Genomic DNA, 56,369 nt, shown 5'->3' with positions numbered 1-56,369 from the left:
GCGGGGCTGGAGCCTGCTCGCGATGCCCTGGGGCTGGAGAGCGCCCAGAACAATCCCTACGCCAACATCCTGGTGACCACCCCGGCGCTCAAGGATGATCCGCGGATCCGCCAGTTGGCGCGGGATCTGGAGTCCAGGGCGATCGCCGACTTCATTCGCAAGAGCTACAAGGGGTCGGTGATCCCGGTGGCCGGGCGGCAGTCATGATAGTGCTGGAGGGGCTCGGCAAGCAGTACCCGGGGCACGGGCAACCCGCTCTGGAGGGGGTGTCGCTCGAGATTCCGGATGGGGCCATCTACGGCATTCTCGGGCGCAGCGGCGCGGGCAAGAGCACGCTCATTCGTTGCCTCAATTTGCTGGAGCGGCCAAGCCGGGGCCGCATCCTGTTCGATGGCCGCGACATCACGGCCCTGGAGGGGGCGGCCTTGCGCCGCCACCGTCAGGGGACCGGCATGATTTTCCAGCACTTCAATCTGCTGCACGCCCGCAGCGTGGAGGAGAACGTGGCGGTCCCGCTGGAAATCGCCGGTGTGGCGCGCCGGGAGCGGGCTGCCCGGGTCAGCGAGCTGCTGGAACTGGTGGGGCTTGGCGAGTACCGTCGCGCCTTTCCCTCCCAGTTGTCGGGGGGGCAGAAGCAGCGAGTGGGCATTGCCCGCGCCCTGGCCGCCAATCCGCGCCACTTGCTCTGTGACGAGGCGACCAGTGCCCTGGATCTGGAGACCACGGAGTCGGTGCTGGCGCTGCTTGCCGACATCAACCGCCGCCTCGGGATCACCATAGTGCTCATCACCCACGAGCTGGAGGTGGTCAGGGCCATCTGCGATCACGCGGCATTGCTTGAACGGGGTCAGCTGGTGGAAAGCGGCGCTCTGGGCACCCTGCTGGCCAACCCCGACTCCCGTGTGCGGCAGGCCCTGTTGCCGGATCCCGAGATCCTGCGGCGTTTCATGGCGCGTCACGGAGTCACAGAGGAGGTGCGTTTATGCAGAGTCGCCTGAGTGTCGATGCCTTGCTCGAACTGATGTATCAGGGGTCGCTCGAAACGCTCTACATGGTGGGAGTGGCAGCCGTGTTCACCCTGTTGCTGGGGCTGCCGACCGGGGTGCTGCTGGTGGTGACCCGTCCCGGGGGCGTGCTGCCCTTGCCCCGTCTCAACATGGTGCTGGGGATCGGTATCAACATCGGGCGGTCGCTCCCCTTCGTGGTGCTCCTGATCGCCCTGATCCCCCTGACCCGGCTGGTGGTCGGCACCTCACTGGGCAGCACCGCCGCCATCGTCCCCATCACCCTGGGGGCCTTCCCCTTCTTTGCCCGGGTGGTGGAGAGCGCCCTCGATGAGGTGGACAAGGGGCGCGTCGAAGCCGTGCTCGCCATGGGGGGCAGCGGCTGGCACGTGGTCGTCAAGGCGCTGCTGCCCGAGGCCTTGCCGGCGCTGCTGGCCGGACTCACCCTGACGGTGGTGATGCTCATTGGCTTCTCCTCCATGGCAGGGGTGGTCGGTGGTGGCGGGCTCGGGGATCTGGCGATCCGCTACGGCTACCAGCGCTTTGATGACAAGGTGATGGCAGGGACCGTGGTCATGTTGCTGCTGCTGGTGCAACTGGTACAGGGGGTGGGGGACAGGCTGGTGCGGGCACTGGCCCATCGCCGCTAGGGGCACGGCTTCTCATCAGGCCGGCCGTGAGGTGCCAGCCAATAAAAAAGCGAGCCTTGGCTCGCTTTTTTTGCAATCACATCAAGGGGTCAACTTAGTTGACGCGACGCTTGAATTCACCGGTACGGGTGTCGATTTCGATCTTGTCACCGATCTCCACGAAGGCGGCAACGGCCAGCTCGTAGGAGGTGCCCTTCAGGCGGGCAGGCTTGGTCACTTTACCGGAGGTGTCGCCACGGGCGGCCGGCTCGGTGTACTCGACTTCACGCACGATGGTGGTCGGCAGTTCTACGGAGATGGCTTTCTCGTTGTAGAAAGTCACTTCGCAGAGGTCTTCCATGCCGTCTACCAGGTAGTTCAGGGCATCACCCAGGTTGTCTTTCTCGACGTCGTACTGGTTGTACTCGGTGTCCATGAAGACATACAGCGGGTCGGAGTAGTAGGAGTAGGTGCACTCTTTACGCTCCAGCTGAACGACTTCCAGCTTGTCGTCGGCCTTGAAGACGGTCTCGGTGGCGCTGCCGTTCAGCAGACCCTTCAGCTTCATCTTGACCACGGCGGAGTTACGGCCGGATTTGTTGAATTCAGCCTTCTGGACCACCATCGGCTCGGTGCCGATCATGACTACGTTACCAGCGCGGATTTCCTGTGCGGTTTTCATGTAAAAAATTCCTGTTCGTGAAACGGACGGATAAAAACTGCCAGATTATATACGGCTTTCTAAAAATTTCACCAACCTCGTGACGAGATCCCCGTCCGCCAGCAGCCTCTGTGGCCAGGAGCGCCCATGTTGCTGCCATTTGGCCGCGTATTGCGGCCATTGTGCCCAGAGTTCACCGGTGTGTTCCCCCCGGTTGAGGGCATGGTTGAAGCGACGCAGCCACTGACCGGCCGGCGCTGGCAAGGGGGAGAGGTAGTGGTCGAGAAAACCGTCCAGCTTGACCATGTGGGCATCCTCTTCCTGCTGGTAGATGTGCCAGAGGAAGGGGCGCCCCGCCCACTGGGCCCGCACGAAGGAGTCCTCCCCGCGCACCAGGTTGAGATCGCAGCTCCACAGCAGGCGATCGTAGCCCCTCTGATCGGTCATCGGCAGCAGCTTGATGGTGAGGTTGCCCGCCTGGAGCAGATCTCCGGCCCGGGCACCGGGAATGGCCTCTGCCAGCCCTGCGCCGATGAGCACGTCGTCGAGGGAGCGCCCCAGCGGCAGCAGCAGGGTGACGGGGGTGACGCTCTGGCGCCAGCCCTCGGCCAGGCTCCTGAGCGCCTCGCTCTCGTAGGTAAAGAGGCTGACCCGCAGCTCGTCTTCTCGTTGGGGTGGCAGGCCGAGGCTGGCCCAGTAGGCGGCCAGTCCCGCAACATCCTGTTGCCAGCGCTCGCGCTCGACGATGAGGCCTCGCTCGCACAAGAGGCCGCCCGTTTTCTGCGTGAAACCCGGGAAGAAGAAGTACTTGTCGAGGCGCTGGCTGCCGACCTGCTGGGGCGAGGCGAGGCCATGGCAATCCTCGACCCAGCTCTCGGCCGAGAGGTATTCGAGGTTGATCCAGCAGGGGGGCGTGGTCTGCTCGGCCATGCGTTCGATAAAGGGGGCGGGCAGCTCGCAGGCAAACGCCTCGATGACCACCCTGGCCGGGGTCATGTCGGCGGGGAGGCGCTCGTGCCAGTGCTGGACATAGATGCCATCGACCCACTGACCGTCCTGTGCGGGGTCGAGCGCCCGGCAGATGCGGGCGAAGCTAACCAGATCGTCCACCCAGAGCCGCACCTGCACCTCACTCTTCTGCGCCGGGAGCGCGCCTTCCTGTTTGAGCTGGCGGGCGAGTCGCCAGGTGACGCCGATGTCACCGAAGTTGTCGACGACGCAGCAGAAGATGTCCCAGTCGAAGGGGGGGAGAGGGCTTGTCATGGCGCGGGATCCCAGATGCAAAAAAACCGGTGCGCAGGGTAGCACACCGGTTGGTCGGCTTCTAACCGTCAGCGCGTGACGGGGTCTGTGGCAGGTTACTCCTTGCCGTAGACGTTGTTCTCCTGCTCGCGCACCCGGATGAAGGTGGTGCGTTTGGTGAGCTCTTTCAGCTGGCTGGCACCCACATAGGTGCAGGTGGAGCGAACCCCGCCCAGGATGTCGCGCACCGTGTTCTCCACCGGACCGCGGTAGGGCAGCAGCACGGTTTTGCCTTCGGAGGCGCGATACTCGGCGACACCGCCGGCGTGCTTGTCCATGGCGCTGGCCGAGCTCATGCCGTAGAACTTCATGAAGGGCTCGCCATCGACCTCGACGACTTCGCCGCCGCACTCTTCGTGAGCGGCCAGCATGCCCCCCAGCATCACGAAGTCGGCGCCGCCGCCAAATGCCTTGGCCACATCCCCCGGGCAGGTGCAGCCGCCGTCACCGACGATCTGGCCGCCCAGGCCGTGGGCCGCATCGGCACACTCGATGATGGCGGAGAGCTGCGGGTAGCCGACCCCGGTCTTGACCCGGGTGGTGCAGACCGAGCCCGGGCCTATGCCCACCTTGACGATGTCGGCGCCGGAGAGGATGAGCTCCTCCACCATCTCGCCGGTCACCACGTTGCCCGCCAGGATGACGTGGTTCGGGCAGGCCTCGCGGATCTTGCGCAAAAACTCGACGAAGTGCTGGGAGTAGCCGTTGGCCACGTCCACGCAGATGAAGCGCAGGGCGCTGGACATCGCGAGGATCTGGCGTGTCTTGGTGAAGTCCTCCTCCGAGGTGCCGGTAGAGACCATCACATGGCCCAGCAGGGCCGGGTCAGTCTCATTGACGAAGGTTTGCCACTGCGCAAGGCTGTAGTGCTTGTGCACCGCCGTCATCATCTCGAAGCTGGCCAGGGTACGCGCCATGGCGAAGCTGCCGACGGTATCCATGTTGGCGGCGATGACGGGCACGCCCTGCCATCGGGTCTGGGTGTGCTTGAAGGTGAACTGGCGGGTCAGGCTGACTTGGGAACGGCTCTTGAGAGTAGAGCGCTTGGGGCGAAACAGGACATCCTTGAAACCGAGCTTCAAGTCTTCTTCGATACGCATTGCGAATTCCTTATTGAGCCTTGTGTGAGAGCTCACTTTGCAGTGGCAACTTTTCGGCAGGCGCAAAAAAACCGGTGGTTTTCAGGCCCTCCGGTTTACAGCAGTGTAGGCAAAAATCCCGTCAGAACAAGACTGATAATTCACGCACCGCTGTGGTAGCCTTTGGCGTCACAACCTGAGGATGGCCGCCAGCGTCATCCAGCACCCTGTTCTCCCCTCGTTTTCCTGCTGCATTCCCCACTCACGCGCCGTGCCCGGCATGGATTGTCGCCTGTTGGCACCGCGTCCAGAGCCCGTTCCCCTGCGCGCCAGAATCCGGTTGACCCGGCAGTTGGCTGTGATACATCTGGGCGCAAGACTGACAAGGCGAGAGAGCAAGATGGGCAAGAGAATGGTGGCGGCGGCCATGATGTGGGCGCTGTGCGGCAGCGCGATGGCGGCCCAGACCAGCTATGGCTGGATCGAGAAGGGGGTGCTGATGCCCTACGGGGTGGCGGTCAAGATGAAGCTCGATACCGGTGCCCTCACTTCGTCGCTGGATGCCCGCGACCTGAAGCATTTCAAGAAGGATGGCAAGCCCTGGGTGCGCTTCAACCTGGTGCTGACCGATGCCAATACCGACAAGGTGGTGCGCCGGAGCGTGGAGCGACCGGTGGAGCGCAGCGTGACGGTGCGCGGGGCGGGCGGCATGGAGCAGCGCCCGACGGTGACCATGTCCGTCTGCGTCGGGGACCAGGTCTACAAGGAGTGGTTCACCCTGCGGGATCGCAGCAAGATGATCTACCCGGTGCTGCTGGGGCGCCGTCTGCTGGCGGAGCTGGGACCGGTGGATTCGAGCCGGACCTTCACGGTACAGCCCACCTGCGACTAGGGTGGTGGTGCCATGAAAAACGGGGGCGTGGCCCCCGTTTTTCATGGCGTGCGCAAAGGCTGACCCGTCATGCCTGGCGCGAGGCGGGCAGCAGCACGCTCACTTCGAGCCCCCCTTCAGGCCGATTGTGAATGTCGAGATCCGCCCCGTGAAGCTGGGCGATGCGCGAGACGATGGCCATGCCAAGGCCCACGCCATCCCCCTGCTGGGGATTGACCCGGAAGAAGCGCTCGCACAACCGGGAGAGGGCGGCGGTGGGGATGCCGGGGCCGTTGTCCCGCACATCCACCCGGATCCGGTTGCCCACCTGGCTCACCACCACGGCGACCTCGCCGCCCACCTGGGTGTAGCGCAGCGCATTGTCGATGAGGTTGCCGAACATCAGCTCCAGCAACATCGCCTGTCCCATTACCTGCACCTGTTCGGCGCCCTCCAGGGACAGCTGCTGATCCTTTTTCAGGGCGATGGGGGCCAGGGTCGCCAGGGTGCCCTGCAACAAGGGGAACAAGGGAAGGGCGGTGAGGGCCGGGCTCTGCTGGTTGTCGATGCGGGCCTGGGTCAGCAACTGGCGGATAAGCCGGTCGCTGCGATCGAGGGCCAAGAGCATCTTTCGCAGGGCCTGCTCCCGGCTCTGATCATCCTCGGCCGTCATGGCGTTCTCGCTGTGGATGCGCAGTACCGCGAGGGGCGTGCGCAGCTCGTGGGCGGCCTCGTTGGTGAACTGTTTCTCCCGATCCAGAGTGTCAGCGAGGGCGTGCATCAGCCGGTTGATCTCCCCCACCAGCGGCGTCAGCTCCTCGGCCTTGATGGCGAGATTGAGGGGGCTCAGGTTGGCGGGATGACGCTCGCCGATGGCTTGCGCCAGCTGGTGCAGCGGTGACAGCCCCCGGGTGATCAGCCACCACAGCAGACCGAGCAGGAAGGGCAGGGTGATGAAGAGGGGCAGCATGGTGAGGGTGGCCATCTTGCTGGCCAGCTCGCTGCGTTCGTCATCCCGCTCCGCCACGATGAGCCAGGTCTGTTCACCTTCGTTGTAGAGGGTAAAGGTGCGCCACTCGTGATGATCCTTGGTCTCGCTGTTGAAGCCCCGCTCCAGGGTGGTCAACGGTTGGGCCGGGGCATTGGGCGAGCGCAGCAGCACGGCGCCCTGCTCGCTCAGCAACTGGAAGTAGAGGTTGTGCTCGAATTCATGGCCATAGGGGGTGAACTCGTTGTCCTGGCCGAACTGGAAGAAGCCGCCCTTCTCGATGTGGGGCGTCTCGGGGACGGCCTGCACCCACTCCTGGTACACGGTGCCGTTGCGCGGCAGCTCGCCGCTCTGCTTGAGATAGCGGCTGAGCAACTGGTTGGTGATGCGGGCGGACTGGGCGAGACGGGCATCAAACAGCTCTTCCATTTCGTGGTTGGCCTGCAGGTAGCCGATAAGGCCGCTGATGGCGAGGCTGAGGCTGACCAGGGCCAGGATGCCGGAGAGCAGGAAACGGCGGATGGAACGGACACGGCTCATGGAGCGGAGGCTCCTCTTGCGCCCTGGACGTCGAGCTGGGGCACGATGTAACCGACACCGCGAATGTTGCGGATGAGCTCGGGGAAAAATTTCTTGCGCAGATGGTGAATGTGCACCTCCACCGCGTTGCTCTCTGCCCCCTCGTCCCAGCCGTAGAGGCTCTGTTGCAGTTGATCCCGGCTCAATACCCGGCCGCTCTGGGTGATGAGCTCCTGCAACAGCTTGTACTCATGGGGGGTGAGCTTGACCGGCTCGCCCCGATAGGTGACCTGTTGTGACGCGGGGAAGAGCTGCAGCTCCCCGTACTCCAGCACCGCCTGGGCCTGCCCCTTGCTGCGCCGCACCAGGGCGCGCAGCCGGGCGTTGAGCTCCTGCAGGGCGAAGGGTTTGACCATGTAGTCGTCGGAGCCTGCATCCAGCCCCAGTACCCGGTCGTCCAGGGCATCACGGGCGGTCAGGATGAGCACAGGCAGGGTCTGCCCCTCCCGGCGCAACTTGCGCAGCAGGCTGATGCCGTCGATGTCCGGCAGGTTGAGATCCAGGACAAGGGCGGCAAACTCCTCGCTCTTGAGCGCCGAGAGGGCCGGCATCCCCTGCTGGAGCCAGTCCACCGTGTAGCCGCTGCTGCGCAGGGCATCCACCATGCCGTCTCCCAGCATCACATCATCTTCCACCAACAGGATCCGCATTGTTCTCTCCCTCAAACGACACTGCCCACCAGTATGCAAGCTGGTGGGCAGAGTTGAAATAGCACACTGTGCTGCTTGTGTTTACAGCTTGGCGAGACGCTCGCGAATTTCCATTCTACGGCCCTCGTCCGCCACCTCGCGGCCAGGGCGCGCCGGGGCGGCCAGGGCCTTGTCCAGATAGACCTTCGCCTGTGCCTTGTCACCCTGATCCAGCAGGAAGTCGCCGTAGAAGAAGTTGGGGTCGATGCCGGTGGGATTGATGGCCAGCGCCTGCTTGAGCAGCTTCTCCGCCTTCTCGTCGTCACCAAAGCCCACCGGCCAGCCCGGCACCTGGTAGTAGAGGGAGCCCAGGCTGGTGTAGGCCGAGCCTTCCAGCGCCTTGGGATCCTGCTTGATGGCGATCTCGAGCTTGGCCTTGGCCTCCTTCACCAGGCTCAGGGCGCCGAGGCCGCCCTTGGCCCCCGCCCAGGTGCTCTTGACGATGGCGGACCAGATCAGCAGATCGGTGCGAAATGCCTCCTTGGCGCTTGCCTCATCGGCCTTGGCACTCAGGCTCTCCAGGCAGCTCTCCTTGGCGTTGCCGGTCTGCTGGTACTGGCAGTGGGCCCACTCCTGCTGAATGGTGGGCAGGGCATCGGCGGCCTGGGCCAGACCGCTTGCCAGCATGCCTCCCAGGGCGAGCAACAGGGGGCCGTGACCAAATCGGGGACGGAAAGTGGCGTGCTTCATCTCAATGTTCCTTCTCGTTTGTCGCACAGGCGGGATCGCTCCTGTGATCGGGGGCTGGGGAGGCGGTGCGGCGGGCGTGGCGCTCGATGATCGGGCGCTGCTTGGCCAGGGCCATGTCCACCAAGGCGGGCAGCAGGCCGTTGAGCCGCACAAAGAGCTTTTCCGGCCAGCCGAGCCAGCGGCGGCGTGTCTCGTTGCACAGGGCGATGACGGCCTCCTCGGCCACGTCCTGTGGGCTGTCGGTCCGGGTGCCAAGCTCGGCATTCATGGCATAGGCCGCCTCGGAATTGAGGTGGGTGCGGGTGGCGCGAGGGGCAAAGTGCAGCACCTTGATGCCGGTTCCCTCCAGCTCCCGCCCCAGGGACTCGCTGAAGCCGCGCATGGCGAACTTGCTGGCGCAATAGACGCTGTAGCCGGCAAAACCGATGGCCCCGAGGCTGGAGCCGATGTTCATGATGATGGCGGGCTTGCGCAGCCGGGGCAGCAGGGCCCGGGTGAGCTGGATGGGCGCCTCGACGTTGAGCAGCAACTGGCGTGTCACCTGCTCGCTGCTCTGATCTTCCAGCCAGGCGAACTGGTTGCATCCCGCACTGTTGATGAGCACGTCCAGCCCCTCGTCCAGGGCCGGATGTTGCAGCAGCTGCGCCCGCTCATGGGGAGAGCCGAGATCGGCCGTCACCGTCTGGTGGCGATCCGGATGAGGCAGCTCCCGGCGCAGGCGCTCCAGGGCGCTGGCCCGACGACCGTGCAGCAGCAGATGGGCACCCTGGGCCGCCAGTTCATGGGCCAGGGCTTCACCAATGCCGCCACTGGCGCCAGTCAGCAGTATGCGTTTGCCTTCAAGCTTCATTGGCAGGATCCCGTGAGCTGATAGAGCATGTCGCCATAGAGGCGGTAGACCACCTTGGCGGCGTGAATGATGGCGGCCTGATCGGCGGCATCTTCCACCCGGTTCATCAGGGATTCGAAGAATTTGAGGTGCTCCTGGTCCAGGGCCCCGTGGGAGCTCAGGTAGCTCATGGCCTGGGGCGGCAGACCCAGACCGCTCTTGAGCTGGTCGGCGACGGTCAGGGCGATGGCGACGCTGGTGCCTTCCAGCACCTGCACCATGCCGAAGAAGCCCATGGGGTTGCCGCGCTGGATCTGGTCGTAGAGGAAGGCCACCATCAGCTCGATGGGCAGGCCCGGCTGGCCGTGGCGCACCGCCTCGGCATCACCGCCGCAGGCACGGATGTCGTTCAGGATCCACTCCTGATGGCCGTACTCCTCGTCGATGTACTCCCTGATGGCGCCACGCACCCATTCGTACTCCTGCCCCAGCTTGCCGCCGGTGGCCATCAGGAGCGGCACCGTGTGGCGCACGTGGTAGTAGGCCTGTGCCAGGAAGGCGAGGTAGGTGTCACGGCTGATGTCGCCGCGGCGGCAGGCTTCGATGATGGGGGCGTTGAACAGGCGTTCGCGCTCGCAGGCGGTGGCTTGTTGCAGGGTCTGGTAGAAGCTCATGAGGTCTCTCCTGTGAGGCATTGGCTGATCTGCCGGGAAAAATGGTGATAAATCTCATTGCGACGGGGGCGCCCGTTGGCCGTCAGCAGGCCAGGGAGCTGATCCAGGGCGACCGGCAACCAGTGATGGATGCGGGCGTAATCGGGCAACTGCTGGTTGAGCCGGGCAATCTGCTCTGGCAATTGGGACTGGCTGCCCGGCAGCGGCTGGATAAGGGCCACGTTGGCGGGCTGACCGTCACCGAAGATGACGATGCGGGCGATGGCCGGGCAGAGCTGGGCCTGGGCTTCCACCCACTCCGGGGAGAAGTTGCGGCCAAAGGCGGTGATCTGCACGTTCTTCTTGCGCCCCGTGATATGGAGATAGCCCTCCTCGTCGATCCGACCCAGATCCCCTGTGGCGATCTGGCTGCCCGTCTCGCCCTCTTCTCCCAGGTAGCCCAGCATGGCGCTGCCGCTGACCATGACTTCGCCGTCTGCGGCGATCGTCACCTGGCAGTGGGGCAGAGGCAGGCCGACGCTGCCGGGACGATCCCCGTGGGGGCCGTTCAGGGCGACCACGGAGCCGCATTCTGAGAGACCGTATCCCTCGTAGACCGGCAGCCCCGCCGCACGGGCGTGAGCGATGAGTTCGGGGGCGACCTTGCCGCCGCCCACGGCGACGAAGCGCAGGGTGCCGAGCTGTGTCGCCAGGGCAGGGGTATTGAGGCACAGAGCCAGCAGCAGGCGCAGCAACTCGGGTACCAGCACCAGGCTGTGGCTGGGCCAGCGCAGCAGTGCATGGGCCAGGGCCGCAGGATCCAGCTTGCTGGAGCCCGAGAAGCCGAGTTCCCCCAGGGAGGGGATGCGGCTGCAGGCGCCGGTCAGCAGCGGTACATACAAGCCGGTCAGGTTCTCCAGCAAGGTGGTGAGGGGCAGCAGGGTCAGGTGCTTCTCAACCCGGGCAGGGGCCACCCGCAGGGCAAGGGATCCGCAGACCGAGGTCATCTGTTCCAGCGACAGGCAGACGCCCTTGGGTTGCCCCGTGGTGCCAGAGGTATAGGTGATCTTGGCGGTGCCCGCCGGCAGCTCGGGGAGGCGGGCCGGGATGCGGCGCCACAGGGGCACGGCCTGCTCATCGGGCCTGCCTGCCATGAGCACGAGGGGTGAGGCGGACTGCCACCCCTGGTGCTCCGGGCCGACCAGGGCGTCTGCTCCGCTGCTTTCCAGCAGCCACGTCTGCTGCGCCGGACTGAAGAAGTGGGGAACCGGGATGACCACGATGCCGGCCCAGGTGCAGGCGAGATCGATCAGTGCCCAGGGCAGGCCGTTGTCGAGTTGCAGGGCCAGGCGGCGGATGCCGGCCCCTTGCAGCACTCCTGCCAGTTGCTGGATCTGCTGCCACAGGCTCTGGTAATCCAGCTCACCCTGGCTGCCTAGCAGCGCTGGCTGGTGCGGGGTCTGGCTGGCATGGTGGGCGATGGTGTCGAACAGCGTCATTGTGCGCACCTCCTGTCGATGTCGGCATGGTTAAAAAGGCGGGGCATGGGCCCCAGCAGGTTGAGCAGCAGGCTGCTCTGTGCGAGTACCTCGCGCCCCTGGTTGATGTCGCCTGCCATCACCTTGGGCTGGCAGCGGTAGTATTCGCCCCAGGCGCTGGCATCCTCTCCCACCTGATGGGCCTGGGCGGGGGCCAGCTCCACCGGGTTGAGACGCAGGCGGGTAAAGCTGTTGCGCAGCTTGGCGGTGCCGGTGAACACCACGTAGTCCAGGGCGTTGTCACACAGCAGACGGCACAGCGCGGCAAACATCAGGCGGGCGTGACCCGGTTCGCTGCAGGCAAGATTGCCCACTTCGATGATGCGGTGGCGGGCCGGACGGACCCCGAGACGGGTCTCGATGGCGGCCTCGACAGGCTGCTCCAGATATTGCTCCAGATAGAGCGGTTGCTCGTGCTCGCCATGGCAGGCCTGGTTAAGGCCGCAGGCACCGACCAGCACGCCATCTGCCCGGTAGAGCCCGAGCTGGCAGGGCAGAAAATGGGGAATGCGGGCGTTGAACTCGAGGGTATAGGCGGCCTGGATATAGGTTTGCAGCGCCATGACCTGCTGCGGGGATTCGGCCAGGATCAGCCGGTAGGGGGCTTGGATCTCGATGGTCATGGTTGGCTCCTTCTCTTGCGATGGGATGAGAGTAAAAGGGCAAACTTAAGAAACCCTTAAGGCGCAAAAAAAGACGAAAAAAACTGGCGGGGGGTGAACGGGGGTCGATGGGGGCTCCAGACAAAACAGTTGCCAGCAGCGGGCGTGGCAGGCAATCTGCCCCGCTGTCGCCACCCGAGGAGCTGCCATGTCATCCCCTGTTCACTGTCCCCTGTGTCTCTCCCCTCGGCACCATGCCCTGCCGGTGGCGGGCAAGGGCTATTACCGCTGCCTGGCGTGCGAGCTGGTCTGGATGGACGAGGCGGACCACCTGGACGAGGGGGCCGAGAAGGCGGTCTATGACGGGCACGACAACCGGGTGGACGATCCCCGCTACCGGGCCTTTCTGATGCGTGCCTTTGGCGAGGTGCTGGCCCGGGTGTTGCCTCCTGCCAGCGGCCTCGATTTTGGCTGCGGCCCCGGGCCTGCCCTCATCGCCATGGGGCGGGAGGCGGGCTTCGAGATGGCGGGCTACGACAAGTTCTATGCCGACGACCCAGAGTGCCTGACAAGGCAATACGACTTCATCACCAGCACCGAGGTGATAGAGCACATCGCCACCCCCCGCGCCGTGCTGGACACGCTCTGGGGCTGCCTCAAGCCCGGCGGGGTGCTGGTGTTGCAGACCCAGCGGGTGCTGGGGGACGAGCGCTTCAAGACCTGGCGCTATCGCCACGATCCCACCCACATCGTCTTCTTCGCCGAGGCCTCGTTCCGTGCCCTGGCGGTCCGCTGGCAGGCAGAGGTCGAGTTTCCTCATGCGGATGTGGCGGTGTTCACCAAACCCTGAGCCGGGCGTTTTCATTTGGCCATGAGTTGGGCATGCTGGTGGCCTGATACCCAGGAACGGATGCCCCTATCTCCATGTCGATCCCCCACCTCTCATTGCAAGACGCTCGCCACCTGCAACTGGCGGCCCAGGGGCTGCTGACCCCGCGCCGCGCCAGAGCAACCCCCGCCGACCTGCTCGCCTGCATTCGCCGCATGGCGTTGCTGCAGATAGACACCATCTCCGTGGTGGCCCGCAGCCCCTATCTGGTGCTGTTCAGCCGTCTCGGCCACTACGATCCGCGCTGGCTGGAACAACTGCTGGCCGATGGTGACCTCTTCGAATACTGGGCTCATGAGGCCTGTTTCGTCCCCCGGGAAGATTACCGGCTGCTGCGCCATCGCATGCTGGATCCCGCCGCCATGGGCTGGAAGTTCTCCGCCCAGTGGCTCAAGACCCACGGCGGCGAGATAGCGCAGATAGTCGAGCGCATACGCCAGGATGGCCCGGTGCGGGCGGCAGACTTCGAGCGCAAGGGGGACAAGGGCAACGGCTGGTGGGACTGGAAGCCCGAAAAGCGCCATCTGGAGGTGCTGTTTACCGCAGGTCAGCTGATGGTGCGCGAACGGCGCAATTTCCAGCGGGTCTACGATCTCGCCGAGCGGGTCATGCCGGAGTGGAATGACGAGCGGGATCTGCCGAGTCCTGATCTCGCCCGGCGGGACATGGTGCGAGCCAGTTGCCGGGCGCTGGGGCTGGTCAAGACCGGCTGGGTGGCGGATTACTATCGCCTTAAACGGGGGAAATACGACGCCCTGCTCCACCAGCTGGCGGACGAGGGGGAGCTGTTGCCGGTTCGAGTGGAGGGGTGGCAGCACGGAGCCTTCGTTCACGCCTCCCTGGCCGATGAACTGGTCCGGGCCCAGGCGGGCTCCCTCAAGGCGAGCCACACCGCCGTGCTCTCGCCCTTTGACCCGCTGGTGTGGGATCGCAAGCGGGCCAGCGAGTTGTTTGGCTTTGACTATCGCATCGAGTGCTATACCCCGGCCCCCAAGCGCCAGTACGGTTATTTCGTGCTGCCGTTGCTGCATCGCGGCAAGCTGGTGGGCAGGATGGACGCCAAGGCCCATCGCAAGGAGGGGGTGTTTGAGGTCAAGAGCCTCTATCTGGAAGACGGGGTCAGGGTGACCCGGACCCTGGCCCAGGATCTGGGCAAGGCCATCCAGAAGCTGGCGGAGTGGCACCAGACCCCGCTGCTGCGTTATGGCAACGTTCCTGCTCCCTTGCTGGCCCTGTGGCAGGAGATATCGTCGCCTCTGTAGTCAAACTTACGGGGATTAATAAGCACTTGTTCAAGTGTTGGTACGCTAATTGGTTAGCGTACAACGACAAGCTCAAATCGTGAGAGATATTAGGATGGTGACAGGACAACGACTTAATACCGCACTTTGTGGGCTTTCAGCAGAGTTCGGTTACTACCCAGAGTTTTGTGATATTGAGACCGATAGATTCTCAATCAGAACACTTCCCGAACATGAACGCATTGTGGCGCTCGTATCAGGGGACCCGAATGTCCTCAAAGGTTGGATCTATCCGGGGGCGCAGCAATATAGAGAATTCATGAGCGGACATGTTCGTTCAATGCCTTATAACGTTCGTGTTTTTGGGCTTCCCAAAACCCATGTTCTGACGCTTCCAGAGCGCAGAAACAGAGAGGAACTCGATTTTGTTGTGTGGTGCTTATCCTTTTTCACCGGTATGAGACTAACTACAACAGAGGCTGGCTTTCTCGATGCAACCCCCATCCAGCCGGGAAAGCTCGTTGATTTTATCCTGAGTCGCAGCACTATCGCCGATGTCATCGAATTGGCGCTGGACTATCTGGAATCGGAGCGTGGTGATGCTCGTGCGCCTAAGCGGGTGACTGCTGTCATCCATGCCTTGTTTTTGGCGCAGTATCCACAGAATCTCTCTTTTGAGCGATTTCAGTACCTGTACATGGCACTGGATGCTTGTTTCAGGCTAGTTGAAGTCAAAGAAGCGAAAAAACTCCAGATTTCTCATGCTGGACGTGTTCAATGGATGTGTGAAAAATTTGGTATGCCAGTACCTGATTGGGCTAAGAACAGCAAAACAGAGCCCTCATCGCTATCGGTCGCCCGTAATGACACTTTCCACGAAGCCATATTCTTTGATGGGCCGTTGGGATTTGCTAGTTACGACGGTAACCTGCGCTCAGCAGAACAGGAAAACACCCTACTGCAAATGGAAGCATTGGTTTGTCGGTTACTGGTGGCCATTCTTGGTAAGCCTGGCGTCGGCTATGTTAAGACCTCCGTTAATACCATAGAGATTCACGCACTGGAACTACGTGGATGAAGGCCAGAATTAAACCGCAAATAAAAAAACCGGGCACTGGGCCCGGTTTGTCATGCAGTCAGGATGTGCTTACTGGAGCACCAGCACCATCAGCAGGCCGACGGTGATGGCGGACACCAGGAAGGCGAAGCCATAGAACACATAGTGGTGCAGCTTGGTGGTGTGGATCCCCAGATCATGCAGGCCGTGGTAGATGCGGTGCATGCCGTGCCAGACGGGCAGGGCGATGATCACCAGCAGGATGCAGGCACCCCACCAGGAGCTGGCGAATGCCAGCACGCGCTCGTAGCTCATGGTCTCCACGTCCATGATGCCCATGGGCACCAGCAGACCGGTGATGAGGACAATGACCGGCAGCAGCATGGCAACCACCATGCCACCCGCACCAAACAGACCCCAGTAAATTGGCTCGTCAGAACGTCTCATATTTTTTCCTCAAATCATGATTGAGTGATCGTGGCCAACGTTTCTGAGTGAGAGCCCGGTACCAAACAGACACCAATAACCGGGTTCGTCAGAACGTCTTATGGTTTTCTCCTCAGGCCACGATGATCAGGACAAGCAGGGATACCGCCGCCAGCGCCACATACTGGGCGATGACGATCGGCTTCTCCGGCACCAGGTCTTCGCCACGGAAGATGCGCATGGCTTTCGGTGCCAGGGCGAACCAGGTCTTGGCGTGGAACAGGCAGGCTGCCAGGGCGATGACGTGGAACAGGATGGCAATGGGGCTCTGCAGGGATTCCAGCCAGCCGTTGAATGCCTCCTGACCCTGTACCAGCCGCAGCAGACCCCACATCAGCACGACGGCGTAGATGGAGACGAAGATGCTGGTGCCTTCGCGGATCATGTAACCGGTGTAGAAGGCATTCTTCAGCCACCAGTCTTTTTTCATCTCGCGCACGTAAGGCTTACGTTTGCTCTCAGTGTTGTTCATGGTCTCACTCCTGGTCTCAATCCGGCTTGAACATGGCGATCATGTAGTCCTTGGCGCTCTCGACCTTGCCAAGCTGGATGGCTGCGGCCGGATCCACGCCTTTCGGGCACACTTCGGAGCAGTAGCCCACGAAGGTGCAACCCCAGACGCCCTCGTCCTGGCTGATGATCTTCATCCGCTCCCTGGACGCGCTGTCGCGGTTGTCGGCGTTGTAGCGATAGGCCAGCGCCAGTGCTGCCGGACCGGTGAACTTCTTGTTGATACCATATTGCGGGCAGGCCGCGTAGCACAGACCGCAGTTGATGCACATGGAGAACTGGTGATACTTCGCCATGTCAGCCGGCGTCTGGGTGTACTCGCCATCACACAGGCTGCGCGGCTCGGACGGGATGATGTAGGGCTTGATGCTCTCCAGCTTCTCGATGAAGTCGGACATGTCGACCACCAGATCGCGCTCGATGGGGAAGTTGTTGAGCGGTTCGATAGTCATCTTGCCCGGCAGGTAATCCCGCAGGAAGGTCTTGCAACCGAGTTTCGGAATGCCGTTGACCATCATGCCGCAGGAGCCGCAGATCGCCATCCGGCAGGACCAGCGGAAGCTCAAGGTGGAGTCCAGATGATCCTTGATGTATTGCAGCGCATCCAGCAGGGACATCTCTTTGAGGTAGGGCACCTGGAAGGTCTGCATCCAGGGCTCGTTATCCTGCTCGGGACGGTAGCGCAGGATTTCAATTTCGATCATCTCAGCCATTCTTCTTAGCCTCGTCTTGTTTCTCACCCTCGGAACCGTACACGCGCTTGGCCGGTTGGGATTTAGTGATCTTCACATCGGAATAGTCGATGGTCGGGGCCCCTTCGCCGTTGTAGAAGGAGAGAGTGTGCTTGAGGAAGTTGACGTCATCGCGCTCCTCGTAACCGTCCAGACGCTGGTGGGAACCGCGGGACTCTTTGCGGTTGATGGCGGAGTGCGCCATGGCTTCCGCCACGTCCAGCATGTAGCCCAGCTCGATGGCGTACAGCAGGTCGGTGTTGAAGACCGAGGACTTGTCGTTGATCTTGATCTTTTTGTAACGGGCTTTCAGCTCGTTGATCTTGTCGATGGTGCCCTGCATCAGCTCTTCGGTACGGTAGATACCGACACCGGCTTCCATGGACATGCCCAGTTCGTTGCGGATATCCGCCGGGTTTTCGGTGCCGTCGATGTCCAGCAGGGAGAGGTGCTGCTTGATGAGCGCCTCGGCCTTGGCGACCAGCGCCTGGGTGTTGCCGTGTTGCTGGGTGGCGGCAAACTCGGCTGCCTGCTCACCGGCCACCTTGCCGAAGACCACGATCTCGGACAGGGAGTTGGAACCCAGACGGTTGGCGCCGTGCAGACCGACGGAGGCACATTCGCCAGCGGCATAGAGACCGGCCAGACGAGTGGCGCACTTGCCGTCAGTTTCTATGCCACCCATGGTGTAGTGGGCGGTCGGACGTACCGGAATCGGCTCTTTCACCGGATCCACACCCACATAGGCCTTGGCCAGTTCGCAGATGAAGGGCAGACGCTCTTTCAGGTACTTCTCGCCAAGGTGGCGCAGGTCAAGGTGAACCACGTCGCCCATGGGGCCCTGGATCACGCGGCCTTTTTGCTGCTCCTGCCAGAAGGCCTGGGAGAGACGGTCGCGCGGACCCAGCTCCATGTGCTTGTTCTTTGGCTGGCCGACCGGGGTTTCCGGGCCCAGACCGTAATCTTGCAGGTAGCGATAGCCATCCTTGTTGAGCAGGATGCCACCCTCACCACGACAACCTTCAGTCATCAGGATGCCGGTGCCCGGCAGACCGGTCGGGTGATACTGGACGAACTCCATGTCCCGCAGCGGTACGCCGTGGCGGTAGGCCAGGGCCATGCCGTCACCGGTGACGATGCCGCCGTTGGTGTTGTAGCGATAGACACGACCTGCGCCGCCGGTGGCCAGCACCACGGACTTGGCCTGGATGAAGCGGGTGATGCCGTTCTGGATGTCAAAGGTGACGACACCCTGGACACGGCCATCTTCCACGATGAGATCCAGACAGAAGTGCTCGTCGAAGCGCTTGATGGTCGGGTACTTGATGGAGGTCTGGAACAGGGTGTGCAGGATGTGGAAGCCGGACTTGTCGGCGGCGAACCAGGTGCGGGGGATCTTCATCCCGCCGAAACGGCGAACGTTAGCCTTGCCGTCCGGTTTGCGGCTCCAGGGGCAACCCCAGTGCTCCAGCTGGATCATCTCGTTGGTGGCGTTGTTGACGAAGTACTCGACTACGTCCTGCTCACACAACCAGTCACCACCGGAGACGGTGTCGTTGAAGTGGTTTTCCAGGGAGTCGTCATCACGAACGACGCCTGCGGCGCCACCTTCGGCGGCCACGGTGTGGCTGCGCATCGGATAGACCTTGGAAATCAGGGCGATTTCCAGCTCCGGGTGGGCTTCTGCAATGGCGATTGCGGCACGCAGGCCACCGCCACCGGCACCGATGATGGCAACATCGGTCTTGATAATATCCACATCTGCCTCCTTAGGGATAGATTTGCTGGGCACGATTTTGCTCTATGAAAAAAATTCAGGCTTGATGCAAGTCAAACTGCTTTGTTTTAGTGCTTGGCAACGGTGATTTTTATTACAACCACCCCATTCCTTGGATGAAAATGCCGTCATTATCGCCATCCATCAGTGATCTGGATCAGCCGTACTCGCTACTCTGGTGATTTTAACTCCAAGATTATACGTAGTTTTCTTTCAAAAAAATGAGAAATGCCTCTCTTTTTGGGTATTACCCATAAAGTTTTTAAGTTTTTTATCAAAACAGTTTAATGATAACTATTATCATGATGACATATCGAGATTAGGCATCAAAAAAGTAATGCGAATATAGCCATGACAGACTGGGCCCGTCTCCCACACATGGGCAAAAGGAGATGTCGATCACAGGGTTTAGGGTCTCGAAAGGGGATTATAACCGTTGAAACAAAAAGGGTTTATAAAAAAAGGGGGCCTGAACGGCCCCTTTCTTCCCATGGTCGATCAGATGCGGAACATGCCGACCTGATTATTCAATTCACCTGAAATATTTTTAAGCTGGGCCGACAGATTGCGGGAGCTGTCCGCATCCACTGCCAGCTCGTCCGAGACATCCTTGACCGCCTGGATGTTGCGGCTCACCTCGTCGGTGACGGCACGCTGTTCCTCGGCGGCGCTGGAGATCTGGGTCGCCATGTCGGAGATCTGGTTGATGGAGGTGGTGATCTGCTCCAGCGCCTGGGTCGCATCGTTGGCATCTTCCACGCTGTTCTGGGCCAGCAACTGACCCTCGTGCATGGTACTGACGGCGCCCTGGGTGTTGCGCTGCAGGGTCTCGATCATGCTGCGGATCTCGACGGTGGAGCTGTGGGTGCGCTGGGAAAGCACCCGCACCTCGTCGGCCACCACGGCAAAGCCGCGTCCCTGCTCGCCAGCCCGGGCGGCCTCGATGGCGGCGTTGAGCGCCAGCAGGTTGGTCTGCTCGGCGATGCCCTGGATGGTGGAGAGGATGGTGTTGATCTCCTGGGCGTTCTTCTCCAGTTCCTGAATGATGCCGGAGGCCTGCTTGACCTGGGTGGCGAGATCCGTGATGGAGCGCTGGTTGCGGGCAATCACCTGCTTGCCGTGCTCGCAACTGCTGGAGGAGCTGCGGGCCGCTTCCGCGGTCTGCTCGGCATTGCTGGCCACTTCGACGGCGGTGGCGGACATCTCGTGCACTGCGGTCGCAATCTGGGAGATCTCGTTTTGCTGGCGGGCCAGCCCCTGGTTGGATTTCTCCGCCATGTCGTGGGAAGACCTGGCCTGCTGGTTGAGCTGGGTGGAGGAGTTGGAGATGTCCTGCACCATGACGTGGATGCGCTCGATGAAGGTGTTGACGTGCTTGGCGACGGTACCGACCTCGTCTTCACGCTCGATTTTGATGCGACGGGTGAGATCGCCGTTGCCGCGGGAGAGATCGACAATCGCCTCGCCCAGGGTTTTCAGCGGCGCCAGGGAGCCGTTGATGGCGACATAGGAGAAGCCCGCCACGATGAGGATGGTCAGCAATCCCTGAATAAGGTCGGAGGTGACCATGCGGGAGACGGACTGGTAGGCGACCGCTTCATCCACCACGATGCCGAAATACCAGTTGGTGTTGGGGATCTCGGTGAGGTCGAATACGCTCGCCTTGCCGCTGATATCCATCTCGGAGATGGTGTTGTCATGGGCCAGCTCGTTGACCTTGGCTGCCGTCAGTTCCGGGGAGATGGCGGTGGCGGGTTTGAGGGTCAGATCCTTGTCCGGGTGGGCGATGATGGTGCCGTTGCTGTCCACCAGAATGGCATAGGTGCCTTCCGAGTTCATGGCGAGCACGTCTTTCACCAGACCGTCGATGGAGACGTCACCGGCGATGACGCCGTCGGTGTTGCCGCGACTGAAGGGCTCGGCGATGGTGATGATGAGCTGGCCGGTGGTGATGTCGGCATAGGGGGCCGTGATGGCGAGCTTGCCGGCGGCCATGGCGTCCTTGTACCAGGGGCGCTGGCGCGGATCATAGCCGGCCGGCAGATCGGTCGGCTTGCTCTGGATCATCCGGCCATCCTTGGTGCCCACGTAGACGAGATCGAAGTTGCCCGCATTCATGGACTGGGCCAGGTGGCTGAGGGGCTCGTCTTCCTTGGCGAAGGCTTCCTTGGTGGCGGTGACGAGATTGATGCGGGCGTCGAGCCAGCGGGAGATCCCCTTGACGTTGGCGACCGAGCTGTCGTCGATGAAGCTCCAGATCAGCCGCTGGGTTTCACTGCGCAACTGGGAGGTGTTGTACCAGACCTGCAGGCCGGTGATGACCAGAATGATGGCCCCGATGGAGAGGACCAGCTTGTTCTTGATGGATAGGTTCATGTTTACATCCTTGTGAGCGTCAGTCAGAGATCCATGGTGTTTGTTATTGTTATGAGCCAACTCTGTATCGGCTGGCTATGGACTTTATGTATCCCGGTGCACCGCATTTTTTCAATTCTTTTCACCTCCTTGTGGCCTGCCAGGCCGCGCCGATACTCAGCTGAATCGATCTGGCCGGTTGGTGAAGATGCCATCGACACCCATGCTGGCGAGGGCGCTCCCATCACTCACTTCGTCGACCGTGTAGACCAGGATCTTGAGCCCCCGGCGATGGGCATCCGCCACCAGGGTCTCTTCGACGAAATCCACGTCGCAGTTCAGTGACCAGGCCCCCAGCGTCTCGGCAAAGGCGGCGCCGTCGAGAGGCAGGCTGGCCGTGAGGGCGCCGATCCTGATTTCCGGTCGCAGTCCCTTGAAGCGTAACAGCTCGGGATGATGAAAGGAGGAAACGATCCAGTGCGCCTGGGTAAAGCCAAGCTCGGCCTCGGCCCGCCTGGTCAGGGCGGCCACCGGCTCGGCGGTGTGGGCGCCCTTGAGCTCGATGTGCAGTTCGCAGCGCCCCGCCACCAGTACCATCACCTGCCACAGGGTCGGGATCCGCTCCCCGTCCCCCGCATCCAGGCTCGCCAGGTACTCCCGGGATTGCCCGGTCAGCACACCCTGGCCGTTGGTGCAGCGCTCCAGCCGCCGGTCGTGGAAGACCCAGAGCTCTCCGTCGGCCCACTGCACGTCCAGTTCGATGGCTTTGGCACCCAGATCCAGCGCCAGGCTCATCGCCTTGAGGGTATTCTCCGGGGCCAGGCCGCTGGCACCGCGATGGGCAATGATCTGCATGATGGCTCCTGTTGTCGTCTTTGGCGGCTTCATCCCCGGCTCATCCGGATGTCGATCTGCTGATGTGGCAGATGCATGCCGACCTGGCCGAGTTTCTCCAGGATCAGGGAATGTACCTCGTGTGTAATGGGCATCCGGTGATCCATGTTGTTGACGTAGAGCCGGATCTCGTAGATGAGGGCCGAGTCGGTGAACTCGATGAGGAACACCTCCGGGGCGGGCGTATCCAGCACCAGGGTGGACTCGCGCACGCTCTGCTCCAGCAGTTGCTGTACCTGCTTGGGATTCTGGGTCAGGCCGATGCGAATGCGCAAGCGGACCCGGGTGATGGCATCGGACAGGGACCAGTTGATGAACTGCTCGGTGATGAAGGCCTTGTTGGGGACGATGATCTCCTTCCTGTCCCAGTCCACTATGGTGGTGGCGCGGGTCTTGATCTTGGTGACGGTGCCGGTGAGATCCCGGATGGTGACGGTGTCACCCAGGCGGATCGGTTTTTCGAACAGGATGATGAGACCGGAGACGAAGTTGGCGAAGATCTCCTGCAACCCGAAGCCCAGCCCCACAGAGAGTGCTGCCACCAGCCACTGGGTTTTGGACCAGTCGATGCCGAGCATGGAGAAGCCGGTGAGGGCGCCAATCAGCAGCACCAGGTACTTGCTCACCGTGGTGAGGGCGAAGCCGGTGCCGGGGGAGAGGCTCAGGTGCTGGAGCAGGGTGAGCTCCATCAACCCTGGCAGGTTGCGGGCGGTGACCACCGTCAGGATAAACGCGAAGACGGTCAGCATCAGATCCTGCAGGGTGATGGCGGAGAGCTGCTCGATGCCGGCCACCTTGCTGCTCACCTGCCACACCTCGATGCTGCTGAGGAAGCTGAATGCCGAGTTGAGATCCGACCATTGCACCACCACCAGCATGGTGAAGCCCAGCATCAGCAGAGTGCGCACCAGGCCGAGGGACTGGGCGCTGATGGTATCCAGATCCAGCTCGGGCTCCTCCACCACATCGGGGATCTCGGAGCTGAGATCGTCCTCTTCCCGCTCCCGCTGCGCCAGGATCTCGGCCCGCTTCTGCTTGGCGCGATCGAAGGCGAGTCGGCGGCGCTGGATCAGCATCCAGCGGTGGGCCAGATAGTAGACGAGCAGGCAGCCGAGCCCCGCCAGCAGGCTCAGCTCCAGCTGGCGCAGCAGGGTGCGGGAGGTGTAGAAGTAGCCGAACAGGGCGCCCAGCACCGCCAGCAGCGGGGCCAGCATCAGGCTGTTCCAGATGAAGTGGTGCAGCAGATGGGGCTTGGTCATGTCTGCCTGACCCCAGGTGAGGGGCAGTTTTTCCCGGTTGAGGCGGGCAAAGAAGAGCAGCAGCCAGAGGGCCCCGATGATGAAGGCGAGGCGTCCCAGGGAGTCGTAGAAGGCGTGCTCCTGATAGCTGCTCGCCATGCCCTGCACGAAGAAGCTCGGGATCAGCACCAGCAGCAGGGTACGAAATTGTCCCCATACTCGCTGCACCCGCTCCTTCTGCCAGCGGAAGTGGAGGATGAGGATCCCCTTCTCCAGAGTGAGGTGGCGCGCCACCAGCAGGGCCAGCAGCAGGAACCAGATTTCACCCAGGCCCCGGGCCACCGCCACCGCGAAGGGATATTGCCAGGCGCCGTCCAGCAGGCCGTGCACCATGAGCACCATGGCGGGCAGCGGCAGGGCGGCGAGCACGGAGCGCACCAGCAACCGGCTGGTGAGGCTGAACTTGTCCTGGGTTACCTTGCCGATGCGCGGGGCAATGTAGTGGCTGTATTGAATGAGGTGGCGGGCCAGTTTCAGCCAGCACCAGGCCAGCCCCAGCAGCCCGAGGCCAGCCAGGGTCAGGCTCAGGGGGTTGTTCTCGGCGATGGCCCTGGGCAGTTGCAGCCAGTTGGCCGGGTTGAAGGCAAGGCCGAGGGCGGCCGGGACGCCGAGCAGCACCGCCGGGCTCAGGGGGCGCACGTCCGGCATCCAGAACAGATGGCTGGCGCTGAGTTCGCGGATCTCGTCGATCTTGCTGTTCTGGCGGCTGTAGAGCAGCTTGAGGCGGGTCTGCTCCTGAATGAGGGTGTCGGAGGCATCGTTGAGCCGGGTCAGCAGTTGCCGCCTCGCCTTGAGCAGGTTGTCCAGCACGGCGCGCTGGGCCCTGTCCAGGGTGATGTCGTCTCCACTGAGCAGGCTGTTGCGCAGCTGGACCGGATCCTTCAGGGCATCCTGCTCGGTCTCGTACTGGTATTTGGCCATGCGCGCCTTGACGATGGCTGACTCCAGCCGCTCCAGCGGGAAGTAGGCGGGCAGATCGGCCAGCTTGCTGCGCAGGTTCTCGCCGTAGGCGTTGCTTATCTGCAACCACTCCAGCTGTTCGCGCACCGAATTGACCAGCTCGTTGAGCCCGGAGAGGGAGGTGTCCACCCCCCGTTGCTCGTCCTGCACCCGTTCAATCTGGTCCTCGAGAGCCCCCAGTTGGAGGGAGAGGGCCTGGTTTTGCTGCTGTTGCTCCTGCAAGAGGGGGAGGTCAGAGGTGAGCTGGCGGCGCAGGCGTTCACTCTCGGCCAGGGCCTGCTCGGTCTTGTCCCGGCGCAGCTGGTTCTGCTGGGCAAGCAGACTGGTCTGCCACTCATCCTCGTCGGTGATGGCGAGGTTGAGCTCCTGCAGCTTGAGCTTGCCCAGATCGTTGCGCTGCTGGGCGGAGAGCTGCTCCAGCTCCAGCATCTGGATCCGGTCGGAGAGGCTCTGCTCTTTGAGTCGGGTGGCCAGTTGCTGGGCCTCCTGCAACCTGTCCGACTCGTTGCTGAAGCTCAGGCGATCGAGCAGGGAGCGGGTCTGGAGCAACTGCTTGCGCAACTCGTCGACCCGCAGGTGATACTCCTGGCCCGTGCTCTCAAGCTGGTTGAGGCTGTCGGTCACCGCCTGACGCTCCTTGCGCAGGTTGAGCTGGCGGTTGCTGCTCAGGCTGATGGCCTGGCGCAGGGCATCCTCCTTGAGGGAGGAGAGGGACGGGCGGGACTGGGGCTGATAGTTGTGCAGCCCCTCCTTGAGACGGGCGGACTCCTTGGGGTAGTCGATGAGGATCTGCTGGTAGGCCTTGCCCTGTTCCCGGTAGCGCTGGGCATCCCGGGCATATTGCAGCGCCTGCTGGTAGCTCTCCCGCAGTTGCTGGTTTTCCGGGGTATCCGTCTTGGGGATGCTTTGCAGCAGCTCCTCTACCTGAGTGATGGCATCATCAGCCTGGACAGCGGAGAAGGGGAACAGGCTGAGACAGAGCATCAGACAGAGCAGGCGTTGCAACATGGCGCACGTTTCCGTTCAGGAGAAGTCGCCCTAGCCTAAAGCAGGGGCCGGGGCGGGTAAAGCCCTCAAGATGAATGATCCACGGCACAAATAACGGGTGATCTGGGTCTTGTTTGGCTATTATTCTGGCCGTTCCCCTTCATTGAGCAATTTATGTCCTCCGTCGATCTGGGCACGGCCCCCCTTTCCCGCCTCTTCTTGCGTTACGTCACCCCCACGGTGGCCGCCATGCTGGTCACCGGCATCTATGTCACCATAGACGGCATCTTCGTCGGCCATATCCTGGGCCAGGACGGGCTGGCCGGCATGATGCTGGCGTACCCCATCTGCGCCGTGCTCTACGCGGTGGGGGCCCTGATCGGCATGGGATCCTCGTCGCTGGCCTCCTTCTATCTGGGCAAGGGGGAGCAGGCCAGGGCGCGCCACATCGTCGGCAATGCCCTGGTGATGGTGCTCATCGCCTCCGCGCTGCTCGCCTTCATTGGCATTCGTTACGGCGAGGCCATGCTTGTCTGGATGGGGGCGCAGGGGGTCATCTTCGACGCAGGCTTTGCCTATCTGCAGTGGTACGCCTGGCTCGGGGTGTTTGCTGTGCTCTCCATGGCCTTTACCGCCCTGCTGCGCAACGACGGGCGACCCGGCCTCACCACCTGGATCCTGGTGGGGGGCGGCGTGCTCAACGTGCTGCTCGACTACCTGCTGATGGCGGTGATCCCCTGGGGGCTGGCGGGGGCCGCCATCGCGACCATGCTCTCCCAGGCTGTCACCGGAGGCCTGTGCCTGTGGCACTTCTTTACCCCCCGCAGCCAGTTGCGCATTCGCTGGGATACCCTGGTGCCCGACTGGCGGCTGATGGGGGATACCCTGGTGCCCGACTGGCGGCTGATGGGGGAGACATTGCGACTCGGGGTGTCGAGTTTTCTGATGTACCTCTACCTCTCGGTGGTGCTGGCGCTGCACAACAAGGCGCTGCTCTCGGTGGGCACTTCGCTGCACGTGGCCGCCTATGGGGTCATCAGCTACAGCGAGGCCTTCTTCTATCTCATCTTCGAGGGGATCGCCATGGGCATCCAGCCCATCGCCAGCTTCAATGCCGGGGCGGGCAACTGGGCACGGGTGCTGCGGGTGCGCAACCTGGCATTGGGAGTGACCATGGCGGTGGCACTGTGCGGGATGATCCCGCTGTATCTGTGGCCAGAGGCAGTGGTTTATCTGTTTGCAGGGGACAATGCTGCCCTGTTGCCGGTGGCGACCCTCGGTATCTGGCTCTACTTCTGGGGGCTGCCCATGGAAGGCTTGCTGCTGGTGGGGGCCACCTATTTCCAGGCCATCAACCGGGCCCGCATCGCTTCCCTGCTCACCGGCGGCAAGCTGGTGCTGATCGGCGGTTTCCTGTGGGGCTTCTCCTCCCTGTGGGGAGTGGCCGGTGTCTGGCTGGCGCTGCCCACTTGCAGCACTCTGCTGGTCCTGGTGATGTGGCGGGCGATGAGCAGGGAGGGGCGCCAGCACAGCGCTGCCTGAGATGTGGTCATGCGTCCATGAAAAAGGCAGCCTCGGCTGCCTTTTTCATTCCCTGCCTGTGGGCGGCAGGTCGCCGGCCTCAGGACTTGAAGGCGCCGATAAAGATGGCGGGGTCGACGCGGGCGTCGTTGAGGCTGACGTTCCAGTGCATGTGGGGGCCGGTGGCGCGACCGGTGGCGCCGACCCGGCCGACGATGCCGCCGCGGGGCAGGCTCTGGCCCAGCTTCACGTCCACCTTCGACATGTGACAGAACATGCTGATGAGGCCCTGGCCGTGGTCGACGAACACCGTATTGCCGTTGAAGAAGTAGTTGCCGATGAGGATGACCTTGCCAGCGGCTGGTGCCTTGATGGGAGTGCCGGCTCCGACCGCGAAGTCGAGGCCGGAGTGGGGGTTGCGCTCCTCGCCGTTGAAGAAGCGGCGCAGCCCGAAGGGACTGGAGAGCGGGCCCTGGACCGGCTTGTCAAACAGCAGGTTGCTCGGCTGAGCCGGGCTGAAGGTCTGGTAGGCGCGGGTCTGTTCGGCAAGCTCCCGGTTGATGCGGGTCATGTCTTCGGCCAGCGGATTGACCTGGCGGCTGTTCTTGAGCTTGATGTGCTGCTCACGGTAGTGCTTGGTGCCGACCGTGAAACTCAAGGTGCGGCCATCGCTGGTGGTTACCTGATGGGGGCCGGGCGCGCTCTTGAGCGGGATGCCGACGATGGCGATCCACGTCTTCCCGTCTTCCTGTACCACCAGCACAGGCTTGTCCTGATAGCGCACTGCGGGCGCCTTGGCCCCGATTCCCAGTGGTACCACGGCCACGCCCCCCGGCACCGGGTGGTTGAGCAGGCGGCTGATAAACCCCGGTTCGGCGTGAAGCGCAGGGCTGCCGAGCAGCAGGAGAAGAAAGAAGAGGCGGCGCATGATGGCTCCATCGGATCAGGGGGAAAGCAAGAGGGGGGAGATGATGCCACATTCTGGCGGTGCTGTCCGTCAACCGTGGCCGATAAACTCATCGGCTGCGGCCCAGAAGGACGCAACGGACACGCCATTGCAGCGAGGTGAATGCGCTGGTTGCGGGTGCCCGCTTTCCCGTCGACCTTGCCAGCCTGATCAGGGGGCCGCTGCGCTACCGCTTCTCGAGGGCGCTCACGAGCGACAACCGCTTCATCACCACCAGCCTGGCCGGTGTCGGGGTGGGCATGGTCGAGCAGGGGGCCCTGACCCCTATTCCATTCGATACCGCCATCGCGGTACCCTACTCGGCGGCGACCCAGGCCACCGACTACAAGGTGAGGCTCTACCCGACCCGGCTGCTGGGCCAGGTAGTACGCACCGGCCCCTACACCGGCACCATCATGGTCACGGTGAGCGTGCCCTGAGGAGACGCCGCTTCGCCCCTATTTTTCGACGAGGTCAATGATGAACAGTGACAGGGCCCTGCGCCACGAACCCAAACGCCATGGCATAGGACAGGGCTGGATCTGGATCCGCACCGGATTCGACATCTTCAACAAGGGGATGGGTGCCAGCGTGGCCATGATAGTGCTCTGGTTTGTGGTGGGCATCGTGCTGGATCAGCTGCCGGCGGGGGGCTTGATCTCCCAGTTGCTCTACATGGTGTGGGGGGCTGGCTGGGTGGCGGTGGCGCGGCGGGGTCACCATGGCGAGGCGCTGCAATTTGGCGACTTCTTTGCCGGTTTCCGCCATCGGTTGACCCCCTTGATGCTGGGGGGCCTGATGGTGCTCGGCCTCATCATGGGGATCCTGATGATCTGTGTGTTCCTGCTGCACCAGTGGGGACTCACCGGCCTGTTGTCCGCTGATCCGGGCTCCCTGGCGCTGACCCCGGAGCAGGCACAGGGCTTCCTCGTCTGCGCCCTGGTGGGATTGGCACTGTTCGTTCCCGTGCTGATGGCCATCACCTTCGCCCCCGCCCTTATCCTCTTCCATCAGGTCGGGGTCTGGCAGGCAGCCATGCTCAGCTTCAAGGGATGTCTGCGCAACATGTGGCCCTTCCTCTGGTGGGGGCTGCTCGGGGCCGTGCTGATCTTCTTTGGCGCACTCCTGATGCTGGTGGGCCTGCTGGTGGTGCTGCCTGCCATCAACTACTCCATCTATGCCGCCTATCACGACATCTATCTGGAGGAGCAGGAGGCCGAGGAGGGAGAGACCCCGGTCAAGGCATTCGGTTTCGAAGCCTGACCGGCACAGGATGGAGCAAAGAGGGGCCGCGAGGCCCCTTTTTTGTGCGGCTCGCAGGGATCAGAGAGAGGGAGGGGCTTCCTGCCACAGGGGATCGTCCGCCATCCGCTCCACGAGAAAGTCGAGGAAGCTGCGCAGCAGGGGGGACATCTGTTTGCGGGTGCCATAAACGGCATAGACGCCGAGGCGCTTGGGCTGCCACGGGGTGAGCAGGGGGACCAGTGCGCCGCTTGCCAGATGGGGGTGAACCGAGTAGGCGGGTTGCAGGCTGATCCCCGCCCCGTCCAGGGTGGCGGCCAGCAGCAGGTTGGAGATGTTGGCGCTGAGGTTGCCGCTCACCGGGACGGATTCGGGACCATCGGGCCCCAGAAACTCCCACAGGCTCTTGCCGAAATAGGTGTAGGTGAGGCAGTTGTGCAGTGCCAGATCCTGCACCTGCTGCGGCAGGGCATGGCGGGCCAGGTAGGCGGGGCTGGCGCACACCACCGAGTGGCAGGTGCCGAGCCTGCGGGCCACCAGGTTGGGATCGAGGTCGTTGGTGATGCGCAGGGCGAGATCGATTCGCTCCTCCACCAGATTAACCGTCCGGTCCAGCAGCAGGATGTCGATCGCCGTGCCGGGGTAACGGGCCAGATAGTCGTTCGCCGCCCCGACCAGCAGGGCTTCGGAGAGAGAGTAGCTGCAGGTGATGCGCAGTTGCCCCTTGGGGGCCTCGTCATGGCGGATGGCCAGGTGTTCCATCTCTTCCCCCAGGGCCAGCATGGCTCTGGCCCGGTTCAGCGCCTCTTCTCCCGGCCCGGTCAGGCTCAGCCGGCGGGTGGTGCGGTGCAGCAATCTGGCCCCCATCCAGCGTTCCAGCTCGGCCAGGTAGCGCGACACCATGGCGCGGGACATCTCCAGTTTCTCCCCGGCGCCGCTCAGGCTGCCCTGTTCCACCACGCAGACGAAGACCCGCAATGCGGTCAGCCTATCCATCTTGTGCCCCTATATGATCGATTTATGCAACAGTGATGCGCCTATTATGCGGTATTTGTATCGATGGTGATGCAATAAACTGCGCTCATTCCATTAATCCACACCGATGAGCGTTATCTGATGAACAACACACTGCGTACCCTGACCCTGACCAGCCTCCTGATGACGGGTTCCGCCCTGGCGGCCCCCCTGACCGTGACCGCCTACAACCCCGGCGAGAAGGCGATCTTCCCCGTCTCCTCCTCACTGGTAACCGGTGACAAAGAGGCCATCCTGATCGATGCCCAGTTCGATGTGCAACATGGTCAGGCGCTGGTGGACATGATCAAGAAGAGCGGCAAGAAGCTGACCACTGTCTATATCAGTGCCGGTGACCCCGACTTCTACTTCGGTCTGGAACCCGTCATGGCGGCGTTCCCGGATGTCAAGGTGTTGGCCGACCAGCATGTGGTCGACCATATCAAGCAGACCAAGGATGCCAAGCTGAGCTACTGGGGCCCGATCCTGGGCAAGGATGCACCCAAGAGCCTGACCGTGCCGCAAGTGATGACGGCTAGCCACCTGACCCTGGATGGCGAGAAGATTGAAATCAAAGAGATGAACACCCCGAATGCCTACCTCTGGGCCCCTTCCATCAAGACGGCCTTTGGTGGTGTGCCGGTCTACAGCGGCGTGCACGTCTGGATGGCGGACAGCCAGTCCAAGGCCGCTCGCAGCAACTGGGTCAAGGCGCTGAACAATCTGCTGGCCCTGAAACCCGAGCGCGTGGTGCCGGGTCACTTCCTGGGGACTGCGCCCAAGGGTACCGAAGCCGTGACCTTCACCCGTGACTACGTGCAGCGCTTTGAGCAGGAGCTGGCCAAAGCCAAGCACTCCGGCCAACTGATTGAAGCGCTGAAGAAGGCTTACCCCTCTCTGCCGGTCGATGATGGCCTGGCCATCGGTGCCAAGGTCAATACCGGCGAGATGAAGTGGTAACTCCCTGACGCCTACATCCCTGTGTTTTTTTCCGGGCCCGAGGGCCCGGTTTTTTATCCAGCATTGAAGCGAGAATGATGATGAACGAAGCGCAAACAACCCTCCATTATGTCTATGACCCCCTCTGTGGCTGGTGCTATGGCGCCGCCCCCCTGCTGAAAGCCGCTGCCGAGATCCCGGGCCTTCGCATCGAACTGCATGGGGGGGGCCTCTGGATGGGCGCCAGGCGCCAGGCCATGGGCCAGCCCCTGCGGGACTATGTGCGTCCCCATGATGAGCGCATCCACGCCCTCACCGGACAGCGCTTTGGTGAGCGCTACTTCAACGAGCTCCTGCTCAACGAGTCACTGCTCCTCGACTCCGAGCCGCCCATACGCGCCGTTCTGGCGGTGAGCGAGCTTGGCGGCGACGGCCTTGCCTTGTTGCACCGCATCCAGGAAACCCACTACCGGGATGGGGAATGGGTCGGTTCCCCGACACGGCTGGCGGCGCTCGCGCGGGAGCAGGGGCTGACACCGGAAGCATTCGCCCTGGCCTTTGGTCGGGTCGATCTTGTGGGCCATCTGGCCACAAGCCAGGCGTGGCTGCGCCGCCTCGGCGGGCAGGGGTTCCCGACCCTGGGATTGATGCAAGGGGAGCGCGTCGTTGAGCTGCCTGTCTCCTCCTATCTGGGAGAGCCAGCGGCGTTCGCGGATCACATCACCTCTCTGATGGGGTGAGTCTCTCGCCCATCGCCTGCGGCTTGTCAAAGGAGAGGGAGAGGGCAGACCCGTCTGCGCGCCTCCCTTGTCCCCCGCACTGTTCTTGTGCATGCTATCGGCCTCATTGAACGGCAGGATGCAGTACCTATGAACCTTCGCGATCTCGAATATCTGGTAGCGCTGGAAGAGGAGAAACACTTTCGCAAGGCAGCGGAGCGCTGCTTTGTCAGCCAGCCGACCCTGAGTGGCCAGCTGCGCAAGCTGGAAGATGAACTGGGAGTGATCCTCATCGAGCGCACCTCCCGCAAGGTGCTGTTCACGCCCGCCGGCGATGCCATGGCCCGTCAGGCGCGCAAGGTGCTCAAAGAGGCGCGAGAGCTCAAGAGCATAGGCCAGCACTTCGCCGAGCCCATGTCCGGCGAGATCCACATCGGTTTCATTCCCACCGTGGGCCCCTATCTGCTGCCCCACATCATCCAGGATCTGCGTGAACACTTCCCCAAGCTGGAGTTCTACCTCTACGAAGATCAGACCCAGGTGCTGCTCAAGCGGCTGGAGGAGGGAGAGCTGGATTGCCTCGTGCTGGCGGAGTTGGAAGGGATGGAGGGGTTTGGCGCCATCCCCCTCTATCAGGAGCCCATGTGGCTGGCCGTGCCCCAGCATCACTCGGAGGCGAGCGCCAAGGCGGTGCCCCTGCACAATCTCAAGGGCAAGAAATTGCTGATGCTGGCCGACGGTCACTGCCTGCGGGATCAGGCGATGGGTTTCTGTTTTGCCGCGGGCATCGGTGAGGATCAGCGCTTCAAGGGCACCAGTCTGGAGACCTTGCGCAACATGGTCGCCGCTGGCAGCGGCATGACGCTGGTGCCCAGGCTCGCCGTGCCCGCCAACCCGGAGGAGGGGGGCGTCAGTTATCGCCCGGTAATCAACCCCGTGCCGGGGCGCACCATCTCCCTGCTCTATCGTCACTACTCGGTTCGCCGCCCCTGCTTCAATGAGCTGGCGGCCCGCATCTCGAGTCTGATGAAAGCCCTGCTGGGCTGACGCAGCCCGCTCGTCATCCCGAAACAAAAACCGGCGCCTGGGCGCCGGTTTTTGTTGTTTCCAGGGTGACCTAGAAGATGTCGTCGGTGGAGACGGGACCGTCTGTGGTCGCATCGTCACCGCCATACACCTGGTTGCCATCGGAGATCTGGCTCGCGTAGCGGGTGGGCTCTGTGCCCTCTTTGAAGAACTCCTCCGTGGTACTGCCATCGGCGCGATTGGTCAGCAGACCGGTTTCACGATCGATGCGGACCTGCATGATCCCTTCGGGGACCGGCATCTTGCGTTCGGGCACCTGGTGCAGAGCCGTCTTCATGAAGTCAATCCAGATGGGCTGGGCGGCACCGCCGCCAAACTCGGCCCGGCCCAGACCGCGCTGGTGGTTGTCAAAACCGATCCAGGAGGTGGCCACCAGATTCGGGGTATAGCCGGAGAACCAGGCATCCCGGGATTCGTTGGTGGTCCCCGTCTTGCCCGAGATGTCGTGACGCTTGAGGTCACGGGCTGCCCGCCAGCCGGTACCACGCCAGCCATTGCCACCCCAGATGGCGGTGGTCAGGGTGTCGGTGATGAGGAAGGCGCTCTGGGCACTGATGGTCTGCGGTGCCATGTTGTTGGGCACGACAGGATCGATGGGGCACTGGGCCTTCCAGTCTGCCGTGGTATTGGCATAGGCATCCGCGCTGTCGAGACCGGCGGCGGCCAGCACGCCGCAGTCGCGGCAGGCAGCGGCCGGGTTGGCCTCGAACAGGGGAGTGCCGAAGCTGTCGGTCACTTCGGTGATGAAGTAGGGGGTGACCTGGAAGCCGCCATTGGCCAGCACCGAGTAGCCACGCACCACTTCCAGCGGGGTAAACTCCGCCGCACCCAGCGCCAGGGATTCGTTGGCGGAAATGTGATCACGGGCGAAGCCGAAGCGGGTCAGGCCGTCGATATAGGTATCCAGCCCGATGGCGCGCATCAGCCGGACCGACATCACGTTCTTGGACTTGGCAAGACCGAGGCGCAAGGTGGTCGGCCCTTCATAGATGGCGGGCGAGTTCTTGGGCTGCCACATGGGGCCCTTGGCAGGATCCCACTGGTTGATCGGTGCATCGTTGATGAGGGACGCCAGGGTATAGCCCTGCTCCAGCGCGGTGGCATAGAGGAAAGGCTTGATGTTGGAGCCGACCTGACGACGGGCCTGATCGACCCGGTTGAACTTGGAGAGCTCGAAGCTGAAGCCGCCGACCAGGGCCTCGATGGCGCCGTCTTGCGGGTTCATGGCCACCAGGGCGGCGTTGACGTCGGGGATCTGGGAGAGCAGCAACTCTTCCCCTTTCTCCCTGACCCAGATCTGGGCGCCGACTTTGAGTACATCCCGCGCCGATTTCGGGGCAAAACCCTGGCGATCGTCGGTGATGAAGACGCGCGCCCACTTGATGCCATTCCAGCCCAGTTCGGCCTGTTTGCCATTCTTGAGCACCAGGGTGGCGCTCTTGTCGCCGAGCTGGGTGACCACGGCGGCCATCAGGGGCTGATAGGTCGGCTGCTTGGCCAGATGGGCCATGATCTGCTCGTAGTCCCAGGCCGTTTCACCGGCTTTCCACAGCAAGGCGGTCGGGCCACGGTAGCCGTGGCGGGTGTCGTAGTCGAAGACACCGTCCAGCAGCGCCTGATGGGCGGCGCGCTGACGCTTGGCGGTGACGGTGGTGTAGACGTGCAGCCCCATGGTGTAGGCATCTTCACCAAACTGCTCCACCATCTTCTGGCGTACCATCTCGCTCAGATAGGGGGCGTTCAGCGTAGTTTCGGCACCGTGAAAACGGGCCTTGACCGGCATCTTGGAGGCTTCGTCATACTGGGCCTGGGTGATCTTGCCGGTTTCCAGCATGCGACCCAGTACCACGTTGCGGCGAGCGAAGGCGCGCTCCGGGGAGCGGATCGGGTTCAGCATGGAGGGGGCCTTGGGGAGACCCGCGATGATGGCGATCTCGTCCAGGGTCAGATCCTTGACCTCCTTGCCGAAGTAGACCTGGGCGGCCGCGCCGACCCCGAATGCCCGGTAGCCGAGGGGGATCTTGTTGAGATAGAGGGTGAGGATCTCGTCCTTGGAGAGGTTCTGCTCGATACGCCAGGCGAGGAATACTTCCTTGATCTTGCGTACAAGAGTCTTCTCGTTGCTCAGGAAGAAGTTGCGGGCCACCTGCTGGGTAATGGTACTGGCGCCCTGACGCGCCTGGCCGGAGACGGCCCAGACGGTGGCGGCACGGATGATGCCGATGGGGTCAATGCCCGGGTGCTCATAGAAGCGGGCATCTTCGGTGGCGAGTACGGCATCGATCATGGACTGGGGAATTTCGTCCAGCCGCAGGGGGATGCGACGAATTTCGCCAAACTGGGAGATCAATTCCCCATCCCGGCTGTAGACCTTCATGGGGGTAGCCAGTTTGACATCGCGCAAGGCGCTGACGTCCGGCAACTGGGGCTTGATGTAGAAGTAGATGCCGATGAGGCTGGCAACGCCCAGCACAGCACCCAGCATCATGACAATAAACAGGCGAACGAGCCATTTCAGCATGGAAGAACTACCAATCGTCTTAAAATTAGCCAACGGGCGCAGAGTATAGCCTTTTTACCCTCGCGGATTCGAGGTTTTCCTGTCCGCAAACAGGCGACCCCGAGAAGAGGCGGGAGGGTAGCACTCCAGGGCACAATTACCAAGGGGGCCGCAATCAAGGCCGAAAGGAGAGGGGCGTCAACTTTTGACACAAACTTTATGACATTGATAGATAGAGCATTATATTGAGTTAAGCCGTCACATCATGACGCGCTGTCCTACAATAAGTCCGAAAACCCAATAACGCATGGATGTGTATATGTTTGGGCTATTAAGTAAGGGATCCCTCGTCTCCATGGCGGGCATTGATTTTGGCAGTCAAACCATCAAGGCCGTCACCATCAGCGGACGTCCCGGCAAGGTGCACCTCGGTTCGGTTGCCGAGATCCCCATGCCAAGAGGAACGCTGGTCGACTATCAACTTCAGGACATTGAACGGGTCAGTCAGTCCCTCAAGTCGCTCAAGCGGCTCGTGCAGGGGGATTGCCAGAACGTGGCCACGGCCGTGACCGGTTCCAATGTCATCACCAAGATCATTCAGGTCGATACCAACATCAACGAGAGCGAGCTGGAGAACCAGGTTCACCTGGAGGCAGAGCAGCTCATCCCCTTTCCCCTCGATGAAGTGAGCCTGGATTTTGAAATCCTCGGCATGGCGGGCGACAACGGGCGTCAGGAGGTCCTGCTCAGTGCCGCGCGGACCGAGAGCGTCAGTGGCCGGGTCAGTGCACTGACGGAGGCAGGCATGACGACCATGGTGGTGGATGTGGGGGCCCATGCGCTCGGACGCGCCGTGCTGGCCTGCCTGCCTGACCTGCAAACCTCGGAGAAACCGGTTGGCATCGTCGACATCGGTGCCAGCGCCCTGACTTTCGCCGCCCTGCTACGGGGCCAGGTCATCTATTCCCGGTTGCAGAATTTTGGTGGTGATCAATACAGCCAGGCATTGGCCTCTTTTTACAGCATGAGTATGGAAGAGGCGGAACTGGCCAAGCTCCAGGGCTCCTTGCCTGCGGATCATGAGGTGGATGTCCTGTTGCCTCACCTCAGCACCCTGGTGTTGCAGATACGGCGCAACGTGCAGCTGTTTTGCAGCTCTTCGGGGAACAAGGAGCTCTCCAGGCTTGTGCTGACCGGAGGGGGGAGCCTGCTGCCGGGGCTGGCCGGACAAATCGGCAGCGAGCTCAACTGCGACGTGCTGCACCCCGATCCCTTTGCACTCTTTGGCAAGCCGCAGGGAGAAGGGGGGCTGACTCATGGGGCCAAGTACATGACGGCGCTCGGGCTGGCACTGAGGAGCTTCACACCATGTCAAATATAAACCTTCTGCCCTGGCGGCAGGCTCGGGCGCAGCGTCAGAAGAAACAATTCGGCATCCTGTTCGGTCTGTTCCTGGCGGGGACGGCAGCCATCGCCTTTGCCGCAGACTGGCTGGTGCAGCAGCAGATCGGTTACCAGCAGCAGCGCAATCAGCGGTTGCAGCAGGAGATGGCAACCTTGGACACCCAGCTTGGGGAGATCAGGCTTCTCAAGGAGCGGCGCAAGGAGTTGATTGACCGCATGCAACTCATCGAGCAGTTGCAGATGCGCCGCAACATCCCTGTGCGTCTGTTCAATCAGCTGCCGGTGCTGGTCCCCAATGGGGTATATCTTGATAGCCTTGCCTTGCAAAACAACAAGATAGATGTGAAGGGAAAGACCGAAGCCTATGGCAGGGTTGCCAGCATGATGCGCCGAATCGACGGTTCCGACTGGCTGACACAATCCCAGCTCAGCACCATTTTCACGGCCGAGGTGGCCCCCATCGCCCTGAGCCAGTTCTCCATGATGTTCCAGATTGCCACGGCGCTACCCAACGTGGCTAAGGGGCAAAAATGAACCTGCAACAACTCAACGACCTGGATCTCAATGACATTGCCCGCTGGCCGCCGATCGCCAAGGGCATCTTTGTCTTCTTCTGCTGTGCTCTGCTTGGCGGGGCACTCTATTACTACGTGATTGCCAATTCCCTGGCGGCCCTGGGTCGTGAAGCCGCAAAAGAGACCGAGCTCAAGGGACAATTCGAGAGCAAGGCCATGCTGGCCGCGAACCTGGAAGCATACAGAAAGCAGATGGTCCAGCTGGAACATCTGGTCGACACCCAGCTCAAACAGCTGCCCAACACCCACGAAGTCGCCGGTTTGCTGGATGACATCAGCTTCATTGCCACCGACAACGGTTTGACATTGAACAGGATCAACTGGGAGCCAGAGGTGAAACACGAGTTCTCCACCGAGCTGCCCATGCGCATCGAGGTCGTGGGCACCTATCACGAACTTGGCAAGTTCACGGCGGACATGGCTGCTTTGCCCCGCATCGTGATCCTGGATTCTTTCCAGCTCAGCCAGGGGAAGGGGGGTGAGCTGATCGGTATGTCCATGCAGGCCAAGACCTACAAGTACAACGGCAAAACCGTGGAGAAAAAGCCATGAGCATGAGAGCGGGCGTACTTCTCTTGTCGGCGCTGCTGTTGACGGCCTGTGGGGGACAGGAGGACATGGATGAGTATGTCAAACAGACCAAGGCCAGAAAGCCGGTACCGATCGAACCTTTGCCGGAGATAAAGCCCTTCTCTCCCATGGTCTATCAACGCAGCGATCAGCGCAGTCCGTTTATTGCACCCCAGCCGGAAACCAGTTCCAGGCTGGACGCCAAGGCCAAGCCGGACTGTGCCCAGATAGTGGCCAATCGGGAAAAGGAGGTGCTGGAACGCTACTCGCTTGCCAGCCTGAGCATGAAAGGCTCCATCGGCAAGCAGGGGCAGTTGTGGGCATTGATCAAAACCCCGGACGGGCAAGCCGTGCGCGTCGGGCTCAACCAGCACATGGGGCTGGATCAGGGCAGGGTCATCAAGATAACGAACACGCATGTTGACTTGATGGAGACGGTACCGGATGGCAAAGGATGCTGGGTCACCCGAGAAACCCAGCTGGCCATGGCCAATCTCGACGCAAAACTATGATCAGGGATGAGCAGAGATGAGAACAACAATAAGAAGGATGACCGGTGTGGCGCTGCTGTGGCTGGGCGGATGCACTCAGGTGTGGGCAGTACCCGCGTTGCAGGAGGTCAAGGTGAATCCCCTGCTGGCCGATCAACTCCTGCTGGAGCTCAGCTTCAGCGAACCGGTCAGCGGTTTTACGGACAGGTTGACCTATGAACCCAATCAGCTTCTGCTGCACGTACCCGGGGCCATCGGTGCCCTGACGGTCAATCCCCTGCCCATCAAGCAGCAAGGGGTGAACAACCTCCTGGTGGAGGGGAAGGGGCAGGGGCTCGACATCAAGATCGCCCTCGATCAGCTCACCCCCTATCAGGTCCATCAGCAGGGCAATAAATTGCTGGTGGCGCTGGGAGACAAGGCAGGGCAGCCGGTCGCTTCCTCGGCGGCGCCTGTTGCAGCCAGCCAGTCTGCGCTCGTCAGAAGCCAGCCGGTGACTCAGTCTGCATTGATTGACACCCAGCGAGTTGCCCAGAACCAGTCCCAGTATCAGGCTCAGCCGGCCATGGCTGCCACACCTACTGTGGCTCCTTCGCCCGTTGCCCCCGGCAAGCCGGTGTTGTCCGTGTCTCAGGCAAACATGGGGGGCGCCTACTTCAACTCGGTCAAGGGCGTGGATTTTCGCCGTGGCAAGGAGGGGCAGGGGGAATTCCTCGTGACGCTGGACAACAGTTCGGCGGCGGTGGATGTCAGCAGCCGTGGTCAGAAAGTGCTGGCCAAGTTCCACGGTACCCGGGTGCCTGATGATCAGCTCAACCTCATCAATGTGCAGGACTTTGCTACCCCGGTCTCCCAGGTGGAGGTGTTCCGCCAGGGCAATGACACCCTGTTCGAGCTCTCGGTGAACGGCCAGTTTGACTACCGTTACGATCAGGCCGACAAGATGTTCATCATCGAGGTGAAAAAACGGGTGGCCACCACGGCGGCGAAGCAGTACCAAGGCAAGCCCATCTCATTGAACTTCCAGGATATTCCTGTTCGTACCGTGTTGCAGATCATCGCCGATTTCAACAATCTGAACCTGGTGACCACGGACTCGGTCTCCGGCAACATCACGCTGCGTCTCGATGGCGTGCCCTGGGAGCAGGCGCTGGACATCATCCTCAAGGTCAGAGGGCTGGACAAACGGCTGGATAACAACATCCTGCTGGTGGCGCCGGCGGACGAGATTGCCGCTCGCGAGAAACAGCAGATGGAGAGCCGCAACCAGGTGGCGGATCTCGCTCCCCTCTACACCGAGTATCTGCAGATCAACTATGCCAAGGCATCGGAAGTGGCGGCCCTGCTCTCTTCCGAGAGTACCAAGCTGCTCTCCCCCAGAGGGGCGGTCAGCGTGGATGAACGTACCAACGTGCTGGTGGTCAAGGACACGGCGGATGTCATCAGCAACGTCAAGCGGATGCTGGATATCCTCGATATCCCGGTCAAGCAGGTGGTGATCGAGGCGCGCATGGTGACCATTGATGATGGTTTCGATGAGGCTCTGGGGGTGCGCTGGGGGGTGACCAAGACAGACGGTCATGGCAACGGCACCTCGGGCACCATAGAGGGTAATGATGGCGCCGGAAACAATGATGGCAGTTCCACCATCACTCGCCCCAACGTAGAAGACAGACTCAACGTCAACCTGCCGGTGACCAACGCGGCCGGCACCCTGGCGTTCCAGGTCGCCCGTCTTGCCAATGGTACTCTGCTGGATCTTGAACTCTCGGCTCTGGAAAAGGAGAGCAAGGCCGAGATCATCGCCAGTCCGCGTGTCACCACGGCCAACCAGAAGCCGGCCCTGATCGAGCAGGGGACCGAGATCCCCTATGTGGAGTCCTCTTCCAGCGGGGCGACCTCGGTCACCTTCAAGAAGGCGGTACTGAGCCTCAAGGTCACGCCGCAGATCACCCCGGACAACAGGGTGATCCTGGACTTGACCGTGACTCAGGATACCAAGGGGGAAACCGTGCCGACCGGGACCGGGGATGCGGTGTCCATCAACGCCCAGTCCATCACCACCCAGGTGTTGGTCAACAACGGTGAAACTCTGGTGCTTGGCGGCATCTATCAACAGACCATCAAGAGTGATGTCAGCAAGGTGCCGCTGCTGGGGGATATCCCCGGGTTGGGCTATCTGTTCAAGAAAACCACCAGTGAAAACAAGAAGCGTGAACTGCTGATCTTCGTGACCCCGAGGATAGTGACCGACGCCCTCTGAAAACTTTACTTGTGAGAGTAAAACACATATAACCTTACGCCCCGATGAGGCTGGGGCGTAAGGGCTGCGGTTGCCAGTCCTGGTTTCTACTGAGATAATCCCCCTCCTGATCCAACGCAAGATAAGGTTCATAGGTACCCCGGTCGAGTGTTTACCGGGGCCATACAGTTTGTAATTACTAACGAAAAGACATGGCTGAGAAACGCAATATTTTCCTGATAGGTCCCATGGGTGCGGGCAAGAGCACCATAGGTAGACATCTGGCAGAACAACTGCACATGGAGTTTTTCGACTCAGATCATGAGATTGAGCGCCGCAGTGGTGCCGATATCGGCTGGGTGTTCGATGTTGAAGGCGAAGAAGGTTTCCGGATCCGCGAAGAGAAGGTGATCGGTGAGCTCGCCGAACAGCAGGGTATCGTGCTGGCAACGGGTGGCGGTGCCATCAAGAGCCGTGAAACCCGCAACAAACTCTCCGCACGCGGCATCGTGGTCTACCTCGAAACCACCATTGAAAAGCAATTGGCGCGAACCCAGAGAGACAAGCGTCGTCCCTTGCTGCAAACCGAAGAGCCGCCCCGTGAAGTGCTTGAGCGTCTTGCGCAAGAGCGCAACGCCCTGTACGAAGAGGTTGCCGATTTTGTCATCCAGACGGATGACCAGAGTGCCAAAGTTGTCGCTAATCAAATCGTCAAGTTGATTGGTATGTAATTCATTAGAGGACGTCCATGGAAAGGTTGAAGGTCGAACTGGGTGAACGCAGCTACCCGATAGAGATAGCTGCCGGTCTGCTGCAACGCCCCGAGGTACTGGCGCAGACGATCAAGGGCAAGCGGGTCATGATAGTGACCAATACCGTGGTCGCGCCCCTGTATCTTGAACAGATCATTCAGTTGCTGTCCGGTTTTCAGGTGGAACACCTGATCCTGCCCGATGGCGAGGCCTACAAAACCCTGGCGACCTTCGAGCGGATCATGTCTGCTCTGCTGGAAACCAGCCATGGTCGTGATACCACTCTGATCGCTCTGGGGGGCGGTGTGATAGGTGATGTTGTCGGCTTTGCTGCGGCAAGCTACCAACGAGGCATTCCGTTTATTCAGGTGCCTACCACGCTGCTCTCCCAGGTTGACTCTTCCGTCGGCGGCAAGACCGCCGTCAACCATCCTCTCGGCAAGAACATGGTGGGTGCCTTCTATCAGCCCAAGCATGTGATCATCGATACCGACTGCCTCAAGACCCTGCCTGCCCGGGAATTTGCCGCCGGCATGGCCGAGGTGATCAAATACGGCATCATCTGGGATGCCGCCTTCTTCTCCTGGCTCGAAACCAACATGACTCGCCTGCAGCGCCTCGACGGTGATGCACTCTCCTATGCCATTCGCCGCTGCTGCGAGATCAAGGCCGATGTGGTCGGTCAGGACGAGACCGAGCACGGCGTGCGCGCCTTGCTGAACCTGGGACATACCTTCGGCCATGCCATCGAGGCGGAGAAGGGTTATGGCAACTGGCTGCACGGTAAAGCCGTGGCGGCGGGAACCATGCTGGCGGCCGAGACGGCCCTGGCCCGTGGCGACATGACGGCGCAAGAGGTGGCACGAGTCCGCGATCTGCTGTTGGCCGCCGATTTGCCGGTCAAGGCACCGTCCGATATGGATTTTGCCGCCTTTATTCGCCATATGCGCCGTGACAAGAAGGTGCTGGAAGGCAAACTGAGGCTGGTGCTGCCGATCGGGATCGGACAGGCCCAGGTCGTGGCCGATGTGACAGACGAGCAATTGATGGCGGTGATCGAGTCTGGTCGTGACCACTAATAAATTGCTCAAGCTGCCTTCTCAGCGGCAGTTGGTTGACCGGCTGCTGCACCTGATCGAGTTCAACCACCCCTTTGTTTTTCTCTCCGGCAAGCCAGGCAGTGGCCGTGGCACACTGTGCGAGTCGCTGCTTGCCCAACTGCCCGATGCGGTGCGGGTGGCCAGCCTCATCGGCAGCCCGTCCATGAAGATGGCGGATGTGCGCCAGTTGCTGCTGCAGCAGGTCGTGGCACGTCCCCTGTTCAACGCGCAGGATGCCCTGGCGGACAGCTTCTTTCGCATGGTGGGTGACAAGCCTGCCAGACTGCTGCTCATCATCGAACGTGCCGATACCTTGCCTGCCGAGCTGGTGGGGGAGTTGTGGGCGCTCTGTCGTCACAACGATACCCTGGCATCTCCTCATAAACTGGCCATCCTGCTCTCGGGTGATGACGCCTGGTGTCGCAACCAGAAGGCGCTCCTCAAGGGACGGGCCATGCCAGCCCTCGAGCTGGAGGTCGCGCCACTGAGCGCTCCTGAGCAACGTATCTTCTTGTATGAGAAGGCCAAAGAGCTCAAGATCCCGACTGCCCTCTTGCCCAAGCCGAAAGTGGAAGAGATCCTGAATGGGGCGGGCGGACATCCGTCAGCCATCATGCAGTTACTGGAGGATACCATGACCGACAGAAGGCCCAAGAAACGTCAGGCCGAGTTGCCCGTCAAGAAGATAGCGATCGTGCTTGCCCTGGTGGCGGGCGGGTTGCTGGCCCTGAGCTATCTGCCCCTGTTCGACAGTGCAGGCCAGTACCCCGCCCAGGCACCGTCCCAGGGGACGGCGTTGCCCGATCCCGTCTCAAGCGATCCTGTGAACGTCGGTGCGGCGAGCGGGGCCTTGGGTACTCAGGCGAGCAGTGGCGCCGCTGCCATCCCGTCAGGGAATCAGGTTGCCCGCGATTGGCAGTCCGATGCCAAGCCCTTGCCCAAGAAGGTCGAAAGCGAGACGGTCACCACGGAGTCAACCAACTATGAGGGGCGCCGGGTCGTCATCTCCGACGAAGTGGTCGAGAAATTGATGAACCAGCCTAACGTCAGCGGCGCCTTGCCCACGGCCGTGGTGGATGAGCTGGTGGGGAGCGGTTCCCGTGCGGTCCCGACCGGAACGACGGCCCAGGTCAAGAATCCGGCCCCGAACAGTGTCCCGGCCCGGACAGAGGCTCAACCGGCCAGTGGCGCGCAGACAGCGCCGGTCGCGGCCCCAGCGGCCAAGGTGGCGTTGACGCCGGTGGCGACTCTCAACAAGAAGCCGAAGAATCACTACAGCATCCAGTTGATGGGGGCGAGCAACACCAAGGCGGTAGACAGCTTTGTGGCCGAGCATGGCTTGGCGGGCAAGGTGTGGGTCTACAAGACCCGCTTCCGTGGCAGTCCCTGGTATGTAGTGGTGCAGGGAGACTACGCCAGCAGTGCCCAGGCCAAGGCGGCCATTCGCAAGCTGTCGCCTGCCTTGCTCAAGGGACAACCCTGGCCCAAGTCATTCGCCCAGATACAAAAAGAATTGAAGCAATAGCCAGCCACCCGAGGAAGGGGGTAGAATCACCCCCCTTTTTTGGGCATAGCCTTGTCAACACCGGACTTCCATGAAAAAAACACGCGCGTTTTTAAAATGGGCCGGGGGAAAATACTCCCTGGTCGAAGAGATCGCCGAGCGTTTGCCGGCCGGGCGTGTGTTGCTGGAGCCCTTCGTCGGGGCCGGATCCGTGTTTCTCAACACGGATTACGACGCCTATGTGCTCAACGACATCAATCCGGATCTCATTGGCCTCTACAACCACCTCAAGCAGCAGCCGGACAGCTTCATCAGCGAGGCCCGCAAGCTGTTCGTGGCCGAGCACAACCACAAGACCGCCTATTATCGGCTGCGTACCCAGTTCAACCAGACCGCGGCCGGGTTTGAACGGGCTCAGTTGTTCCTGTTTTTGAATCGCCATGGTTTCAACGGCTTGTGCCGTTACAACAAGAAGGGGGGGTTCAACGTTCCCTTCGGTTCCTACAAGAAACCCTACTTCCCGGAGAAAGAGCTGTGGGCCTTTGCCGAGAAGGCGCAGAAGGCGACGTTCATTTGTGAAAGCTATGCCGACGCCATGGCCCGTGCAGAGGAAGACTGGGTGATCTACTGCGATCCGCCCTATGCCCCCCTCTCCACCACGGCGAGTTTCACCACCTATTCGGCAGGCGGTTTCACCCTGGACGATCAGGCGCTGCTGGCCAGGCTGGCTCGCCACACCGCCGCCCATAAAGGGGTGCCCGTGCTCATCAGCAACCATGACATCGAGTTGACCCGCGAGCTCTATCGTGGCGCCCGGCTCGACGAGATCCTGGTCAAGCGTACCATCAGCCGCAACGGCGGTGGTCGCAACAAGGTGGCCGAGCTGCTGGCGCTCTATCCGCCCGGCATCGAGCCCGAACAGGGCTATTATCCCGGTGAGGCGGAGCTGGTTGCCGTCGGCTGAGTGAACAACGGTCCCTGAGGGGGCCGTTGTCATTTCTGATGCTGCCGCTGGCATTCCGTGAGCCGCGCCTGGCATCGTGTGCCAGCCATGGTGCCGGAGCGGCGTGTTCTGTAGATGCGGGTCGTTTTCATCGCCCTTTTGCGATAAAATTGCGCCGTTTTTTCTGCCACGCTGCCAATGGATGACGCTGATGAAAGACTTTCTGATTGCCCCCTCTATCCTCTCCGCCGACTTTGCCCGTCTGGGTGAGGATGTGGCCAAGGTGCTGGCCGCCGGGGCCGACGTGGTCCATTTCGATGTGATGGACAACCATTATGTCCCCAACCTGACCATAGGCCCCATGGTCTGTCAGGCGCTGCGCGATTACGGCATCGAAGCGCTCATCGACGTGCACCTGATGGTCAAGCCGGTGGATCGCATCGTGCCTGATTTTGCCAAGGCCGGTGCCAGCCTGATCACCTTCCACCCGGAAGCCTCCGATCACGTGGATCGCACCCTGGGCCTCATCAAGGAGCAGGGTTGCCAGGCTGGTCTGGTGCTGAACCCCGCGACCCCGCTCACCTGCCTGGAGTACGTGATGGACAAGCTGGACGTGATCCTGCTGATGTCGGTCAACCCGGGCTTTGGCGGTCAGAGCTTCATCCCCGGCACCCTCGACAAGCTGCGCCAGGTGCGCCGCCTGATCGACGAGAGCGGCCGCGACATTCGCCTGGAAATCGATGGCGGGGTCAAGGTCGACAACATTCGCGAGATTGCCGAGGCGGGTGCCGACATGTTCGTGGCGGGCTCTGCCATCTTCGGCAAGCCGGATTACAAGGCGGTGATCGACCAGATGCGCGCGGAGCTTGCCCATGTCCGTCGCTGATCGCCCCTTTGACCTGGTGCTGTTCGATCTGGATGGCACCCTGATTGACAGCGCCCCGCAACTGGCGCTGGCGGTCAACCGTACCCTGGCGGAGCTGGGGTTGGCCGAGGCCGACGAGTCCGTGGTGCGTACCTGGGTCGGCAACGGCGCCGACAAGCTGATCCAGCGGGCTCTCGATTACCGCGACGCCCCGAAGCAGTTTGCCAAGGCCCGCCCCCTGTTCGATCGTCACTATCAGGCCTGTCTGCTGGAAGGCCTGGGGATGTATGAAGGGGTCGAGCAGAGCCTGCGTCGCCTGCAACGGCTCGGCTATCGCCAGGCCGTGGTGACCAACAAACCGAGTCACTTCGTGCAGCCCATTCTGGAGGCCCTCGGCATCAGCGACTGTTTCGCACTCTGGCTCGGGGGCAACTGCGTACCCGTCAAGAAGCCGAGCCCGGAGCCGCTGTTGCACGCCTGCCACGAGCTGGGTGTCAGCCCGTCCCGCACCCTGATGGTGGGGGATTCCGAAAATGACGTGCTGGCCGCCCAGGCCGCCGGCATGAAGGTGGTGGGGCTCACCTATGGCTACAACTATGGCCGCCCTATCGCAGACTCCCGCCCCGACTGGGTTTGCGAGCAGTTTGCCGAACTCGACGCCCTGCTGGTCTGATCCAGACCGGGCTGGCGGATAACAAGGATTACTACTCTGATGACTAAACCAATCGTATTGAGCGGTGCCCAACCCTCGGGCCAGCTGACCATCGGCAACTACATGGGAGCCCTGCGTCAGTGGGTCAGCATGCAGGATGACTTCGACTGCCTCTATTGCATCGTCGATCTGCACGCCATCACCACCCGCCAGGATCCGGCCGCCTTGCGCAAGGCGTGCCTCGACGCCGCCGCCCTCTATCTGGCGGTGGGCATCGACCCGGCCAAGAGCACCGTCTTCATCCAGTCCCACGTGCCCCAGCACGCCGAGCTCGGCTGGATCCTGAACTGCTACACCCAGATGGGCGAGCTGTCGCGCATGACCCAGTTCAAGGACAAGTCCGCCCGTTTCGAGAACAACGTCAACGTCGGCCTGTTCGGTTATCCGGTGCTGATGGCAGCCGACATTCTGCTTTATCAGGCCAATCAGGTGCCGGTTGGCAATGACCAGAAGCAGCATCTGGAGCTGACCCGCGACATCTGCACCCGCTTCAACAACCTCTATGGCGAAGTCTTCACCCTGCCGGAACCCTTCATTCCGACCGAAGGGGCCCGGGTGATGAGCCTGCAGGACCCGACCAAGAAGATGTCCAAGTCCGACGACAACGAGGCCAACTTCATCGGCTTGCTGGAAGATCCCAAGCAGATCGTCAAGAAGATCAAGCGGGCGATGACCGACTCCGACGAGCCGGCCGTGGTGCGTTTTGATCCCGAAAACAAGCCGGGGGTCTCCAATCTGCTGACCCTGATGTCCGGTGTGACCGGCCGCTCCATCCCGGAGCTGGAGCAGCACTTCGAAGGCAAGATGTACGGCCACCTCAAGAGTGAAACGGCCGATGCCGTGGTCGCCTTGCTGGAACCCATCCAGGCGCGCTTCCGCGAGCTGCGTCAGGATGAGGCCCATCTGCAGGCCATTTTGGCGGCTGGCGCACAAAAGGCGCGTGAAAGGGCTGAAAAAACCCTGATCAGCGTATATGATGTCGTCGGCTTCGTTCCTCGAGCCTGACATACTGGGAAGGTGTAGTAGAAGAGAGCTGGGTGGATGCCTGGCTTTCTTTGTTTTACACCTTCCGGTTTGTCGCAACCTCCCCAATGTCAAACACGGGCTTTGCCCCAAGAGAAAGCATGTCTGTCGAATCACAAACCCTGAGTGAAGAGTTGGGTGACAAGGGTCACTGGCTGCGCAAGTTTCGCAAGGCCAAGAGCCTCAATACCTTGCAGTTGATGGTCTCCAACGCCATCGACAAACACCACAAGACCCCGGCCATCGCGGCTGCCATCTATCTGGCCGAGTGCCAGCGGGAACGGGAACTGGAACAGGGCCGTTATCTGGACCGCTGAGGTCCGTTGCCAGCCCTTGCCAAGGTGACTCCTTCCCATCTGCCTGTCACGTCCTGTACCCTTTTCCCGGTCGCCTCCCGTCTCTTTTATCTTGCCATCCTGACATGGAGCGGCTGATGCTGCCCGGTCGGGGACAGGCCTACCGCCGGGTGGGGTCGACAGGCCCGGATCGCCATTGAAGAGCGAACAGACTGCACAGCAGGTGAGGTGATCGCCGGTTTATTAACGCAAAGAGACATGCCAGAATGCGCGGCGTTTGTCTGCCCGCCCTCGCAACGGGTTGTCCGCTCACCGTCTCTGTCTTATTCCCAGGGTGTTTGCATGCTGCTACTCATCGACAACTACGACTCCTTTACCTGGAACCTGGTGCAATACTTCGGCGCTCTGGGGCAAGAGGTGGTGGTCAGGCGCAACGATGAGCTGAGCCTGGAGGAGATAGCCCGGCTTGCCCCCCGCCATCTGGTGATCTCTCCCGGCCCCTGCACGCCAAACGAGGCGGGCATCTCTTTGGCCGCCATCTCCCGTTTTGCCGGCGAGATCCCCATCCTCGGCGTCTGTCTCGGCCATCAGTCCCTGGCACAGGCCTTTGGTGCCCGGGTGGTGCGTGCCCGTCAGGTGATGCACGGCAAGACTTCTCTCATCCGTCACAAAGGGGAGGGGGTGTTCAAGGGGATCAACAACCCGCTGCGGGTGACCCGCTATCATTCTCTGGTGGTGGAGGCGGCGTCGCTCCCCGACTGTTTTGAGGTCACCGCCTGGAGCGAACATGCCGACGGCAGCCAGGACGAGATCATGGGGCTGCGGCATAAAACGCTGGCGCTGGAGGGAGTGCAGTTCCATCCGGAGAGTATTCTGAGCGAACAGGGGCACCAGTTGCTGGCCAACTTTTTGGCCGTTTCCTGAAAAAATTGCGATGTCTGTCTCAAAACCGTCATGAGGCAAAAAAAAATTTCCCTGAGACTTTATTCACCCTCCTCCCTGTCCAAATTATCTCTTGCCAACACCCCCTGAGCCGTTATGCAATGCGGTTGCCTAAAATCTCAAAGGCAATCGAACATTGTTCCTTATAGGCGGTTAAGTTACAGACTTTTTACTTTTTTTCTGTGATAATTCCGCCACGTTTACACGGATTTAACTTTTGGGCGGTGGATTATTCTGCCGCGAGATAGCAGGAGAGCAATATGTCAGAGTTGTTGGCAGTGACACGTGAAGTGTTTGATGAAGTGATGGTTCCCAACTATGCGCCGGCCAAAATCATCCCGGTGCGCGGCGAGGGGTCACGTGTCTGGGATCAGGAAGGCCGCGAGTATGTGGATTTCGCGGGCGGGATCGCGGTCAATGGCCTGGGCCATTGCCATCCCAAACTGGTCGAGGCCCTGAAATCCCAGGGTGAGAAGCTGTGGCACCTCTCCAACGTGATGACCAACGAGCCGGCCCTGCGCCTGGCCAAGAAACTGGTCGCCGCCACCTTCGCCGAGAAGGTCTATTTCTGCAACTCCGGCGCCGAAGCGAACGAAGCGGCCCTCAAGCTGGCCCGCCGCTACGCCATCGAGAAGTTCGGGGCCCACAAGACCCAGATCATCGCCTTCCACCAGGGCTTCCACGGCCGTACCTTCTTTACCGTCAGCGTCGGCGGCCAGGCTGCCTACTCCGATGGCTTCGGTCCCAAGCCTGCCGACATCACCCACGTCGCCTACAACAACCTGGAGGAGCTGGCTGCCGTCATCTCCGACAACACCTGCGCCGTGGTGATGGAGCCGCTGCAGGGCGAGGGTGGCATCATCAGCCCCACCGACGAGTTTGCCAAGGGTGTGCGCGAGTTGTGCGACAAGCACAACGCCCTGCTGGTTTATGACGAGGTGCAATCCGGTGTCGGTCGAACCGGCGAGCTGTTTGCCTATATGGGCCTGGGCATCACCCCGGACATCCTCACCAGCGCCAAGGCGCTGGGCGGCGGCTTCCCCATCGGGGCCATGCTGACCACCACCGAGATCGCCTCCCACCTGAAAGTGGGCACTCACGGCTCCACCTACGGCGGCAACCCGCTGGCGTGTGCCGTGGCCGAGGCGGTGATCGACGTGGTCAACACCCCGGCAGTGCTGAGCGGCATCAAGCAGCGCGAGCAGCTGTTCCGCGAAGGGCTGGAAGCCATCAACGCCAAGTACCACTGCTTCAGCGAAGTGCGCGGCAAGGGCCTGCTGCTGGGCGCCGTGCTCAACGATGACTTCAAGGGCCGCTCCCGCGACTTCCTGCTCGCCTCCATCGACCAGGGCCTGATGGCGCTGGTTGCCGGTACCAATGTGGTGCGTTTTGCCCCCTCCCTGGTGATCCCGGAAGCGGACATCAAGGAAGGGCTGGCCCGGTTCGAGAAAGCGGTCGCTCAGGTGGTCAACGCCTGATCCAAATTGAGGTGGGGAGACCTCCCGGCAGGAGCCGGGACCCCACCTGTCGTCAATGAAAGGGAGTTGTCATTTATGTTGGTTATCCGTCCTATCGAGCAGCGCGACTTCGCCGGCCTCAAGACCTGTGCCATCGAATCCGGCACCGGCATGACATCCTTGCCGGTCAACGACGAGCTGCTGCAACGCAAGATCGATGCCTCGACCCAGACCTTCCTGGACAAGCCCGCTGGCAAGGGCGAGTGCCTCTATTTCTTCGTGGCCGAGGATCTGGAGACCGGGGAGATGGTCGGTACCTGCGCCATCGACGCGGCGGTCGGCCTGTCCCAGGCGTTCTACAACTATCACATCGGCAAGGTGGTGCACTCCTCTCCCAAGCTCGGCATCTACAATGTCGTGGAAACCCTCACCCTCTCCAACGACTACACCGGCAATTCCGAGCTCTGCACCCTGTTTCTGCGTGAATGCGCCCGCGAGGGGCTCAACGGCCGTCTGCTCTCCAAGCACCGTTTCCTGTTCATGGCCGAACACCCCGAGCTGTTTGACAGTACCGTCTTTGCCGAGATGCGTGGTGTCTCCGATGGCAACGGCCACAGCCCCTTCTACGAGTGGCTGCAAAAACATTTCTTCTCGATGGATTTTCCCACCGTCGACTATCTCACCGGTATCGGCAAGAAGCGCTTCATCGCCGAGCTGATGCCCAAGTACCCCATCTACGTCAATCTGCTGAGCAACGAGGCGCGCGCCGTCATCGGCAAGACCCACGAAAAGACCCGGCCTGCCCTCAAGATGCTGCAGGATGAGGGGTTCGTGAATCGCGGTTATGTCGACATCTTCGACGCCGGCCCCACCGTCGAGTGCGAGGTGAAGAACATTCGCAGCGTGCGCCGCAGCCAGAAGCTGGCGGTGCTGGTGGGTGAGCCCATCGGTGGCCATACCTACCTCATCTGCAACACCAGGTTCGAGCAATACCGCGCCTGCTACGGCAACATCCGGGTCGATCTGGACAAGCACGAAGCCATCATTCCACCCAAGATGGCGGCCGCCCTCAAGGTGGAAAATGGCGACATGGTGCGCGTCGTCGATCTGGATTGACCCGCCCCGCAGCACAGCATTGAGACAGGCTGCCGAGGCGGCCTGCGTACCCACAGGGAGTGAATTGATGATGTCTTTAGTCCAGTTTATCGATGGCCAGTGGTTGGCCGGTGAAGGCAAGCCGTTCGAATCCATCGACCCGGCCAAAAACGAGGTGATCTGGCGTGGTGAGGCGGCAAGCCAGTCCCAGGTGGATGCGGCCGTCAAGGCGGCCCGCACGGCCTTCTACCATTGGTCCGATCTGGCCCTTGAAGAGCGCCTTGCCATCGTGCGCCGCTATGCCGACCTGCTCGGCGAGCACAAGGAGGCGCTGGCCCTGACCATCGCCCGTGAAACCGGCAAGCCCCTGTGGGAGACCCGCACTGAAGTGGCGGCCATGCAGGGCAAGATTGCCATCTCCATCCGTGCCCATGACGAGCGTACCGGCACGGTGGAAAACCCCATGCCGGGCGCCAAGGCGTTCGTGCGCCACAAGCCCCATGGCGTCGTGGCCGTGTTCGGCCCCTACAACTTCCCGGGCCACCTGCCCAACGGCCACATTGTGCCAGCGCTCATCGCCGGCAATGCGGTCGTGTTCAAGCCTTCCGAGCTGACCCCCATGGTGGCTGAAGCCATGGTCAAGGTGTGGCAGGAGGCGGGGCTGCCCAAGGGGGTGCTCAACCTGGTGCAGGGGGAGGTCGACACCGGCAAGGCGCTGGCGGGCAATACGGACATCGACGGCCTCTTCTTCACCGGCTCCTCCCGTACCGGCCACTTCCTGCATCAGCAGTTTGCCGGCCAGCCGGGCAAGATCCTGGCACTGGAGATGGGTGGCAACAACCCGCTGATCGTGAAAGATGTGAGCGACATCGACGGCGCCGTCCATGCCATCGTGCAGTCCGCCTTCATTACCTCCGGCCAGCGCTGCACCTGCTCGCGCCGTCTGTTTGTCGAGCGCGGCGAGCGGGGCGATGCCCTGGTCAAGCGCCTGGTGGAGGTGGTCGGCCAGATCAAGGTCGGCCTCTATGACGCCGCCGAGCAGCCGTTCATGGGCGCCATGATCAGCGAGAAGGCCGCCCTCGGCATGGTCGAGGCGCAAGCCAACCTGCAGCGCCTCGGTGGCGAAAGCCTGCTTGCCCTCAAGCACCTGGAAGCGGGCACCGGCTTTGTCTCCCCGGGCATCATCGACGTGACGGCAGTCGCGGCCCTGCCAGATGAGGAGTACTTCGGCCCGCTGCTGCAGCTCATTCGCTACGACGACTTCGATGCGGCCATCGAGAAGGCGAACGCCACCAGTTTCGGTCTCTCGGCCGGCCTGCTCGGTGACAACGAAGCGGACTGGAACCACTTCTTCAAGCGCATCCGTGCCGGTATCGTCAACTGGAACAAGCCCATTACCGGTGCTTCCAGTGCCGCCCCCTTCGGCGGCATCGGTGCCTCCGGCAACCACAGAGCGAGCGCCTACTACGCCGCCGACTACTGTGCTTACCCGGTCGCCTCCGTCGAAGACAGCAAGGCTGCTATGCCGGATCAGCTGTCTCCCGGCCTGACCTTCTGATAACAAGAAAATAAAAGAGGGGCACCCAGAGGTGCCCCTGTCTGTACCCGCAATCAAAGGAAAGAGAGATGCAAAAGGATATCGACACCCTGTTTGGCCATCTGTGGGACAACTACATTCAAGTCACTCCCAGTGCCCACAAGGTACATCAACTGCTGGGGGGCGGTGCGCCCATCATCAATGATCACGTGGCATTCCGTACCTACAACCTGCCCAAGCTCGGCCTCGAGAAGCTGGCGGCCCACTTCCGTGCCCTGGGGTACGAGGAGAAGGGGGAGTACGTGTTCAAGGCCAAGAAGCTCTATGCCAAGCACTTCGAACACGCGGACCCGGACGCACCCAAGGTGTTCATCAGCGAACTGAAGGTGGAAGAGCTCTCCGAGACGGCCCAGGCCATCATCCACAAGCTGGTGGATCAGGTGCCCGATCACCTGACCGATACAGCGGCCTTCCTCTATGCCGGCGCGCCCTGGCAGGTCTCCCACACCGACTACCAGACTCTGCTGGCGGAGAGCGAGTACGCGGCCTGGATGGCGGCCTGGGGCTACCGTGCCAACCACTTCACCGTCAACATCAACCGCCTGGCCGACTTCGACACCATCGAGCAGGTCAACGCCGCGCTCAAGGCGGCGGGCTTCGTGCTCAACACCGTCGGTGGCGAGGTGAAGGGGGATCCCGAGGTGATGCTGGAGCAATCTTCCACCATGGCGGACAAGGCCGAGGTGGCCTTCAGCGACGGCGTGCGCGCCATCCCGAGCTGCTTCTACGAATTCGCCCTGCGCTACCCCCAGGCGGACGGCGTGCTCTACCCGGGCTTCGTCGAGGCCTCGGCCGACAAGATCTTTGAATCCACCAACGCCATGTAATCAGGCCATGTAGCCCGGCCCAAGTGGTTGAATTACCAAGAAACGCCTCCATTCGGAGGCGTTTTTGCTGACATGATGGCTATCCAATTCATCCCGATTTGACGACCCGAAAGGCTTCTAAATTCTCCTTATCAGAGTGTTGTGTATCCAATAAATGTAATAGGAGGCCTTGATGATCTCAGCGAAAAAAATACTACAAATTCACCGATGTATTGCGCGTTGGTTGGAGAAAGAGCCTCCAACTAAATTTCATATGCGCCGTGTGGTACAGATCCTGGACTGGGTTAGTCTACTGGTCACGCAAGATCAAATCAGAGAGGGCTATGAGCCCTGTGTTTTTTCCAGAGCAGCCGAGCTATTTTATCTTATTACCTCGGAACGGCCATTTCGCCATAATAATGTTCTGACTGCTCTATGTGCGGCTGAGTGGTGGCTCAGACGCAATGGAGTTGACCTTGAAGATCTATCGCTGGATGATCTACAAGTACTCACTGAAAAAGTAAATGATGATTATCGAGGCTCACTCTTCTCGGCTTGTAACGACTTTGCAATGGATTATCGATTTTGGTTTGCTATGCATAGTAAACCAAAGTCTGACCATAGCATTGGGATAAACGATACAATAAGGTCCATGAGTCTCACCTTTGCCGAGATAAACTGAGAACTTATATCATCATAAAATTACTTGTTTGTAATAACTGACACATAAAATTTTTCTGTAAGGAGCCAAAATGAGAGCCGTCTCTTCCCGTGCGTTGAGGCATCAGCGTCGTCATCGAAAAAATCGAATAAAAATAGGAAGTCGAAATGAAGCCAATCAACTAAATGTTGTGTTTTTTACTGGTGCTGGTTTGTCTGCCGAGAGTGCTATACCCACCTTCAGAGGTGGGGATGGGCTCTGGCAGCAGAGTGATAATATTCAATACTCTCAAGTAAGTTGCTTGGAAACCGATCTGGATAAATTCTTATCCTTTCACAACCAACGGCGAAGGGCTATGTTGAGAGCATTTCCTTCACAGGCTCATTACTTGATGGCCGAGCTACAACAGAGATATAACGTCAGGTTCATCACCCAGAATATTGATGATCTTCACGAAAGGGCTGGTGGCCACAGTGTTATTCATCTGCACGGTTCTATTCAGTTTATGGTGCCAAAAGGATTTCGTCACCAAAAATATCGCCTACCATGGCATAAAGATATTAATGTGGGCGACCGTTGTCTTCGTACTGGATCGCAGTTGCGTCCCGATATTGTCTTGTTTGGAGAAACAATTTATGACTACCTGCAGGCTCGTCGTTGGCTATGCGAGGCTGATATCGTGGTCATTGTCGGCACCAGCCTACTGGTTGAACCCGCTAGCTCTTTACTGGGTAACATTAATCCTATGGCCAAAGTCTATTACATCAATCCCGAATCGTGGTCATCATCTCTTCTACCATTTCCAGGCAAGCAGATCATTGAACGAGCCACTGATGGAATGGATCGCCTGTTGAATGAAATAAGCAATAGTTGATAATGATGTTGATACAGTTCAAATGGTTTTACTAAATAGCTGTTCCGAATAGTAGATCACCGGAGGAAGGGAACTCAGTCCAGTTTGTGCGATCTGATTAGTCGCTAAACAAAACAAGCCACACCCAAAGGACTGAGTTGATGCCTATCCTACCACCTCTGCCACGACCACAACGGCGCCGCATTCACAAAATCATCCATGCCACCCGTGATAAAGGACATGCTCGTCGCTTGATGGCCATCTTGCTGTTACATGAAGGACGCACGATCACCGATGTTCATCACCTTACCGGCGCTGCGCGCTCGACCATCGGTCGTTGGCTTCGGTGGTATCGAGATGAAGGCATAGATGCGCTAGAAGCCTTACCGGCTGGCCGTGCCCCAGTCTTACCTATCGCCAAGATTGTCACCCTACTGGTGCTGCTCATGCAGTTTTCTCCGCAAGATTTTGGTTATCAGCGCAGCCGTTGGTGTACTGAACTATTGGCTATAAAAATCAATCGGTTAACAGGGCTCAATGTGGCAGCCTCCACGCTCCGCCGATGGTTACCTCGTATGGGCATTGTCTGGCGCAGGCCCGTGCCGACCTTGCGGATAAAAGACCCAGCCTATCAGGAAAAAATGGCGAATATCGACGCCGCGCTGGCCCGCTGTGATGCCGATAATCCGGTGTTTTATGAGGATGAAGTCGATATAGACCTCAATCCCAAATTAGGAGCCGACTGGATGTTCAGAGCGCAGCAAAAGCGGGTTGTCACACCGGGGCAGAATGCCAAGCATTATCTGGCAGGCGTTCTCCACGCAGGCAACGGAAGGGTACTTTACGTCAGCGGGATCAAGAAAAACTCATCGCTGTTTATTGCCATGCTGGAAAAGCTGCGCCACCACTACCGACGAGCCAAAACCATCACGTTGATCCTCGATAACTACATCATTCACAAAAGCAAACAGACCGAGCGATGGTTGAAGAAGAATCCCAAGTTCTGCCTGGTGTTCCAGCCAGTTTACAGCCCTTGGGTTAATCACATAGAACGGCTATGGCACAAGTTACATGAAACCATCACGCGCAATCATCAATGCAGAGGGATGGCAAACCTGCTGGCCCGAGTGAAACACTTCATGGATACCGTGTCTCCTTTCCCGGGGAATGGCTATGGCACAGCGAAGGTGTAGCACTATTGGGATCAGTTATTTA

At 61.1% G+C, this 56,369-nt stretch carries 54 protein-coding genes (1 of these 54 running past the window's edge); 34 read left to right on the top strand and 20 right to left on the bottom strand.

From position 1 onward, the window contains the following. The 3 genes in view from AB5Y54_RS12435 to AB5Y54_RS12425 are tightly spaced (each overlapping or abutting the next) and all read left to right on the top strand, a layout consistent with a single transcriptional unit that may run on beyond the window. Positions 1–207: the 3' end of a MetQ/NlpA family ABC transporter substrate-binding protein gene (locus AB5Y54_RS12435; protein WP_010673785.1), read on the top strand. The gene continues 606 nt to the left of window position 1, outside the view; only the last 207 of its 813 coding nucleotides appear in the window; its start codon lies off the left edge, out of view; the stop codon is at positions 205–207. Next, on the top strand, positions 204–998 hold the full coding sequence (locus AB5Y54_RS12430; protein WP_109111959.1) for a methionine ABC transporter ATP-binding protein: 795 nt from the start codon (positions 204–206) through the stop codon (positions 996–998). Before AB5Y54_RS12435 ends, AB5Y54_RS12430 begins: the two co-directional genes overlap by 4 nt. After that, positions 983–1,654: a methionine ABC transporter permease gene (locus AB5Y54_RS12425; RefSeq protein ID WP_010673787.1), complete on the top strand. Its 672-nt coding sequence runs from the start codon at positions 983–985 to the stop codon at positions 1,652–1,654. Before AB5Y54_RS12430 ends, AB5Y54_RS12425 begins: the two co-directional genes overlap by 16 nt. A gap of 94 nt (positions 1,655–1,748) precedes the next feature. On the opposite strand, the gene efp is transcribed toward AB5Y54_RS12425, so the two are convergent. The 3 genes from efp to AB5Y54_RS12410 form a co-directional block, all read right to left on the bottom strand. Next, a complete protein-coding gene (efp, locus tag AB5Y54_RS12420; RefSeq protein ID WP_010673788.1) occupies positions 1,749–2,315 on the bottom strand; it encodes an elongation factor P in 567 nt (188 codons plus the stop codon). A gap of 45 nt (positions 2,316–2,360) precedes the next feature. Continuing rightward, positions 2,361–3,557, bottom strand: coding sequence for an elongation factor P maturation arginine rhamnosyltransferase EarP (gene earP / locus AB5Y54_RS12415; protein WP_368153880.1), 1,197 nt, complete (start codon positions 3,555–3,557; stop codon positions 2,361–2,363). 95 nt (positions 3,558–3,652) lie between these two features. Further along, on the bottom strand, positions 3,653–4,696 hold the full coding sequence (locus AB5Y54_RS12410) for a GMP reductase (RefSeq protein ID WP_049636557.1): 1,044 nt from the start codon (positions 4,694–4,696) through the stop codon (positions 3,653–3,655). A 391-nt stretch (positions 4,697–5,087) separates the two neighbouring features. Here AB5Y54_RS12410 and AB5Y54_RS12405 point away from each other — a divergent pair, with 391 nt between their 5' ends. Further along, complete coding sequence (locus tag AB5Y54_RS12405; protein WP_041201491.1) at positions 5,088–5,567, top strand: ATP-dependent zinc protease; 480 nt, start codon at positions 5,088–5,090, stop codon at positions 5,565–5,567. Between the two features lie 67 nt (positions 5,568–5,634). On the opposite strand, the gene AB5Y54_RS12400 is transcribed toward AB5Y54_RS12405, so the two are convergent. From AB5Y54_RS12400 to AB5Y54_RS12370, 7 genes are all read right to left on the bottom strand, one after another. After that, entirely contained in the window at positions 5,635–7,074 is a 1,440-nt protein-coding gene (locus AB5Y54_RS12400) for an ATP-binding protein (protein WP_045525604.1), read from the bottom strand. Then, a complete protein-coding gene (locus AB5Y54_RS12395; RefSeq protein ID WP_041215642.1) occupies positions 7,071–7,763 on the bottom strand; it encodes a response regulator in 693 nt (230 codons plus the stop codon). Before AB5Y54_RS12395 ends, AB5Y54_RS12400 begins: the two co-directional genes overlap by 4 nt. Positions 7,764–7,844: 81 nt before the next feature. Further along, on the bottom strand, positions 7,845–8,492 hold the full coding sequence (locus tag AB5Y54_RS12390; protein ID WP_203762802.1) for a tetratricopeptide repeat protein: 648 nt from the start codon (positions 8,490–8,492) through the stop codon (positions 7,845–7,847). A gap of 1 nt (position 8,493) precedes the next feature. Beyond that, on the bottom strand, positions 8,494–9,342 hold the full coding sequence (locus AB5Y54_RS12385) for an SDR family oxidoreductase (protein ID WP_039039562.1): 849 nt from the start codon (positions 9,340–9,342) through the stop codon (positions 8,494–8,496). Further along, a complete protein-coding gene (locus tag AB5Y54_RS12380) occupies positions 9,339–9,995 on the bottom strand; it encodes a TenA family transcriptional regulator (RefSeq protein WP_039039563.1) in 657 nt (218 codons plus the stop codon). Before AB5Y54_RS12380 ends, AB5Y54_RS12385 begins: the two co-directional genes overlap by 4 nt. Beyond that, positions 9,992–11,473: an AMP-binding protein gene (locus AB5Y54_RS12375; RefSeq protein ID WP_201996329.1), complete on the bottom strand. Its 1,482-nt coding sequence runs from the start codon at positions 11,471–11,473 to the stop codon at positions 9,992–9,994. Before AB5Y54_RS12375 ends, AB5Y54_RS12380 begins: the two co-directional genes overlap by 4 nt. Continuing rightward, positions 11,470–12,135: a thermostable hemolysin gene (locus tag AB5Y54_RS12370; protein WP_109111955.1), complete on the bottom strand. Its 666-nt coding sequence runs from the start codon at positions 12,133–12,135 to the stop codon at positions 11,470–11,472. Before AB5Y54_RS12370 ends, AB5Y54_RS12375 begins: the two co-directional genes overlap by 4 nt. 187 nt (positions 12,136–12,322) lie before the next feature. On the opposite strand from AB5Y54_RS12370, the gene AB5Y54_RS12365 reads away from it, so the two are divergent. The 3 genes from AB5Y54_RS12365 to AB5Y54_RS12355 all read left to right on the top strand — a co-directional run bounded on the left by AB5Y54_RS12365 (position 12,323) and on the right by AB5Y54_RS12355 (position 15,322). Beyond that, a complete protein-coding gene (locus AB5Y54_RS12365) occupies positions 12,323–12,964 on the top strand; it encodes a class I SAM-dependent methyltransferase (protein WP_103243584.1) in 642 nt (213 codons plus the stop codon). Positions 12,965–13,038: 74 nt separating this feature from the next. Then, positions 13,039–14,265 (top strand): winged helix-turn-helix domain-containing protein, encoded by a 1,227-nt coding sequence (locus tag AB5Y54_RS12360; protein WP_109111954.1) that lies wholly within the window; start codon positions 13,039–13,041, stop codon positions 14,263–14,265. A 94-nt stretch (positions 14,266–14,359) separates the two neighbouring features. Continuing rightward, complete coding sequence (locus AB5Y54_RS12355; RefSeq protein WP_201955593.1) at positions 14,360–15,322, top strand: hypothetical protein; 963 nt, start codon at positions 14,360–14,362, stop codon at positions 15,320–15,322. 69 nt (positions 15,323–15,391) lie between these two features. Here the strand turns inward: AB5Y54_RS12355 and frdD are convergent, their stop codons facing one another. The 7 genes from frdD to mscM form a co-directional block, all read right to left on the bottom strand. After that, entirely contained in the window at positions 15,392–15,748 is a 357-nt protein-coding gene (frdD, locus tag AB5Y54_RS12350; protein WP_010673803.1) for a fumarate reductase subunit FrdD, read from the bottom strand. A gap of 112 nt (positions 15,749–15,860) precedes the next feature. After that, positions 15,861–16,259 carry a hypothetical protein gene (locus tag AB5Y54_RS12345; RefSeq protein ID WP_010673804.1) on the bottom strand — a complete coding sequence of 133 codons (399 nt, stop codon included), beginning with the start codon at positions 16,257–16,259 and terminating at the stop codon, positions 15,861–15,863. A 16-nt stretch (positions 16,260–16,275) separates the two neighbouring features. After that, on the bottom strand, positions 16,276–17,010 hold the full coding sequence (locus tag AB5Y54_RS12340; protein ID WP_042065016.1) for a succinate dehydrogenase/fumarate reductase iron-sulfur subunit: 735 nt from the start codon (positions 17,008–17,010) through the stop codon (positions 16,276–16,278). Beyond that, complete coding sequence (gene frdA, locus AB5Y54_RS12335) at positions 17,003–18,787, bottom strand: fumarate reductase (quinol) flavoprotein subunit (protein WP_010673806.1); 1,785 nt, start codon at positions 18,785–18,787, stop codon at positions 17,003–17,005. Before frdA ends, AB5Y54_RS12340 begins: the two co-directional genes overlap by 8 nt. A 516-nt stretch (positions 18,788–19,303) precedes the next feature. Then, positions 19,304–21,181, bottom strand: coding sequence for a methyl-accepting chemotaxis protein (locus tag AB5Y54_RS12330; protein WP_143237204.1), 1,878 nt, complete (start codon positions 21,179–21,181; stop codon positions 19,304–19,306). 156 nt (positions 21,182–21,337) lie between these two features. Then, positions 21,338–22,015: a glycerophosphodiester phosphodiesterase gene (locus AB5Y54_RS12325; protein ID WP_266139499.1), complete on the bottom strand. Its 678-nt coding sequence runs from the start codon at positions 22,013–22,015 to the stop codon at positions 21,338–21,340. A 29-nt stretch (positions 22,016–22,044) separates the two neighbouring features. Beyond that, positions 22,045–25,320: a miniconductance mechanosensitive channel MscM gene (mscM, locus tag AB5Y54_RS12320; RefSeq protein WP_104452467.1), complete on the bottom strand. Its 3,276-nt coding sequence runs from the start codon at positions 25,318–25,320 to the stop codon at positions 22,045–22,047. Positions 25,321–25,473: 153 nt separating this feature from the next. Between mscM and AB5Y54_RS12315 the strand changes: the two genes are divergently transcribed. Then, a complete protein-coding gene (locus AB5Y54_RS12315) occupies positions 25,474–26,841 on the top strand; it encodes an MATE family efflux transporter (RefSeq protein ID WP_368153879.1) in 1,368 nt (455 codons plus the stop codon). Positions 26,842–26,920: 79 nt separating this feature from the next. On the opposite strand, the gene AB5Y54_RS12310 is transcribed toward AB5Y54_RS12315, so the two are convergent. After that, positions 26,921–27,748 (bottom strand): peptidoglycan DD-metalloendopeptidase family protein, encoded by an 828-nt coding sequence (locus AB5Y54_RS12310; RefSeq protein WP_368153878.1) that lies wholly within the window; start codon positions 27,746–27,748, stop codon positions 26,921–26,923. Between the two features lie 137 nt (positions 27,749–27,885). On the opposite strand from AB5Y54_RS12310, the gene AB5Y54_RS12305 reads away from it, so the two are divergent. Further along, positions 27,886–28,206, top strand: coding sequence for a hypothetical protein (locus AB5Y54_RS12305; protein WP_368153877.1), 321 nt, complete (start codon positions 27,886–27,888; stop codon positions 28,204–28,206). A 40-nt stretch (positions 28,207–28,246) separates the two neighbouring features. Further along, positions 28,247–29,029, top strand: a complete 783-nt coding sequence (locus AB5Y54_RS12300; protein ID WP_368153876.1) for a BPSS1780 family membrane protein — start codon at positions 28,247–28,249, stop codon at positions 29,027–29,029. A gap of 60 nt (positions 29,030–29,089) precedes the next feature. Here the strand turns inward: AB5Y54_RS12300 and AB5Y54_RS12295 are convergent, their stop codons facing one another. Beyond that, the gene (locus AB5Y54_RS12295; RefSeq protein WP_041212561.1) at positions 29,090–30,004 is read right to left on the bottom strand and encodes a LysR family transcriptional regulator; all 915 of its coding nucleotides are present in this window, start codon (positions 30,002–30,004) and stop codon (positions 29,090–29,092) included. Between the two features lie 120 nt (positions 30,005–30,124). Between AB5Y54_RS12295 and AB5Y54_RS12290 the strand changes: the two genes are divergently transcribed. The 3 genes from AB5Y54_RS12290 (at position 30,125) to oxyR (ending at position 32,727) form a co-directional block, all read left to right on the top strand. After that, positions 30,125–30,982 (top strand): Vmh family MBL fold metallo-hydrolase, encoded by an 858-nt coding sequence (locus tag AB5Y54_RS12290; protein WP_052814884.1) that lies wholly within the window; start codon positions 30,125–30,127, stop codon positions 30,980–30,982. A gap of 74 nt (positions 30,983–31,056) precedes the next feature. Further along, complete coding sequence (locus AB5Y54_RS12285; RefSeq protein WP_052814885.1) at positions 31,057–31,701, top strand: DsbA family protein; 645 nt, start codon at positions 31,057–31,059, stop codon at positions 31,699–31,701. Positions 31,702–31,830: 129 nt separating this feature from the next. Further along, positions 31,831–32,727 (top strand): DNA-binding transcriptional regulator OxyR, encoded by an 897-nt coding sequence (gene oxyR, locus AB5Y54_RS12280; protein ID WP_368153875.1) that lies wholly within the window; start codon positions 31,831–31,833, stop codon positions 32,725–32,727. A gap of 70 nt (positions 32,728–32,797) precedes the next feature. Here the strand turns inward: oxyR and AB5Y54_RS12275 are convergent, their stop codons facing one another. Continuing rightward, complete coding sequence (locus AB5Y54_RS12275) at positions 32,798–35,287, bottom strand: penicillin-binding protein 1A (RefSeq protein ID WP_368153874.1); 2,490 nt, start codon at positions 35,285–35,287, stop codon at positions 32,798–32,800. Positions 35,288–35,585: 298 nt separating this feature from the next. Between AB5Y54_RS12275 and tapM the strand changes: the two genes are divergently transcribed. The 21 genes from tapM to AB5Y54_RS12170 all read left to right on the top strand — a co-directional run bounded on the left by tapM (position 35,586) and on the right by AB5Y54_RS12170 (position 56,347). Then, positions 35,586–36,647 (top strand): PilM family type IVa pilus assembly protein TapM, encoded by a 1,062-nt coding sequence (tapM, locus tag AB5Y54_RS12270; protein WP_041215627.1) that lies wholly within the window; start codon positions 35,586–35,588, stop codon positions 36,645–36,647. Next, positions 36,635–37,204, top strand: coding sequence for a PilN family type IV pilus biogenesis protein TapN (gene tapN / locus AB5Y54_RS12265; RefSeq protein WP_041215626.1), 570 nt, complete (start codon positions 36,635–36,637; stop codon positions 37,202–37,204). Before tapM ends, tapN begins: the two co-directional genes overlap by 13 nt. Next, positions 37,201–37,797 (top strand): PilO family type IV pilus biogenesis protein TapO, encoded by a 597-nt coding sequence (gene tapO, locus AB5Y54_RS12260; protein WP_041212566.1) that lies wholly within the window; start codon positions 37,201–37,203, stop codon positions 37,795–37,797. Before tapN ends, tapO begins: the two co-directional genes overlap by 4 nt. 2 nt (positions 37,798–37,799) lie before the next feature. Further along, entirely contained in the window at positions 37,800–38,327 is a 528-nt protein-coding gene (locus AB5Y54_RS12255) for a pilus assembly protein PilP (RefSeq protein ID WP_039039609.1), read from the top strand. 16 nt (positions 38,328–38,343) lie between these two features. Beyond that, positions 38,344–40,569 carry a type IV pilus secretin PilQ gene (locus AB5Y54_RS12250; RefSeq protein WP_202040746.1) on the top strand — a complete coding sequence of 742 codons (2,226 nt, stop codon included), beginning with the start codon at positions 38,344–38,346 and terminating at the stop codon, positions 40,567–40,569. A 191-nt stretch (positions 40,570–40,760) separates the two neighbouring features. After that, the gene (gene aroK, locus AB5Y54_RS12245; RefSeq protein WP_010673824.1) at positions 40,761–41,279 is read left to right on the top strand and encodes a shikimate kinase AroK; all 519 of its coding nucleotides are present in this window, start codon (positions 40,761–40,763) and stop codon (positions 41,277–41,279) included. 17 nt (positions 41,280–41,296) lie between these two features. Next, positions 41,297–42,379: a 3-dehydroquinate synthase gene (gene aroB / locus AB5Y54_RS12240; protein ID WP_368153873.1), complete on the top strand. Its 1,083-nt coding sequence runs from the start codon at positions 41,297–41,299 to the stop codon at positions 42,377–42,379. Then, a complete protein-coding gene (locus AB5Y54_RS12235) occupies positions 42,369–43,925 on the top strand; it encodes an SPOR domain-containing protein (RefSeq protein ID WP_201984906.1) in 1,557 nt (518 codons plus the stop codon). The genes aroB and AB5Y54_RS12235 overlap by 11 nt, the downstream gene beginning before the upstream one ends. Before the next feature lie 70 nt (positions 43,926–43,995). Then, positions 43,996–44,868, top strand: coding sequence for a Dam family site-specific DNA-(adenine-N6)-methyltransferase (locus AB5Y54_RS12230; protein ID WP_029314124.1), 873 nt, complete (start codon positions 43,996–43,998; stop codon positions 44,866–44,868). A gap of 190 nt (positions 44,869–45,058) precedes the next feature. Further along, positions 45,059–45,733, top strand: a complete 675-nt coding sequence (gene rpe, locus AB5Y54_RS12225; RefSeq protein ID WP_010673828.1) for a ribulose-phosphate 3-epimerase — start codon at positions 45,059–45,061, stop codon at positions 45,731–45,733. Next, positions 45,720–46,385: a phosphoglycolate phosphatase gene (locus tag AB5Y54_RS12220; protein ID WP_201984905.1), complete on the top strand. Its 666-nt coding sequence runs from the start codon at positions 45,720–45,722 to the stop codon at positions 46,383–46,385. The genes rpe and AB5Y54_RS12220 overlap by 14 nt, the downstream gene beginning before the upstream one ends. A gap of 39 nt (positions 46,386–46,424) precedes the next feature. Beyond that, positions 46,425–47,429: a tryptophan--tRNA ligase gene (trpS, locus tag AB5Y54_RS12215; protein WP_010673830.1), complete on the top strand. Its 1,005-nt coding sequence runs from the start codon at positions 46,425–46,427 to the stop codon at positions 47,427–47,429. 119 nt (positions 47,430–47,548) lie between these two features. Continuing rightward, positions 47,549–47,764 carry a hypothetical protein gene (locus tag AB5Y54_RS12210; protein WP_010673831.1) on the top strand — a complete coding sequence of 72 codons (216 nt, stop codon included), beginning with the start codon at positions 47,549–47,551 and terminating at the stop codon, positions 47,762–47,764. Between the two features lie 321 nt (positions 47,765–48,085). After that, the gene (locus tag AB5Y54_RS12205; protein WP_201984904.1) at positions 48,086–48,667 is read left to right on the top strand and encodes an aminodeoxychorismate synthase component II; all 582 of its coding nucleotides are present in this window, start codon (positions 48,086–48,088) and stop codon (positions 48,665–48,667) included. A 278-nt stretch (positions 48,668–48,945) separates the two neighbouring features. Then, positions 48,946–50,163 carry an aspartate aminotransferase family protein gene (locus tag AB5Y54_RS12200; RefSeq protein ID WP_039039586.1) on the top strand — a complete coding sequence of 406 codons (1,218 nt, stop codon included), beginning with the start codon at positions 48,946–48,948 and terminating at the stop codon, positions 50,161–50,163. 75 nt (positions 50,164–50,238) lie between these two features. Beyond that, on the top strand, positions 50,239–51,258 hold the full coding sequence (astA, locus tag AB5Y54_RS12195; protein WP_039039587.1) for an arginine N-succinyltransferase: 1,020 nt from the start codon (positions 50,239–50,241) through the stop codon (positions 51,256–51,258). 67 nt (positions 51,259–51,325) lie between these two features. Beyond that, positions 51,326–52,795, top strand: coding sequence for a succinylglutamate-semialdehyde dehydrogenase (gene astD / locus AB5Y54_RS12190; RefSeq protein ID WP_201984903.1), 1,470 nt, complete (start codon positions 51,326–51,328; stop codon positions 52,793–52,795). Between the two features lie 68 nt (positions 52,796–52,863). After that, complete coding sequence (locus AB5Y54_RS12185) at positions 52,864–53,661, top strand: DUF1338 domain-containing protein (protein WP_201984901.1); 798 nt, start codon at positions 52,864–52,866, stop codon at positions 53,659–53,661. 172 nt (positions 53,662–53,833) lie between these two features. Then, complete coding sequence (locus AB5Y54_RS12180; protein WP_368153871.1) at positions 53,834–54,322, top strand: hypothetical protein; 489 nt, start codon at positions 53,834–53,836, stop codon at positions 54,320–54,322. A 70-nt stretch (positions 54,323–54,392) separates the two neighbouring features. Then, a complete protein-coding gene (locus tag AB5Y54_RS12175; protein WP_201984899.1) occupies positions 54,393–55,175 on the top strand; it encodes a Sir2 family NAD-dependent protein deacetylase in 783 nt (260 codons plus the stop codon). Positions 55,176–55,315: 140 nt separating this feature from the next. Continuing rightward, positions 55,316–56,347 carry an IS630-like element ISAhy2 family transposase gene (locus AB5Y54_RS12170; RefSeq protein WP_001809438.1) on the top strand — a complete coding sequence of 344 codons (1,032 nt, stop codon included), beginning with the start codon at positions 55,316–55,318 and terminating at the stop codon, positions 56,345–56,347. Positions 56,348–56,369 lie beyond the last annotated feature (22 nt).

This window comes from Aeromonas sp. s9 (genome assembly GCF_040907765.1).
GTDB lineage: Bacteria > Pseudomonadota > Gammaproteobacteria > Enterobacterales > Aeromonadaceae > Aeromonas > Aeromonas caviae.
The sequence above is the reverse complement of the archived record's forward strand: the minus strand, read 5'-3'. Positions and strand labels throughout refer to the sequence as shown.

Coding starts and splice junctions, on each gene's coding strand:
- AB5Y54_RS12430 (WP_109111959.1), top strand. CDS start 204: ATGATAGTGCTGGAGGGGCTCGGCAAGCAGTACCCGGGGCACGGGCAA.
- AB5Y54_RS12425 (WP_010673787.1), top strand. CDS start 983: ATGCAGAGTCGCCTGAGTGTCGATGCCTTGCTCGAACTGATGTATCAG.
- efp (WP_010673788.1), bottom strand. CDS start 2,315: ATGAAAACCGCACAGGAAATCCGCGCTGGTAACGTAGTCATGATCGGC.
- earP (WP_368153880.1), bottom strand. CDS start 3,557: ATGACAAGCCCTCTCCCCCCCTTCGACTGGGACATCTTCTGCTGCGTC.
- AB5Y54_RS12410 (WP_049636557.1), bottom strand. CDS start 4,696: ATGCGTATCGAAGAAGACTTGAAGCTCGGTTTCAAGGATGTCCTGTTT.
- AB5Y54_RS12405 (WP_041201491.1), top strand. CDS start 5,088: ATGGTGGCGGCGGCCATGATGTGGGCGCTGTGCGGCAGCGCGATGGCG.
- AB5Y54_RS12400 (WP_045525604.1), bottom strand. CDS start 7,074: ATGAGCCGTGTCCGTTCCATCCGCCGTTTCCTGCTCTCCGGCATCCTG.
- AB5Y54_RS12395 (WP_041215642.1), bottom strand. CDS start 7,763: ATGCGGATCCTGTTGGTGGAAGATGATGTGATGCTGGGAGACGGCATG.
- AB5Y54_RS12390 (WP_203762802.1), bottom strand. CDS start 8,492: ATGAAGCACGCCACTTTCCGTCCCCGATTTGGTCACGGCCCCCTGTTG.
- AB5Y54_RS12385 (WP_039039562.1), bottom strand. CDS start 9,342: ATGAAGCTTGAAGGCAAACGCATACTGCTGACTGGCGCCAGTGGCGGC.
- AB5Y54_RS12380 (WP_039039563.1), bottom strand. CDS start 9,995: ATGAGCTTCTACCAGACCCTGCAACAAGCCACCGCCTGCGAGCGCGAA.
- AB5Y54_RS12375 (WP_201996329.1), bottom strand. CDS start 11,473: ATGACGCTGTTCGACACCATCGCCCACCATGCCAGCCAGACCCCGCAC.
- AB5Y54_RS12370 (WP_109111955.1), bottom strand. CDS start 12,135: ATGACCATCGAGATCCAAGCCCCCTACCGGCTGATCCTGGCCGAATCC.
- AB5Y54_RS12365 (WP_103243584.1), top strand. CDS start 12,323: ATGTCATCCCCTGTTCACTGTCCCCTGTGTCTCTCCCCTCGGCACCAT.
- AB5Y54_RS12360 (WP_109111954.1), top strand. CDS start 13,039: ATGTCGATCCCCCACCTCTCATTGCAAGACGCTCGCCACCTGCAACTG.
- AB5Y54_RS12355 (WP_201955593.1), top strand. CDS start 14,360: ATGGTGACAGGACAACGACTTAATACCGCACTTTGTGGGCTTTCAGCA.
- frdD (WP_010673803.1), bottom strand. CDS start 15,748: ATGAGACGTTCTGACGAGCCAATTTACTGGGGTCTGTTTGGTGCGGGT.
- AB5Y54_RS12345 (WP_010673804.1), bottom strand. CDS start 16,259: ATGAACAACACTGAGAGCAAACGTAAGCCTTACGTGCGCGAGATGAAA.
- AB5Y54_RS12340 (WP_042065016.1), bottom strand. CDS start 17,010: ATGGCTGAGATGATCGAAATTGAAATCCTGCGCTACCGTCCCGAGCAG.
- AB5Y54_RS12330 (WP_143237204.1), bottom strand. CDS start 21,181: ATGAACCTATCCATCAAGAACAAGCTGGTCCTCTCCATCGGGGCCATC.
- AB5Y54_RS12325 (WP_266139499.1), bottom strand. CDS start 22,015: ATGCAGATCATTGCCCATCGCGGTGCCAGCGGCCTGGCCCCGGAGAAT.
- mscM (WP_104452467.1), bottom strand. CDS start 25,320: ATGTTGCAACGCCTGCTCTGTCTGATGCTCTGTCTCAGCCTGTTCCCC.
- AB5Y54_RS12315 (WP_368153879.1), top strand. CDS start 25,474: ATGTCCTCCGTCGATCTGGGCACGGCCCCCCTTTCCCGCCTCTTCTTG.
- AB5Y54_RS12310 (WP_368153878.1), bottom strand. CDS start 27,748: ATGCGCCGCCTCTTCTTTCTTCTCCTGCTGCTCGGCAGCCCTGCGCTT.
- AB5Y54_RS12300 (WP_368153876.1), top strand. CDS start 28,247: ATGAACAGTGACAGGGCCCTGCGCCACGAACCCAAACGCCATGGCATA.
- AB5Y54_RS12295 (WP_041212561.1), bottom strand. CDS start 30,004: ATGGATAGGCTGACCGCATTGCGGGTCTTCGTCTGCGTGGTGGAACAG.
- AB5Y54_RS12290 (WP_052814884.1), top strand. CDS start 30,125: ATGAACAACACACTGCGTACCCTGACCCTGACCAGCCTCCTGATGACG.
- AB5Y54_RS12285 (WP_052814885.1), top strand. CDS start 31,057: ATGATGATGAACGAAGCGCAAACAACCCTCCATTATGTCTATGACCCC.
- oxyR (WP_368153875.1), top strand. CDS start 31,831: ATGAACCTTCGCGATCTCGAATATCTGGTAGCGCTGGAAGAGGAGAAA.
- AB5Y54_RS12275 (WP_368153874.1), bottom strand. CDS start 35,287: ATGCTGAAATGGCTCGTTCGCCTGTTTATTGTCATGATGCTGGGTGCT.
- tapM (WP_041215627.1), top strand. CDS start 35,586: ATGTTTGGGCTATTAAGTAAGGGATCCCTCGTCTCCATGGCGGGCATT.
- tapN (WP_041215626.1), top strand. CDS start 36,635: ATGTCAAATATAAACCTTCTGCCCTGGCGGCAGGCTCGGGCGCAGCGT.
- tapO (WP_041212566.1), top strand. CDS start 37,201: ATGAACCTGCAACAACTCAACGACCTGGATCTCAATGACATTGCCCGC.
- AB5Y54_RS12255 (WP_039039609.1), top strand. CDS start 37,800: ATGAGAGCGGGCGTACTTCTCTTGTCGGCGCTGCTGTTGACGGCCTGT.
- AB5Y54_RS12250 (WP_202040746.1), top strand. CDS start 38,344: ATGAGAACAACAATAAGAAGGATGACCGGTGTGGCGCTGCTGTGGCTG.
- aroK (WP_010673824.1), top strand. CDS start 40,761: ATGGCTGAGAAACGCAATATTTTCCTGATAGGTCCCATGGGTGCGGGC.
- aroB (WP_368153873.1), top strand. CDS start 41,297: ATGGAAAGGTTGAAGGTCGAACTGGGTGAACGCAGCTACCCGATAGAG.
- AB5Y54_RS12230 (WP_029314124.1), top strand. CDS start 43,996: ATGAAAAAAACACGCGCGTTTTTAAAATGGGCCGGGGGAAAATACTCC.
- rpe (WP_010673828.1), top strand. CDS start 45,059: ATGAAAGACTTTCTGATTGCCCCCTCTATCCTCTCCGCCGACTTTGCC.
- AB5Y54_RS12220 (WP_201984905.1), top strand. CDS start 45,720: ATGTCCGTCGCTGATCGCCCCTTTGACCTGGTGCTGTTCGATCTGGAT.
- trpS (WP_010673830.1), top strand. CDS start 46,425: ATGACTAAACCAATCGTATTGAGCGGTGCCCAACCCTCGGGCCAGCTG.
- AB5Y54_RS12210 (WP_010673831.1), top strand. CDS start 47,549: ATGTCTGTCGAATCACAAACCCTGAGTGAAGAGTTGGGTGACAAGGGT.
- AB5Y54_RS12205 (WP_201984904.1), top strand. CDS start 48,086: ATGCTGCTACTCATCGACAACTACGACTCCTTTACCTGGAACCTGGTG.
- AB5Y54_RS12200 (WP_039039586.1), top strand. CDS start 48,946: ATGTCAGAGTTGTTGGCAGTGACACGTGAAGTGTTTGATGAAGTGATG.
- astA (WP_039039587.1), top strand. CDS start 50,239: ATGTTGGTTATCCGTCCTATCGAGCAGCGCGACTTCGCCGGCCTCAAG.
- astD (WP_201984903.1), top strand. CDS start 51,326: ATGATGTCTTTAGTCCAGTTTATCGATGGCCAGTGGTTGGCCGGTGAA.
- AB5Y54_RS12185 (WP_201984901.1), top strand. CDS start 52,864: ATGCAAAAGGATATCGACACCCTGTTTGGCCATCTGTGGGACAACTAC.
- AB5Y54_RS12180 (WP_368153871.1), top strand. CDS start 53,834: ATGATCTCAGCGAAAAAAATACTACAAATTCACCGATGTATTGCGCGT.
- AB5Y54_RS12175 (WP_201984899.1), top strand. CDS start 54,393: ATGAGAGCCGTCTCTTCCCGTGCGTTGAGGCATCAGCGTCGTCATCGA.
- AB5Y54_RS12170 (WP_001809438.1), top strand. CDS start 55,316: ATGCCTATCCTACCACCTCTGCCACGACCACAACGGCGCCGCATTCAC.